At 42.8% G+C, this 57,671-nt stretch carries 43 protein-coding genes and 1 pseudogene; 3 read left to right on the forward strand and 41 right to left on the reverse strand.

Annotated features, from left to right (window positions below; all coding sequences use genetic code 11):
- Positions 1 to 730: 730 nt before the first annotated feature.
- The 26 genes and pseudogenes from ACIFO6_RS04640 to ACIFO6_RS04765 form a co-directional block, all read right to left on the reverse strand.
- Positions 731 to 1,012 (reverse strand): annotated as a pseudogene (locus ACIFO6_RS04640) (transposase); the annotation flags it as partial.
- A gap of 332 nt (positions 1,013 to 1,344) precedes the next feature.
- Positions 1,345 to 1,659 (reverse strand): hypothetical protein, encoded by a 315-nt coding sequence (locus ACIFO6_RS04645; RefSeq protein ID WP_430038567.1) that lies wholly within the window; start codon positions 1,657 to 1,659, stop codon positions 1,345 to 1,347.
- A gap of 28 nt (positions 1,660 to 1,687) precedes the next feature.
- On the reverse strand, positions 1,688 to 2,080 hold the full coding sequence (gene fliS, locus ACIFO6_RS04650; RefSeq protein WP_430038569.1) for a flagellar export chaperone FliS: 393 nt from the start codon (positions 2,078 to 2,080) through the stop codon (positions 1,688 to 1,690).
- Between the two features lie 21 nt (positions 2,081 to 2,101).
- Positions 2,102 to 3,601 (reverse strand): flagellar filament capping protein FliD, encoded by a 1,500-nt coding sequence (fliD, locus tag ACIFO6_RS04655; protein WP_430038571.1) that lies wholly within the window; start codon positions 3,599 to 3,601, stop codon positions 2,102 to 2,104.
- Between the two features lie 13 nt (positions 3,602 to 3,614).
- The gene (locus tag ACIFO6_RS04660; protein WP_430038573.1) at positions 3,615 to 4,013 is read right to left on the reverse strand and encodes a flagellar protein FlaG; all 399 of its coding nucleotides are present in this window, start codon (positions 4,011 to 4,013) and stop codon (positions 3,615 to 3,617) included.
- A gap of 82 nt (positions 4,014 to 4,095) precedes the next feature.
- Positions 4,096 to 5,511: a hypothetical protein gene (locus ACIFO6_RS04665; protein ID WP_430038575.1), complete on the reverse strand. Its 1,416-nt coding sequence runs from the start codon at positions 5,509 to 5,511 to the stop codon at positions 4,096 to 4,098.
- A 122-nt stretch (positions 5,512 to 5,633) separates the two neighbouring features.
- Entirely contained in the window at positions 5,634 to 6,641 is a 1,008-nt protein-coding gene (locus tag ACIFO6_RS04670) for a hypothetical protein (protein WP_430038577.1), read from the reverse strand.
- 30 nt (positions 6,642 to 6,671) lie between these two features.
- Entirely contained in the window at positions 6,672 to 7,811 is a 1,140-nt protein-coding gene (locus ACIFO6_RS04675; RefSeq protein WP_430038579.1) for a DegT/DnrJ/EryC1/StrS family aminotransferase, read from the reverse strand.
- The gene (locus tag ACIFO6_RS04680) at positions 7,772 to 8,782 is read right to left on the reverse strand and encodes a Gfo/Idh/MocA family oxidoreductase (protein ID WP_430038581.1); all 1,011 of its coding nucleotides are present in this window, start codon (positions 8,780 to 8,782) and stop codon (positions 7,772 to 7,774) included. The genes ACIFO6_RS04675 and ACIFO6_RS04680 overlap by 40 nt, the downstream gene beginning before the upstream one ends.
- Before the next feature lie 14 nt (positions 8,783 to 8,796).
- On the reverse strand, positions 8,797 to 10,686 hold the full coding sequence (locus ACIFO6_RS04685; RefSeq protein WP_430038583.1) for a glycosyltransferase: 1,890 nt from the start codon (positions 10,684 to 10,686) through the stop codon (positions 8,797 to 8,799).
- A 173-nt stretch (positions 10,687 to 10,859) separates the two neighbouring features.
- Positions 10,860 to 11,675: a flagellin gene (locus tag ACIFO6_RS04690; protein ID WP_430038584.1), complete on the reverse strand. Its 816-nt coding sequence runs from the start codon at positions 11,673 to 11,675 to the stop codon at positions 10,860 to 10,862.
- A gap of 151 nt (positions 11,676 to 11,826) precedes the next feature.
- Positions 11,827 to 12,066 (reverse strand): carbon storage regulator CsrA, encoded by a 240-nt coding sequence (csrA, locus tag ACIFO6_RS04695; protein ID WP_430038586.1) that lies wholly within the window; start codon positions 12,064 to 12,066, stop codon positions 11,827 to 11,829.
- 2 nt (positions 12,067 to 12,068) lie between these two features.
- Positions 12,069 to 12,521, reverse strand: coding sequence for a flagellar assembly protein FliW (gene fliW, locus ACIFO6_RS04700; RefSeq protein ID WP_044648599.1), 453 nt, complete (start codon positions 12,519 to 12,521; stop codon positions 12,069 to 12,071).
- Positions 12,522 to 12,616: 95 nt separating this feature from the next.
- The gene (locus tag ACIFO6_RS04705; RefSeq protein WP_430038588.1) at positions 12,617 to 13,186 is read right to left on the reverse strand and encodes a DUF6470 family protein; all 570 of its coding nucleotides are present in this window, start codon (positions 13,184 to 13,186) and stop codon (positions 12,617 to 12,619) included.
- 17 nt (positions 13,187 to 13,203) lie between these two features.
- The gene (gene flgL, locus ACIFO6_RS04710; RefSeq protein ID WP_430038590.1) at positions 13,204 to 14,124 is read right to left on the reverse strand and encodes a flagellar hook-associated protein FlgL; all 921 of its coding nucleotides are present in this window, start codon (positions 14,122 to 14,124) and stop codon (positions 13,204 to 13,206) included.
- 66 nt (positions 14,125 to 14,190) lie between these two features.
- Positions 14,191 to 15,762: a flagellar hook-associated protein FlgK gene (gene flgK, locus ACIFO6_RS04715; RefSeq protein WP_430038592.1), complete on the reverse strand. Its 1,572-nt coding sequence runs from the start codon at positions 15,760 to 15,762 to the stop codon at positions 14,191 to 14,193.
- An 18-nt stretch (positions 15,763 to 15,780) separates the two neighbouring features.
- Positions 15,781 to 16,281, reverse strand: coding sequence for a flagellar protein FlgN (locus tag ACIFO6_RS04720; protein ID WP_430039048.1), 501 nt, complete (start codon positions 16,279 to 16,281; stop codon positions 15,781 to 15,783).
- A gap of 9 nt (positions 16,282 to 16,290) precedes the next feature.
- A complete protein-coding gene (gene flgM / locus ACIFO6_RS04725) occupies positions 16,291 to 16,566 on the reverse strand; it encodes a flagellar biosynthesis anti-sigma factor FlgM (RefSeq protein ID WP_014278436.1) in 276 nt (91 codons plus the stop codon).
- Positions 16,567 to 16,762: 196 nt separating this feature from the next.
- Entirely contained in the window at positions 16,763 to 17,173 is a 411-nt protein-coding gene (locus ACIFO6_RS04730; RefSeq protein WP_430038594.1) for a TIGR03826 family flagellar region protein, read from the reverse strand.
- A 796-nt stretch (positions 17,174 to 17,969) separates the two neighbouring features.
- Positions 17,970 to 18,425, reverse strand: coding sequence for a LysM peptidoglycan-binding domain-containing protein (locus ACIFO6_RS04735; RefSeq protein ID WP_430038596.1), 456 nt, complete (start codon positions 18,423 to 18,425; stop codon positions 17,970 to 17,972).
- Positions 18,426 to 18,811: 386 nt separating this feature from the next.
- Positions 18,812 to 19,375, reverse strand: a complete 564-nt coding sequence (locus ACIFO6_RS04740) for a ComF family protein (RefSeq protein ID WP_430038598.1) — start codon at positions 19,373 to 19,375, stop codon at positions 18,812 to 18,814.
- A gap of 350 nt (positions 19,376 to 19,725) precedes the next feature.
- Entirely contained in the window at positions 19,726 to 21,900 is a 2,175-nt protein-coding gene (locus ACIFO6_RS04745; RefSeq protein ID WP_430038600.1) for a DEAD/DEAH box helicase, read from the reverse strand.
- 195 nt (positions 21,901 to 22,095) lie between these two features.
- Complete coding sequence (locus tag ACIFO6_RS04750) at positions 22,096 to 22,533, reverse strand: hypothetical protein (RefSeq protein WP_430039050.1); 438 nt, start codon at positions 22,531 to 22,533, stop codon at positions 22,096 to 22,098.
- 92 nt (positions 22,534 to 22,625) lie between these two features.
- Positions 22,626 to 23,348: a response regulator gene (locus ACIFO6_RS04755; RefSeq protein WP_044648607.1), complete on the reverse strand. Its 723-nt coding sequence runs from the start codon at positions 23,346 to 23,348 to the stop codon at positions 22,626 to 22,628.
- A gap of 4 nt (positions 23,349 to 23,352) precedes the next feature.
- Entirely contained in the window at positions 23,353 to 24,513 is a 1,161-nt protein-coding gene (locus tag ACIFO6_RS04760; RefSeq protein ID WP_430038602.1) for a sensor histidine kinase, read from the reverse strand.
- A 47-nt stretch (positions 24,514 to 24,560) separates the two neighbouring features.
- On the reverse strand, positions 24,561 to 27,278 hold the full coding sequence (locus ACIFO6_RS04765; RefSeq protein WP_430038604.1) for a stalk domain-containing protein: 2,718 nt from the start codon (positions 27,276 to 27,278) through the stop codon (positions 24,561 to 24,563).
- Between the two features lie 272 nt (positions 27,279 to 27,550).
- Here ACIFO6_RS04765 and ACIFO6_RS04770 point away from each other — a divergent pair, with 272 nt between their 5' ends.
- The 3 genes from ACIFO6_RS04770 to ACIFO6_RS04780 are packed head-to-tail and all read left to right on the forward strand — an operon-like array spanning position 27,551 to position 33,031.
- Positions 27,551 to 28,960, forward strand: coding sequence for an efflux RND transporter periplasmic adaptor subunit (locus ACIFO6_RS04770; protein WP_430038606.1), 1,410 nt, complete (start codon positions 27,551 to 27,553; stop codon positions 28,958 to 28,960).
- Positions 28,957 to 32,073, forward strand: coding sequence for an efflux RND transporter permease subunit (locus ACIFO6_RS04775; RefSeq protein ID WP_430038608.1), 3,117 nt, complete (start codon positions 28,957 to 28,959; stop codon positions 32,071 to 32,073). The genes ACIFO6_RS04770 and ACIFO6_RS04775 overlap by 4 nt, the downstream gene beginning before the upstream one ends.
- Positions 32,074 to 32,125: 52 nt before the next feature.
- Positions 32,126 to 33,031, forward strand: a complete 906-nt coding sequence (locus ACIFO6_RS04780; RefSeq protein WP_430038610.1) for a TetR/AcrR family transcriptional regulator — start codon at positions 32,126 to 32,128, stop codon at positions 33,029 to 33,031.
- 126 nt (positions 33,032 to 33,157) lie between these two features.
- Here the strand turns inward: ACIFO6_RS04780 and metK are convergent, their stop codons facing one another.
- The 15 genes from metK to ACIFO6_RS04855 all read right to left on the reverse strand — a co-directional run bounded on the left by metK (position 33,158) and on the right by ACIFO6_RS04855 (position 57,563).
- A complete protein-coding gene (metK, locus tag ACIFO6_RS04785) occupies positions 33,158 to 34,360 on the reverse strand; it encodes a methionine adenosyltransferase (protein ID WP_044648613.1) in 1,203 nt (400 codons plus the stop codon).
- 332 nt (positions 34,361 to 34,692) lie between these two features.
- On the reverse strand, positions 34,693 to 34,983 hold the full coding sequence (locus ACIFO6_RS04790) for a small, acid-soluble spore protein, alpha/beta type (protein WP_430038612.1): 291 nt from the start codon (positions 34,981 to 34,983) through the stop codon (positions 34,693 to 34,695).
- Positions 34,984 to 35,109: 126 nt separating this feature from the next.
- Positions 35,110 to 35,691, reverse strand: coding sequence for a hypothetical protein (locus tag ACIFO6_RS04795; protein ID WP_430038614.1), 582 nt, complete (start codon positions 35,689 to 35,691; stop codon positions 35,110 to 35,112).
- A gap of 68 nt (positions 35,692 to 35,759) precedes the next feature.
- Positions 35,760 to 37,286: a stalk domain-containing protein gene (locus tag ACIFO6_RS04800; RefSeq protein ID WP_430038616.1), complete on the reverse strand. Its 1,527-nt coding sequence runs from the start codon at positions 37,284 to 37,286 to the stop codon at positions 35,760 to 35,762.
- Positions 37,287 to 37,385: 99 nt separating this feature from the next.
- Complete coding sequence (locus ACIFO6_RS04805) at positions 37,386 to 39,767, reverse strand: copper amine oxidase N-terminal domain-containing protein (RefSeq protein ID WP_430038618.1); 2,382 nt, start codon at positions 39,765 to 39,767, stop codon at positions 37,386 to 37,388.
- Between the two features lie 537 nt (positions 39,768 to 40,304).
- Entirely contained in the window at positions 40,305 to 41,651 is a 1,347-nt protein-coding gene (locus ACIFO6_RS04810) for an efflux RND transporter periplasmic adaptor subunit (protein ID WP_430038620.1), read from the reverse strand.
- A gap of 20 nt (positions 41,652 to 41,671) precedes the next feature.
- The gene (locus ACIFO6_RS04815; protein WP_430038622.1) at positions 41,672 to 44,806 is read right to left on the reverse strand and encodes an efflux RND transporter permease subunit; all 3,135 of its coding nucleotides are present in this window, start codon (positions 44,804 to 44,806) and stop codon (positions 41,672 to 41,674) included.
- 352 nt (positions 44,807 to 45,158) lie between these two features.
- Positions 45,159 to 49,178 carry an S-layer homology domain-containing protein gene (locus tag ACIFO6_RS04820; protein WP_430038624.1) on the reverse strand — a complete coding sequence of 1,340 codons (4,020 nt, stop codon included), beginning with the start codon at positions 49,176 to 49,178 and terminating at the stop codon, positions 45,159 to 45,161.
- Positions 49,179 to 49,370: 192 nt separating this feature from the next.
- A complete protein-coding gene (locus tag ACIFO6_RS04825) occupies positions 49,371 to 50,501 on the reverse strand; it encodes an MraY family glycosyltransferase (protein ID WP_430038626.1) in 1,131 nt (376 codons plus the stop codon).
- A gap of 137 nt (positions 50,502 to 50,638) precedes the next feature.
- The gene (locus ACIFO6_RS04830) at positions 50,639 to 51,400 is read right to left on the reverse strand and encodes a WecB/TagA/CpsF family glycosyltransferase (protein WP_430038628.1); all 762 of its coding nucleotides are present in this window, start codon (positions 51,398 to 51,400) and stop codon (positions 50,639 to 50,641) included.
- Positions 51,401 to 51,408: 8 nt separating this feature from the next.
- The gene (gene csaB, locus ACIFO6_RS04835) at positions 51,409 to 52,545 is read right to left on the reverse strand and encodes a polysaccharide pyruvyl transferase CsaB (protein WP_430039052.1); all 1,137 of its coding nucleotides are present in this window, start codon (positions 52,543 to 52,545) and stop codon (positions 51,409 to 51,411) included.
- Complete coding sequence (locus ACIFO6_RS04840) at positions 52,521 to 54,536, reverse strand: DUF5693 family protein (protein WP_430038629.1); 2,016 nt, start codon at positions 54,534 to 54,536, stop codon at positions 52,521 to 52,523. Before ACIFO6_RS04840 ends, csaB begins: the two co-directional genes overlap by 25 nt.
- A 260-nt stretch (positions 54,537 to 54,796) precedes the next feature.
- Positions 54,797 to 56,515: a phospho-sugar mutase gene (locus tag ACIFO6_RS04845; protein WP_430038631.1), complete on the reverse strand. Its 1,719-nt coding sequence runs from the start codon at positions 56,513 to 56,515 to the stop codon at positions 54,797 to 54,799.
- A gap of 96 nt (positions 56,516 to 56,611) precedes the next feature.
- Entirely contained in the window at positions 56,612 to 57,058 is a 447-nt protein-coding gene (fabZ, locus tag ACIFO6_RS04850; RefSeq protein ID WP_430038633.1) for a 3-hydroxyacyl-ACP dehydratase FabZ, read from the reverse strand.
- Positions 57,059 to 57,398: 340 nt separating this feature from the next.
- Positions 57,399 to 57,563, reverse strand: coding sequence for a hypothetical protein (locus tag ACIFO6_RS04855; RefSeq protein WP_430038635.1), 165 nt, complete (start codon positions 57,561 to 57,563; stop codon positions 57,399 to 57,401).
- Between the last annotated feature and the right edge of the window lie 108 nt (positions 57,564 to 57,671).

Here is a 57,671-nt window from a genome sequence, read left to right on the forward strand (position 1 = left end):
TCTACTATTTTTTGGTTATTCGACAGGCGTGTCCATATATAATACAATGGAAAAATAGTCAATAACTTTATTGATTGATCTATCGGAAAGAGACTTAAAGAATCACCAATTAATGATTATTAAACCGTAATCCTATCCATGAAACAGGAAGCTATGTTGTAGGTGATTTATATTTTTTATCATAGTAGATTGTTATTTAAGACAGAACAAAATTATTGTACAACTCAATTGGATATATTATAATTTTCAAAAAAAGAATACTATTGGATTAAAAGATCCTAATTAACTTTTTTTCTTATTTTGCTTTTATCCTTAAATACATGAGTTGTTAGTGCTGCTGGATCACCCACACCAATTTTCGCTAATGCAAAAGGAGCGTCAGCTAAAATGCCGACTTATACCATTATTGCAAAAGTTGGATAAAATTATTAATTGCCCCATGGGCGTAATTAGAAGTATATCCTCTTTGCCTTTTCTGAAGGTGGGCCTTTTTTCTCAATCAGTAGCACTGGTCTATTCACGGCGTTAAAATATCCGTGGCGGTTATTGCCTAATGAGAATGTTGGTTTTATTGGTGTTGTGTATGGAAATTCCAATGATATCGCAGAAATATATTTTAAGATAGTTTAATAGAATGTTTAGAGCATCTTTCTTACTGTGAGATGCCTTTTTAAGAGCTCGCTAAAAATCGGGCTTTTAGTATCGAATACATTCTAGTACCTTGACCAAATCAAATTTGAGGATAGAGATGTTTTAATTTACCTCTAGCCTGCTCGGTAGTAAACTGCCATTCAACCGATTTCTTCGTTTGATTGCGTTCTCGTTCCCAAGCCGATACCTCGCCTTGCAATTCGTGAATGGAGGCGATTCGACGGTTCAGGCACTGAATCGTCAGTGCACTGAGTTCAATCTCAGCGATGTTCAGCCAACTACCATGTTTAGGCGTGTAATGAATTTCCAAGCGTTTCGCTAAAGCCAAAGCGCGCTCAGGCTCAAAGGTTTCATACAAGGACGAGTTGTGTACCGTGACTTGGCTGACTCCTGCACGCCTCGCGATTTCTGTGTGAGTGGGAATCTCTCCCTGGCTTTCGTCTGCCAAAAGAAGTACGAGACAACGATTTCGAATGCCTTTAGATGTGGAATCGCTGTGAAGGAGTTGTTCAATCCATTTGTGTTCCTCTGCTTGAAGTTGAATCTCGTATTTTTTGTTCATGTGATCCCCTCCCAAATTTTTCTTATAGGGAGAGTTTAAAAATTAAATCAGAATTGGTCAAGGTACTAGATATTATAAAAAAGCCCTCTTTCACACGTTAAAAGTTCTTGTGCAAGAGGGCTTTTCCAAAATTATTTTCGTTTGTCCATTAAGATGCTATCAGGAGTATATGAGGACTCATAGGCATTACGTTGCGCTTTGGCCATATTACGTTGAACAAGCCAATCCTTCGCTTCATTTTTTAGAAATTGCATACGCTGACCAATTAATTCGTCATGGTTTAAGATGCTTTCTAACTTTTGTTTTTGTTCTGGAGTTAAGGACTGATTATGCAAATGACTTAGGAGCTTATCCACCTTCATTTGACGCAATTCGACAAATTGCTCAACTTCTTCATAACTTGTCTCATTTAGTCGATTTATGAATTGTTGAGTTACTTCTTCCAATTGATTTAGCGCTTCACTCAACTTCATCTTATTGCTCAGCAGACAACGACATACCTGCTGTCTGCTTGCTAATTGTAACCCAAGTTTCACGCAACTCTTGCAAGTAACCCAAAACCTCTTCACCCGATTCAACCTTTTTCTTGATGTTTGTTTGAATCAGTAGATAGTTCATATATTCATAGAGAGCATACAAATTTTTGGAGATATCATAAGAATGATTCAACGTAGACATTAACTCACTGATAATCGTCTGCGCTTTGCCTAGATTGATGTTTGCTTTTGGAATATCGTTCGACGTAATTCCATCGATCCCCGCCTTCACAAAGCGAATGGCACCATCGTATAACATAACCACTAATTGAGCCGGGGTCGAGGTTTGCACCGAAGACTGTTTATATTTTTCATTAGGAGATGAAATCAAAACTGATCACCCTTTTCTTTACTATTTTAAAAGACCTGTCAAACTGGACGACTGCGATTGATACTTACTCATAGCCGATTCCATGGCTGAGAACTGCTTGTAATAACGAGTCTCAGCATCTTTAAGCCTGCTTGTTAGATCTGTAATACGGCGATTATAGCCTTTTAATTGATCTCCCATTACACTTTCTGTTTTAAAGGTCATACTGCCATTCGTATCAAATTTCGATGTACCTGCTTTTTTTACAAACATGTCCAACGTAGTATCAAGCTTACTTCTTAGTTCGCTATAGATCGGCTTACTGTTTACATCAGCAGACGAACCTTGGAATATACTCAAAACCTTTTCCGGATTTGTCGTTAAAGCAGCCTTCAGCTTTTCTTCATTAATCTGTAGTTTACCATTTTCGTAGTACTGACCTGTAGTAATACCAACTGAACTCAAATCACCTAACTTACTGGAAATAATCATGCGCATAGAAGACACAGCAGAACTCAAAATAGAATCATTTTTGAGGAGACCACTTTTGGCCTTTTCTTCCCACTGCTTAATTTCATCTTCTTTCATGTCTTTCCTCTGATCGGCTGTCAATGGAAGGAAATTACGGTACTTTTGTTCACTTAGTTTCGTATTAAATGTACTTAATAGGTCATTATAAGTATCCACAAAAGATTTAATGGTCTCCATAGCTTTTGTTGGATCTGATTGGGTTGTTATTTTGGCAGGTCCAGTGGTTCCCGTGGTCTCTAACAGAGTCAGCGACACTCCATTAACGACAAGGGAGTTCTTATCAGGATTATAAGTTTTAGAACTCGAATCCGCAGTATTCGTTACTATAACTTCTCCTTTTTCAGCCGCCTTTACATCTGTAGAACTAATTTGGAATAAATCCATGAGCGTACTGCTTTTAGCCTGCTTATCGGCACCTGTTAATTTAATATTATTGCTATCCCCATATTCTTTAGCTGTAATGGAGAACTTGCCGCTGATTTCATCGAAGGTCGCTGTTACGTTCGCCCCTTCCGAATTGATACGGCCCATCACTGCAGATATTGTATCGGTTTTTAGAAAAGTGATTGTTTTGTCATTTATATTTAACTCATAAGTATCTGATGCACTACCACCTGCAATTTGCTCCAATGTTGTATTTTTAGTAGCATCTGCTGTACTACTTCCAGCAGTACGTAAGCCTGTAGAGGTTTGCATATTGGACTTTGTTGCTAACTTGTTAACGACTACAGACATAGGTGTAGAGCTAGCATCAGCATTAGCTTCCGCTTTAATAGCCGTTGTATTACCAGTTAACGTCGATTTCTGAGTATTCATTGTCTCTGACTTACTCATGCTGGATAGTTTGTCTCTAAATTGAACAATTTTAGTGTTTAATTCACGATAGCTATCACGTGTCCACTCCAATGTCTGTTTCTGCTGATTTAGCTTGTTTAGTGGTACCCTTTTCGCTGTCATCATGGATGTAACCATACTATCTATATCCATTCCGGAGAAGCCATTTATACGCATCTAATTTGCCCCCTTATACTTTTTCATCTATGAGAATTCCTGCAATTTCCATCATCTTTGCCACTAAATCCAAAGTCTTTTCAGGTGGGATTTCTCGAATCAGTTCACCTGTATCTTTGTTCAGAACCTTAACCAAGATCTGATGGGTCTTTTCGTGCACACTCATTTCCAAGGTTGTAGTAGGACCCTGCAGAGCCTTGACTGCGCGGTCTATAGCACGAATAAGCTGCTCTTCTCCAAGAGGAACAGCAACCCCTTGCTGCTCCAATTTAGTTAAAGCTGATCCACTTTTAATGGCAGTTACTAATAATTCAGTTGTTTTGTTTCCAGCAGTGGAACCTTCACTAATTTGAGACACACCATTCGCCTGTCCATTCATCTGATTCGTTGAAACCGAAAATTGCAGATTCATTATTCTAACCTCCGATGGCCTGTTTATTATTTTATCGGTTGTTCAGAGTATATTGTGAAGAATATAAAACTATAATAGTATATTAAAGGCTGTCTAATACTATGTTCAGCATATTGGTAACCTTAATAGCACCCTTTTCATTAAGGTGGTCCATATCTAAAAAGTCAGACTCAACAAAGTCATCTGAATCAAATAAATCGACTAACTTAAATATGTGCGTATTAGCCAGACTATTCATAACTTCATAGAAAACAGCTTTAAATTCGGGATCAAAAAAGTTTTGGTAATATTCCGTCGCAGGGAACGCCACAACGACAGGAGTTATCCTTTCTTCGTTTAAATAATTGATAAGATTTTTCAAAACATTAGTATTCTCTTTTACAGTTTCATTATGGACTAATAATTGATTATGTTGTTCTGCTCTTTGTTGACCTACTGCTACCTTTTGCGACAGATCCATGTCCTCCAATCTAATATTTCCGAGTAAGCTGAACAATTCTCTGTTAATATTATTATTAAAGTATGAATCGTGTACAATTACTGCATCAATAATAGTTTGGTCTAATTTAATTTTATTGAATATAATATGATATAAAAAGCTTAAATTATTATCAAAATTCATCTCAGATGAGGTAACACTCTCTTTTACTTCGAAATGGTGGGAATCCTTAAAAATAGGATAATAGACCTTGTTAATCCTATTCACAGCTTCTTTTTTACTTCTGGATAGATCATAGTGAAAACTGTAGTAGGACATACCTATAATACAGTATTTAATATTTCGACTATACTTCAAGGCCTCTTTCACGATTTTACGACTGTAGTAAAGATCCTGAGAAGCAAGAGACAAATTCAAAACACTTTTATCAAAACTGCGTTCACTAAGCCCAAACATTGAATAAGACGATCCTGCTGCTAAAATTTCTGAGTCAGTATTTTCCTTAATATTTTTGGATAAATAGTAGTAGTCATAATTACTATAATATTTCTGATTCACAAAATTACCAATCAATTCCTGAACCAATTTTTTATAGCTAATGACTTCATTAAAACTAGTTAGCAAACCAGCTAATTCTTCACTTACATCATCCACATTTTGAATCAAAACATGATATTTGGCCTCTGGTTTCTCAACCATTCCCTTTAAAAGAAGTAATGAACTTTTATCATTTGAGAAAAACCCTTTGAATACTGTATTTTCTTCATGGAAACATTTGCTTATAATATTTTGATTATCTTGTCCTAAAAAATAAACATTGATTTGATGTTCATTTTTTAGAACTTGATAAAACTCACTGCATTTAAATATAACTCCTTGATAGAGTGAAATCATTTCTTCTCGTGTATACTCACCATTACAATACTCAATAAATGTAGTGACCCTCTCCGTTAGTTGTTCGAACTCTTGGTACATTAAATATTTTTGGCTTCCAATAATGAATTCAACCAGGATGTTAATACAACTAAATATTTCTTCATCACTACTCAGTCCAACCATTTCATTTCTAAGTACATTTAGCTTCTCAATATCGCTATAGTAATCGATTATATCTATTCCATTTTTTGTAGTAATAGTCCTTCATCTCCTTAAGACTTATCCTATTCTTTAACTTGCAGGTTCTATTGTTTATCCATATTCCCACTATCATTTAACATATAGTGACTTTCACACTGGGGACAAATCCAGACTGAAGGTTCTTTTGCTGGATATAAATCATTTCCACAAGTACATAACCATCCGATTGCTCTTGCTGGAACACCAACTATCTTCTGATGAGCTCTCACTGACCTCACTATAGCTGCATGAGCTCCTGCATAGCTATAATCCGCAATAGTCAAAAGTTGGTTTACTGAAACCTGTATACCCAACCATACATTTGAACCTATGGATACCCCTCCTGCTACCACTACTCCCCCAGCAATCATCGTTCTCTTACCAATACAAGTAGAATGCGCTATATATACATGATTATCTATTTTTGCTTCACTACCAATTGTTGTGAACTCTCCAAATAGACCTTTATCGATCGTCACACATGATCCAATTTCAACATCATCAGAGATATAGACACCACCCACATGCGGAATAACTTTCCTCTTTCCACCTATATCTTTCACTTGAAATCCATTTCCACCTATAACTGTATTGGGTTTTATAACGACCCGATCACCCAAAACAGTGTTAGGCATGATGACCACGTTATCCATTATTACACAATCATTCCCAATAGAGACTGATTCTCCAATCACCGCTGTCTTCGCTAAAAAAATATTAGCTCCTCTTCGTTCTTCTACAACTTGAAATGTATTTTCATGAACAAAATACATGAAAATACGATAGAACAACTGCTCAGGATTTTCATCAGTTACTAAGTAACTTTTTGCTGAACTGCATGATTTCAACTTTACAAAGGAGCTATGAACAATGCAGGCTCCAATATTAGATTTATTAAATTGTTCTGCATACACTTCTGAATTAGTATAGCTTAGCTGCATTTGAGGCATATTTGTCCTACTGGATAAATTACCAAATTTCGAGATAAGAATATCGTCCCCTAAAACTTTGCAATTAAATTGTTCCGCTATAGAAGATAACAATATGGGGTCCATACGTAATTCAATTTCCATTTAAGATCACCCTACCATACTAAATTTCAGTTATACAGAAAAGTCATTAATTGTCTGAACCACATACTCAAGGTCTTCCATAGACAGTGCAGGATTCACAGGAATAGACAGAACCTGCTCTGATAGTTTATCTGCTGTAGGACATGAATACTGCTTTTGTTTAACAGATGCCAAGTACTCTTTTATGTGCAATTGCTTATGGACTGGTAATTGATAATGAATGCCCGTCCCAATTCCTTTTTCAGTTAAATAGCTTACGAGTTGATCTCTATAAGTAGTCGTTATTGTGAATTGATGAAACACATGATGTGAATACTCATGAACAAATGGTAACGTAACCAGATTGTTGTGCATATTGGAGAAATAATATTCCGCATTTTTTCTGCGAGCATTATTCATTTGATCAATTTTTTTGAGTTGCTCAATACCGATAGCTGCCGCAATATTAGTCATTCTATAATTATAGCCAAGTACTTCATGTACATATCTTTGTTTTGAACCATGATTGATCAGCAATTTACTAGTATCCAAGAACTGCGTATCCTGAGAAACAATCATTCCCCCTTCCCCAGTAGACATGTTCTTGGTAGGATAAAAGCTAAACGTGCCGCCACATCCAAATGTCCCTACTGGCTTTGATTTATAGGTTGCACCATGGGCTTGAGCACAATCTTCAATAATAGTTAAATTAAATTCTTTAGCTATTTCAGTTATTTTGTCCATTTCGCAAGATTGTCCAAACAAATGAACAAGCAGAAGATATCTTGCCTCAGGAAAATCTTTGGCTGCCTTACGTATAGCTTCCGGTGATATATTAAAACTGGCCTCGTCTACATCTACAAAAACAGGGACTGCATTGCAATATAATATAGCATTACTAGTTGCTACAAAGGTGAATGGAGTTGTTAGAACCTTATCCCCTAGCTTTACGCCTGCAGCCAATAGGGCAACGTGCAAAGCTGCAGTACCATTGGCAACCGCTGCTGATCCTGTATAGCCAAAATGCTCTGAAAACTCTCTCTCAAATTGGTAAACCGTCTCTCCCTGAGCTAACTGCCCACTTTCCAAAACTCGAGTTACAGCTTCAATTTCTTCTGTTCCAACCGACGGCTTTGCTATGGAAATATGTCTCATATCGTTATATTCAGCTCCTGTTCTTGTAATTCCCACGATTTCGAAACCTCTGTTGTCGCTTTTTGAATTTCTTTTACTATTTTCAAGGCTTGGAGACCTTCAGTTCCACCAGTTTGGGGGGCAACCCCAGTTTGTATAGACTTAATAAAATCATTTATTTCCATATGCAACGGCTCATGATTAGCAACTAAGACTTTCGCAGTAATCTGCTCCTGTGTATATTTATGATCAAAGCCTGTTTGGAATAAGTCCACTCCTACTGATGTTCTACGGGTTAGATAGAGCTTACGCTCTAAAAGATCTGCCTCAATTAACTTCTCAGGCATAATGATTCTCCATGACCTTATTTTTTGCTCAGTAGCGCGACTTGTAGTTATGCTAATAAGAACACCACTTCGACTTATAAGTTGTGCATTTACTAAATCATTCCTATCAGAATGAACACATACGCCCTGGGCAGATATAACCTGTACAGGTTCATTGAGCAAAAAATATATTAAGTCAATGTCATGAATCATGAGATCAGATATCACATCTGTATCAAAGATTCGAGGATCAAAAGGGCTCTCCCGATGAATATCTATATAAACTGGCTTTTTATCATTAAGTAGCTGCTTCAATTCTGTCATGACAGGATTAAAACGCTCAATATGCCCAATAGCCAGTCGACTTCCCGTTTTCTCTGATATTTCAATAAGCATCTCAGCATCGCGAATCTCTTGAGTAATGGGCTTTTCCAAAAGAACATTTATATGATTTTCGAGAAAAAACTTAGTAATCTCATAATGCGTACTTGTTGGTGTTACTATACTTACTGCATCAACTTTCCCTAGAAGTTCTCTGTAATCTTTAAACCCTTCCACACTAAACAATTTTTGCGCCTGCTTTATTCGTTCTTCATCAATATCTACCACGCCAACTAAATCCACATTAGGATTATGGTATAAATTCCGTATATGATGAAGACCCATATTACCTGTACCAATGACAGCAACTCTAACTTTCATTTCCCTCACCTTCCTTAGTTAGCTATTTCATGAACCCACAAACAAAGTGGAAATTTATTTTTGATACTATCAACAATATTCTTCATCATTTCCTTATCTTCTAATTGTTTGTACAAACGATAGCTTCTTTCATAAGAGCTATATTCAGGGGAAAGATCCAATAATTTCGTATAAAGAAGCTGTGCATCTTCCAGATAACCAGAATTCAAACAAGCATCTCCCAATAATCTTATTATTTTCACATCAGTAGGATTAGCCTCGAATAATTTCACTAAAAGGTCAATAGCTACTTCATTAAAACCATACCTGATCATTTTTTCTAAAGTATTATATTTAAGTTCTAAAGAACCCAACCCAATATACTCTAAAATACATTGAAAAATTTCATACTCTTGAAGTACCAACAAGTGACCAGCTAATCTTTCTAGTGTATTTTCCAAGTATGTTGTAAACTTCAGTGCATCTATTTCCTGATTCATAATAATGCTTCGAAGTACCTTTGCTTCTTTTACACTTAAATTCAAATAAGATCTGGATAATTCGAAAAGCTCAGAATCCTTGAGAATTAGTGCAAGTAGCAAAATATCTTCACCATTCGCTGCATCAATATTTTCCATTCCTAACCACATTGATTTCGCTTTGTCATATTGCTTATCGTACTGAGTTGCTATCACCAGGACATTATCTTCGGGATTAATTTTATAGTCACTGAGATATCTCTTCAGTATAGGATGCCGTAATGCATAAAGCACTTCAAGTAAAACCTTAAGTTCTTTAATGGCTGAGATACGATATATCTGATTAAAATTCTGATAAACATCAGTCAGTGGGATACTGGCCATGGTCACAATCTCAAAATACTTTGCAATTCCAGCCAAAAAGTCTTTTTTTATTCGAACGCATTCAATGATATGCTCATAGCTTAGCGAAAGACGATAATTTTTCTCATGCAATTCTGCCAATCTATAATATGCCATGAATCCCCCATTGCCCTCAGTTATTGTTATTCCTTGATCTCCGAGTTGTAAACATGTTTCTAGTGTTGCTATAGCATCTTTATAGTAATGGACCTCCGAGAACACAAGCGCTTGCGTGTGACGTAAATCTGTTTCATTGGGATATAGAGCAGTAGCATCATTAAGTATCTGTAAAGCCTCAAACTCTCTTTTTAAAGAAACTAGGCAGTGGCTTAAATTGGTCAAAAGATCGGACACAATAATTAAATTAGTACTTAATGGATACGCCTTTTTAAAATTTTGTATAGCCTTTTCATACTCCCCAACCCACTTATAGGTTCTGCCCATATTAAACAAATTATAAGCATTGGGATTTTCCTTTACTTCCTGTAGCATTAAAGGTAAATTTCTTTTTTGTTTATCTCTGTCTTGCATCATTTCATCTGTGTATCCTGTATGAAAGAGATACGATTTTCCAAAATCGCTTGTATATGCCTTTTTATCCTCGTCTAAATTATTTAAATGCTCATGCAGCCGATTTCGAAAAAATAATCCCCTAAAATTAGCGAAAATTCGTATAGAAGTATGCTCTATTTTTTGACCCTGAGAAAGAAAGTTATGAACTTTTAGGAAATAGTAATCACATTCTGAACTTACATCCGCTTTTAGGTCTGAGCTCTCATCCAAATATTCATCTGCATCCAGAATCAAAATATAATCTGATGTCGCATATTTAATCGCTTCATTTCTCGCAGCAGAAAAGTCATTAACCCATTTAAAGTTATAAACTTCATTTGTATATTCTTTCGCTATACCCACCGTCGCATCGGTCGAACCTGTATCCACGATTATGATCTGATCCACTTTGTCCTTCACACTATCTAGGCATCTTCTTAAATACTGTTCCTCATTTTTTACAATCATACATAATGCAATTGTTTTATACATATATCAGAATTTCCTCTCACTAAAGAATAGTTATCGTTACTCCTTATATCGGTCATATTTAGATGAGTAATTAGTTTAGAAGGTATAAAAAAAAGAAAAACCCTCATCTAAAAAAGATGAAGGTTCTCGATAGTCTAAAGAAATTATATCCTTGTTTAATTGTTCTATTAAACTTAACGAAGCAATTGAAGAACTGCTTGCGGTTGTTGGTTTGCTTGTGCCAACATAGCTTGAGAAGCTTGAGCAAGAATATTGTTTTTCGTTTGGTTCATCATTTCTTTAGCCATGTCTACGTCACGAACACGGGATTCAGCAGCAGACAGGTTCTCGGAAGTGGTTCCCAGGTTGTTGATTGTGTGTTCCAAACGGTTTTGGTTTGCACCCAATTTAGCACGCTCAGAAGATACTGAAGCAATAGCTGTGTCCAAGGATGCAATCGCCGCATTCGCACCTGTTTGAGTGGAAATATCAACAGCATCAATTGCTAAAGATGCAGCACCCATGTTTCCAATTGACAATGTGATTGCTTGATCCTTATTAGCACCGATATGGAACACTGCGCTACTAACACCAGCTCCATCCAACAATTTCTTAGTGTTGAATTCAGTATCTGTGGAAATACGGTTTACTTCTTTTGTCAATTCAGCTACTTCTTTTTGGAGTTCTTTACGGTCAGCATCAGTGTTAGTATCATTCGCGGATTGTACAGACAATTCACGAACACGTTGCAAAATGCTGTGTGTTTCGTTCAATGCACCTTCAGCTGTTTGGATCAAAGAAATGCCATCTTGAGCATTTTTGGAAGCCATGTCCAAACCGCGGATTTGACCACGCATTTTTTCGGAAATTGCTAAACCAGCAGCATCGTCGCCAGCACGGTTAATACGAAGACCGGAAGACAGTTTTTCGATTGCCTTGTTTGTGTTAGCAGTGTTTGTGTTCAATTGACGGTGAGTGTTCATTGCAGCGATATTGTGGTTAATAATCATTTTAAATTTCCTCCCTGAAGGTAAATGTCCCACATCCATGTGGTTTATTGGTTTTACAGCTATCCGTTGAAGTCGGCCGCCCCTCCGCAATAGCTTGTACTATATATATCGACAATCTCGCCGATCTTTTAATAGCATTTTAGGATTTTTTTTATTTTTCGTTATTTTTTTTTATCAAGCTTCGCAAAGCATCCAAATTCGACTGTGTATGGGCTGCGGATTCACGATTGGACTCTTGAATGGACAAGTAGATCTCCTTACGGAAGATATCCATCTGCTTGGGCGCTGAAATCCCTATACGGACGGTATCCCCTTCTACTCCGAGCACGGTAACCTCAATATGATCCTGTATGATGATGGATTCACCTTTCTTACGCGAAAGTACCAGCATGATTATTCACCTTCCTTTGAACGGATGGTTTCGTCTTCCTTGGTGGGCTGCAATGGATGCTTCGTTTGATATGTGGTCTGGTGCAAAATAACCTGCTTGGCCTGCCTATTATCTGGATTGAATACCAATGGTGCCAATAGATTGATCGTTGAGTTTTCTACCTGCTCATGTAATGTTAGTATGCTGCGAACGACTAAATTAGATCCAATCTCCAGTTCTTCCGTTTCACTATCCGGCAGTTCGAACTCGTATTCAGGATAAAAAATAAAAGGGTCCACTAAGACAAAAGATAGTTCTTTCTGCTGAAGGGACTGGAGATAGTAAAAGGGTGCCTCGTTTTGATCAAGCAACACAAATTCAATCGTCTCCTCAAACCCCGGAATTCCTTTTTCAAAACGATATACTTCTTTTTCATTAACTTCAATGTCACCCCAAATGGATGTAGATATAATCACAAATATTCCTCCAATATTTAATCAGGATATATACATTTTTTTACGAAAAAAAGGCTATAGACGGCTGAACAACTCCTCTATAACCTTAGCTTATTTTACATCGTTACATCAATTTCCGGCGGGATATAGGATACTGAAGCATATTGCTGCATATATATATCCAGCTTCCCCGGAGTATACTCAATCTCGGGACGATTAACGGTGACATGCATTTCCGATACAGCAGGCGTATATGTAATATCAGGTGCACGTGTTTCAACATGGATATCTACATTATCCATGGATGCAGCGCCCCTGAATTCAGGAAGGACGTGCGTTTCTGTATCCTCCCCAAAAACATTAGCCACTGTATTCCCCGGGATGTGAATCGCCGCCATTCGATTACCTTGTTCTACTCTATGTGCCAGGGCCTGCAAAAATATTTGCGGTATTCCTGAGTAAATTCGATTATTCATTTCAAGGTAATTCCCCCCGTTATAGGCGGAGAAGGCAGCGCTCTGATCTATAGTAAGCTCTGGCTTGTACTGGTGGATTTCCAGTTGAGCACGTCGTGTCGTTAATTCCATATCAGCGGAAGGCTGCCTTATAGAGAACTGTCCTGGGTCCGCATCTATATGCAGGATAGCAGGAGTCTGCCTGATCTGAAGCATCGGAATAATGGCCATCTATCCCCCTCCTTAGCCTATCTTAAGAAATCCATTAATGATGGGGATATTATTTTTGCTCCCGCTGACAAAGAAGCATTATATATATTCTCTTGAATCTTGGAATTCATTAATAGCTCTGCATAATCTGCATCTTCCGTTTTCGACTGTAAATCTGTTAAGTTCACTTCGAGATCGCTCAAACGGCTTTGCATGAGCTCAACACGATTCGATTTAGCTCCCATTTCAGAACGAACCTTCAGCATTTTATCAACTCGTGTGTCAATATTAGCCAATTGATCTCCACTTGCTTTAATATCACCACTTGCCAAGGCAGCGGATAACTGATTAAAAATCGTAAATAAATTATCCGTATCTGTGCTTGTTCCTACAACTTCATTACCGGTAACATTAATGGGCAAGGCAACATTCTCACCTACTATAAAATTAACATTCCCCGTATCCGTCAGTATAGAGGCTGCTGCAGATGTATCATGCGTATTATCTGCGTTTAAGGGAAGGTCGTAAGGTTTTTTGTCATAGGTTTGGCCATTGAATATATATTTACCGTTCAATTGGCTGTTCACAACATCAATCATCTGTTCTTTGAGCTGACCAATTTCCTTGTTAATGCTGTCCAACGCAGACTGCGGATTGGTGCCAGTAGAAGCCTGGACCGTCAGTTCCCGTACTCTCTGCATAATTTGTCCTGCCTGATCCATCACCGTATCATTGAAATCAAGCCATGATACTGCGCTGTCTACATTCCGTTGGTACTGTTCGTTGGAAGATAACTCGGATCGGTACCTCAAAGAATAAGTAATACCTACAGGATCATCCGAGGGCTTGTTCAGCTTTCGTCCGGTAGACATCTGGTTTTGAGTATTGCTCATACGCTCGGAATTGCGATTCAAATTCAGCAAAAGCTGTGAGCTAAGCATATTGTTAGTAACTCGCATAATCATATCCCTCCGTAATTAAATATCCAATGTCTTATAAAAATCTTAGATACTTAATTTCCCTTCTTATCTACCAACCACACCTGTTGAATTAATCAACTTATCCAACAATTGATCAAAGGTCGTCATAAACCTCGCAGCCGCACTATAAGCATGCTGAAACTTAATCATATTAGACATCTCTTCGTCCAGAGAAACACCACTTACTGATTGACGCATGGTTTCCACTTGAGATACAAGTGCTGTAGCGTTTTGTGTTTGTCTGGTAGCTTCCTGAGCTTCGATACCCAGTTGGCCTACCATAGAGCTAAAAAAGCTATCTATTGTAGCTGTATTTCCAGTTGAAACTGAAGTGAAATTATTAAGTTTCAAGTTGGCCATCAGAGAAGCCAACGTATTATTCCCTTTAACCAATTCCTCGGTAGGGGCAGTACCTGTTACACGAAGAGAAGCTGCAATGGCATTAGGATTATCAACTATAACGGTATTCAACGTAATATTCCCCGCTGTGATCGTACCGCCACCAGTTCCAGATGTCACAAAAAAAGGCTTGCCTGCGACCATATTACCGTTTGCATCCTTGCTCTCCTGAGTGTAGCCAAGCTGATGCAGGCCATTAAGTCCTTTTACGGTAACTGTCAAATCCGATTGAAGCGTTCGAGTGGTACCCGTATAAGTGACTCCGTTCAGTACAGTTCCTTCCGGTAGCACAGAGCCCTTGGGAAGCGTCACTGACACATTACCATTCGCTAGAGTATTGGCTAGGTTATCCATCTGAGCTGTGTAATCTGCTACAAACTGATCTCTGGAAATAATCATACCGTGGACTTCGCCACCTTGCAGATCATTGGAGCCAAAAGCTGCTTGTAAATAAGCACCGTTAATACCAGTTGTAGGTGTAAATCCAGCTACTAAAGCTTGGCCTCCCATATTTACATTGTAGCCTTGATCGGTATCAGTCACCGTTACATTAACGATTTTTGAAATTTTATCGACGATCAAATCACGCTGGTCACGAAGATCGTTAGCGTTATCCCCCAAGCCTTCAATTTTAGTAATTGATTGGTTCAGGTCCGCAATGGAGTTTACATAGCTTTGTAGCTCACTAGACTTAGCCTCCACATTCGAGGTTAAATCCGCAGACAAATTACTTAGCTGCTTGCTCATATGGTTCATCGCGTCAGTCAGGGCAAGAGCATTCTCCTTAACAATGGTACGAGCGGTTACGCTCTCCGGGTCTTTGCTCAAATCAGACCAAGATTTATAAAAGTTATCCAAAACTTTTCGAATCCCTGTGTCGGACGGCTCATTCATAATCTGTTGTAGCTTATCAAGCGTATTACTTCGAATCGTCCAACTGCCCAGCTCAGTATTTTCTCCGCGATACTGACTGTCCAAGAACTTCTCACGAATGCGTTCAATAGCATCAAATTCAACACCTGTTCCCAACTGACCAGGCACGTTAGAACGGTTAATACCATAAGCCTCCATCGGTATAGAAGCTCTCATCTTAACCGTTTGCCGTGTATAGCCTTCTGTGTTGGCATTAGCTATGTTGTGTCCTGTTGTATTTAAAGCTGCCGTTTGTGTAAAAAGGCTTCTTTTAGCTGTTTCTATGGAATGAAATGTGGATGGCACTCTATTTTCCCCCTTGGCTCAAGCCTTCGTGTCGAACAATCCAGGTCGTGCGACTTGATTGCTCTTCTGATCCGGATGCATGTAAGTCATCTCCTGATTAGGACGACCTACAAGCAAATCTAACGAGTAATCAATAAACACCAACGATTGCTCAATGAGCTTTTGATTAATTTCATTAATTTCCTTTAATCCTGCAAGAGTTTGGGATAAGCGGCTTTGGACACTGAGGAGTTTCTTCTTATCTTCAGGATCAAAGACAAGGCGCGCCAGCTCGGTTATAGTTAAATTAAGCTGGGACTTAATACCACGTTCACGAAGAAGCTCATACGAAACCTCCATACGAGCTTCCTCCAACTGCTCAACCTGTTTAAGGAGCCTGGACTCTTGGCTCAAATGCTGAACCAATCTGTCCATATCATTAGCCATGACAATTTCTTTCTTGATACGCGCCAGATCCAAAAGAATAAGATGCTTTTGTTCAAGTTCCTTTAACACATCAATCAGGCGCTCTAAAGGCATATCCTTCACCTAGCTTTCGGAAGACTGCTTGAAGTAAGGCAACAGCTTCTCTGCAATTTTGTCAGCATCCACACGATAGGTTCCGGAAGCCACTTGCTGCTTAAGCTCCTGAATCTTTTTAACGCGGTCTGCGTCACTGCTGCGGTTTAGCATTTCCATCGCTTCCGGGGAAATCGAGACCTCGTCCTTGCGACGGGATTTCTTTTGTTCCTCCTGGCGTCCTGCTTCAATATTTCGTTGATATGGGTTAATGGCTCCGATGCGGTTGGTCTCGTTAATTTTCATAACTTCCACCTTCCTTATTTATTTGAAATGGTCAGAATGTATCAGACGACATAGCGTCGAACATGGTTCGTATTATGTCTTACTTCTTTATTTTGTGCATGTTTGCTAAAAATAAAAAAACCGATAAGCTCTATAAAGATTATCGGCGGTATTTGAAACTTTTTGAATAGCTGAATGCGTTTTTAATTCCCTTGTACTACTTTCCGCGAAGTTTATCAATCGCACTGTAGGTACCTGAACCCATACCATTACTCTGATCCTGCTTGCTGCTTTCGCTGGCGGCCTGATGCAGGTCTTTGGTCAAGCGTGTTCGACAAGAATCGCACATATGCCCTTCCCGTATCGGTGTCCCGCATACCTCGCAAGGATACGTCATATTAGGCGCATTAGCAATGGAAATACGTCCCTCACGTATAAAGGTCGTAACTTGCTTAACAGATATCCCGGTTGCCTCCGAAAGCTCATGCATATGACAGCCCTTATTTTCACGTATATATTTGACGCATTGCTCGTATTCAAGCTCAATTTCTTTCATACAGTTTGGGCAGATTCCCCTAACATTCATAATAAACAGCTTTCCACAGCGAGGACAGTTATCCAAGTTCATCCTCTGCAGCGCCCCTTTCCTGTTTCCGGTCTTGTATTGGTGTATCCTTACATTACCTTATATCCAAGAGCCTCGTCTAGCGAATATTTTCTAAAAAGAGTGATAGATTTTACACAATTGCACATTTTGTACGATATCCTTATAAAGGTACAAAATGCTTAACGTACTCTGTATTAGGTAGTACAACGAAAAATCTAAGCATTTAAATCCCACACCAGCTAAAGGGGCCACAACCTAATATCAAATCTTCAATTCATCTATAACATGATATGCAAATCGCATGTAACCTAAGGAGACACATGATTTCCCCCAGATCAATCTAATGCATGTGTCTATTTATCGTCATACAACGCTCAGGTTTTTAGATTAAAATAAAATAAGCGCCATTCCGGTTATTTCGGGAATAGCGCTTCACAATAATTTAAATAGCTGTATATGATTATAATTGGATGTAGATACGAATCAAGATGAGGGAAAAACCGGGCGAAACAATCCTCAGAAGAATTCATGTTCACCTGTGCCCCGAATGCCACCAAATCACTGCTACAAATCCGGGGGAACGGCGCCCATACGAATGCTCCGCACATGGAGTGTGGGTATTCATTATATCAATGCGACTAACATCATCCCAGCTTAAAATCTATCTAAAGATAGTGTAGACGCACCATTGAAAATTTGCAGTCCAAAAAAACATGCTATTTCACAAATAATTATTCAAAAAAGCATTGTTTTAATAGAGGCCTTCCCGTATACTGTAGTCAAACACTTGGTTTAATAAAAACATTTTTATAACGAATTATTTATTAGTGTTTGTTTGTGGAATTTGCAGTTCTTGGCCTACTTTAATCAAGTTGTTGGTTTTAAGCAGTTCTTCAACAGTTACACCGTATTTTTCAGCAATGGAAGTCAGCGTATCGCCATCTTGAACACTTACTGTGATTGTATTTACAGTAGCCGGTGTTACAGTTGTAGTAGCTGGTGTTGTAGTTGTTGTTTGATTATTGTTCTCGGTAGCTGGTTGAGCCGGTGTTGTAGTCGTAGCATTTTCTGTTCCAAAGAGTCTGGCTTCCAGTGCTTTCTGTGCCGCTTCTTGTTGTTCAATAATCAGTTGTAGTTCTGTCTGATCCTTATTGTAATCCGAGTTAGACTTTGCGGATACTTGACCTGTAGCAAGTGGACTCAACAGAGATACTGCACCTAAACTAACTGCCAACATGCTAGTTACTGCTACTTTTTTCATTACGTTTTTCATGATTTTTTTCTCTCCTCTTTTTTAAGCCAAATTTTAATTAACTGCTTTACTACTGAGCGAGACACTCCCAATGTCCGCTCTGTTGTCGTTAGCTAATCATTTATTACCAAACCATGTTAGCTATCAACAGATAGAAATTGTACTCCTATTTTCCAAATAAATCAACCTCTAAATTGAAATATTCTGTTTTCATCCCTCACTTCCTTACTTTTTGTGTGTGTCTATATTTTTATTATATACCTCTCTCTATCTCGTTGTCAAATCTTGCTTATTATGCGGTTTAAAAGGCTTTCCCGCTCTAGCATTTGAGCCTTTCTCGGAACAGTATGAACTTTTTTCCCTGGCTCCAAACCAAAACTCTCGTAAAGGGGGACTGAAATTCAGGCTTATGACCTTGCCAAAGTCAGGCAAAAAATGGTCATATGTATACCCTCTTCGGATGCCTTTTCCCCTAAAACACGCGCACACGCTTGTAAAGTGCTTCCAGTTGTATAAATATCGTCCACCAGCAAAACAGTAACATTTTTATGATTCTCCATTTTGCGTTGAAACTCAGCATTAAAAACAAAATGCTTAATTAACTCCATCATACCTGGCACAACAGAGAACGCATTATACATCGTATCTGTGCGTTCTTTTTTTGTTTTGAAGCTTTGCTTCCCAGTATCTTGCGGACGAGCAAGTAAAGGTAAAAAGGGTAGCTTATTCCGCTTGGCAAGCTCCTCTGCCAAAATTTGAGCCTGATTGAAGCCTCGCTCTGTCAGTCGTGTCTCGCTTACTGGAACACATGTCACCAAATTCACGTTCCGCAAAGACTGATTGAAACGAAAACATTCCTTACCAGTAAACTCATGCCTCATAGCCTGATAAGCCCGATGCATCATCTCGCCGAGCGGAGGACCGTACTTTTCATTTCCGCGATACTTAAACTGCCCAATCCATTCTCTCATGATAGGCGTATAGCTAGTCGCACTCCGATTACACACATAGTAGCGTACTGTACGGTCAGACCTTACACAATCAGGACAAAATGTCGAGCGTCCACAATGAACACATCGAATGTTGTGAATCCAGGGAATTTGAGACGAACAAGAAGTACACATCCCGGGAAACTTGGAAAAACTCCCAGCGTGGATTCCACAAGCGATACATGTTTCCGACTGACGCTGAAGTAACCAATTCAAAAAAAGTTGAGTTCTGCGCATCATTTTCATACAAAATGCACCTCTCTTGGTAGTTTACGTGTCAACATTGCATCAGGTTTCACATTTCCAAAAAAACTTTTTTTTATTTTGCGCATTTAATGTTTTACCTCCAGTAGATAGCCCTTTTTTCGCGCTAGTGTATTCATGCGCTTAATTTGTCTAATCGCCCTCTTTTGGCCGCGAGTCCATTGGGGAGATGTGAAAACGACGCTTCCATGCGGGTCATCCTTCGACCTTCCTGCTCGACCAGCCATTTGTACCAGAGAAGCTTCATCAAAAAGACTGCTATCCGCATCCAGTACATACACATCACTCCGTGGAACCGTCACACCGCGCTCCAAAATAGTGGTTGTGACTAGTACACGTATTTCAGTTGCCCGAAAGGAACGTACCTTAGCGCTTCGTTCTTCATCCTGGGATGAGGTGCCCGCAATGGGGATATGAGGCAGGCGTTTGATCAACAATTCTACTAGAGATTGAATATGTGAGATTCGTGTTACAAACAGGAAGACCTGAGCGCCGCGATGTATGGATGCGGACAAGCGTTGAATCAGAGACGCAGGAAGTCGCCCTTTTTGCAGCCACTGCTTCACCGGAGTAGTCTCCAAACGGAATGGGACAGGCAGTGGATGGCGATGAAAACGAACGGGAACCTTGGCGTGCGGTAATAGGCCGCGTGCAGCCTCTTTTTGCAATAGTATCGGTGGAGTAGCAGACAAATAAATGAATTTGCCCTCCGGCTTACATACAGCCTGTGCGGCAAAGGCGAGCATAGGATCATTGTGATAAGGAAACGCGTCAATCTCATCAATGACAACCAGATCAAAGGCCTCACGATAACGCAGAAGCTGATGAGTTGTCGCAAGTGTCAGCTGTCCCCTTTGCCAGCGTTCATCACTGCCTCCATAGAGCGTCACCATGCTTACATGGGGAAAGGCGATTGCCAAACGGGGCGCCAATTCCAGTACCACATCCCGACGCGGTGTCGCTACAAGCGCCGTTCCTCCAAGCTCCAGCACATGTTGCAGGAGTGGAAACATCATTTCCGTCTTGCCAGCACCAGTCACGGCCCAGAGTAAAAACCGCTCTGCCACGACATCGGCCTTACCAACGACGCCAGGCATATGCCATACGCCTTCGCCAGTTGTTGGCGAAGAATGCCTGCTGCTGCTGTCGTTGGCAAGAACATTGCCCTGCGGCGCAGCAGGGCTTGGCCCCCGGCGCGTAGCCATGCCACGCCGCAGCAGAGCGCCCGCCCGGAGCCAGAGGCTTTGCGGGCGGGCTGGCCCCCGCACCCCACCGGGCGGTGCGGCCAAAAAGTGCAGCGCCGCTTCGGCGGCGGCGCGTTGCGCAGGGCTCAGCCCCCAGCGGTCAAGCTCCGCGGCCGGGGCTGTGTCCGCCGTGCGCGGCACGGCGGGTTTCGCTGCACCGCGCAGCAGCAGCGAGCACTCACGGCTGCGCCCCAGCGCGAGACACGTCTCGCAGTAGGCGCACGCCTTGCGTCCGCACGATGCACAGCCCGTGCGGTACATCGCCCCGCGGCCGCAACGATTACAGCGGAGATCACGCGCGGCGGACCGGTGCGTGTATGGTGCAAGGCCAGCAGCAAAGCTAAGCCTGCCTTGCAGGTAAGCGAGCTGCGCAGCTGAGCGCCAAACATGCTCCAAACCTGGTGCCGCCTCAGCCAGGAGCGCTTCAGCTTCCGAAACGAGCAACTGGCGTCCTGACAGCAAATCAGCCAGCACATCCGCTTGTCGTGCCACACGCTCCATATCCAGTTTTTCAATTTCACCGTTGGAATGCCTTGTCTGCCTGAGGTACGATACTCCTGCTATTCTCCGTTCCTCACTCACTCCCCCATACATCACGCTGCTTGGATGAAACGGTTGCCCCTCCCGCCTATATTCACTTTCTAAATCAGGAATCCAGCCCTCCGCTCCATCCCAAATGCATATAGCATTGATCCCTCCGGTTAAATGTTGCTCTATGCCACCAGACTCTGAATTCAGTTCGTCCTTTAGCTGTGCGAGAACGTATTGCCACCATTGCTCCCTTGTCCATCGCTTCATATCCGTTGATCCCCTGAACACTTCACACAGCTTTACACCCCAAGGCAGCGGAAGCTCTCGCCCCAGCTCCACCCATTTTTCGACAGCATTCCCCTGTCCCTTGTTCCCTTTAAACCACCATGTCATATCTACTCGAATATCCACGGAAAAGCGGATATCCCATTTCCCCCTATAATTGACCACATATACCGCAATTCTCATTTGGCCCCCTCCCATTCCTAAAATGTTTGTTTTTCCTCCTACCCATACAACAAAAAAAGCACACTTCCATGGCTCATAGCCTGAAGTGTACTTCACATCATTCGGATTTCAGCGAAATCCCTTTTATCTTGCATATGCAGTTCCTTATAAACATTTATATCCGGTTTCGACCGCAATGTCCACCATACTTTGTCATTAACGAACAAGTGGAGCATCCACCCACGGGTTGACTGTTCTGAGGTCAATAACAATCTGCTTTTCACCACCTGGCCTCGGTAAAACCGGGTTTCCCGGTGAAAAACGATATGAAATGACCGAAACATCCATATGGCTGTAACCTATCATCCGTGTAAGGATTGGCAGCGTATCGTCCACAGATTCATCATCCAGTACCGTCACATGCAGCGGCTTACGACGTAACCAGGCAAGTATGCTCAATGAACGCATCACCCACTCCACACGTTCTCCGTCATTAGAAGTAATGACAATATAACGGGCCGGCCGCTGATCCGTAGATAACGCACGCACTTCATCGCCATTGCGATAGCCCTGAACAGCCTGTCGTATATACATAAGATGCACGACTGCGGCTCCCAGACCATATATAAGCAATATCCAAACCAAATGAGCCATCACGAAGGTTCCACCTCCTCCTATAGCGACAATATATGCCGTATAGCAGGAAGAGGTGTCACGGTTATGTACTGGGGTTCAAAGACTGCACCTTACAGCGTAACCCATCCGTATTTAATGGAGTTAATAACCGCTTGTGTCCGGTCATCAACCTCCATTTTTTGCAAAATACTGCTGACATGGTTTTTGACCGTTTTTTCACTAATGAATAAATATTCACCGATCATCTTGTTGCTCTTGCCTTCTGCCATTAAGCGCAGCACTTCAGCCTCACGACGGGTCAGCGGGTTATTTTCACCTGCAACGAACTTCACGCCAGCTTCCTTGGTATGACCTTCAGCCATAGCCCCGGTTTCATTCAGGTACGTCATCCGACGGAGCTGCTGAATGAGTTTACCCGTTACCTTCGGATGAATAAACGCATACCCTTCATGTACAGAGCGAATCGCGTTAATGAGGGACTCGGCTTCCATATCTTTTAACAGGTAACCATTAGCTCCCTTGCGCAACGTCTCGAATACATAGCTTTCATCATCATGAATAGACAGAATGATCACTTTGACATCTGGGAACATCTCACGCAGTTTTTCCGTTGCCTCCACACCGTTTTCAATAGGCATATTAATGTCCATCAGAACGATATCCGGCTTCTCTACATTACAGAACTCCAATACCTGAATACCATCGCCACATTCTCCGATGACCTCAATGTCGTCCTCCATATTCAAAATACGTTTAAGCCCTTCACGGAACAACTGATGATCGTCCGCCAAGAGTACTTTAATGGGTGCATTACTATTTTCCTGATTTTCCATGTTGTTACTCCTTTCCCTTTTCCACGTTGGTTGGGATATGAATCACTATCTTGGTGCCTTGATTCTCAGCTGATTCGATCTCCATTCTCCCCTCGAGCAGTTCAACCCTTTCCCGCATACCAATCAGACCAAAATGCCCATGATCTTTGCTTTTCTGCTGAAAAAGCTCTGGCTTAAAGCCCAGACCGTTATCCTGCACCACGATTTTTACAAGCTGCGCCTGATAAGTAATCTCAACAAGCACATAGGTAGGATAAGCATGCTTGGCAGCGTTGGTCAAAGCTTCTTGGATCAGACGGTAAATGGCTGCTTCCATCGCGGAAGAGAGACGGTGTTCCTTGCCCCTTGTTTCAAAAAGCGATCTAATCTTCGTTTTCTCTTCAAAATCCTGCACATATTTCCGGAGCGTCGGAATAAGTCCCAAGTCATCCAAGGCCATAGGACGCAGATTGAAAATAACCTTTCGCATTTCCTCAAGACTGGAGCGAACCTGTTTCTTCAAGTCTACTATTTCGTCCTGAACCATCTTAAATTCCTGCTTGGCGATCATTCTTTCCACAATTTCCGTCCTAAGTACTAGATGCGCAAGAAGCTGTGCAGGTCCATCGTGAATTTCACGGGATATCCGCTTGCGCTCCTCCTCCTGGGCTAAAATAATTTTCAGACCAATAAACTGCCGATTTTTGGCCGATTCGATGATCCGCGTTACTTGTCCCAACTCACCCGACAAGTATTCCAGCACGACTCCCATCTGCGAACCGATGGTTTCGGCCCGCTCGACAGAGGCATCCACACTTTTAGCCCGCTTTTGAAGATCATCTCTTCTGGCCTTGAGATACATTTCCTTCTCGCGAAAAATCATCACGTCGAGCTGAAGCTGTGTTGCTTTCTCGTAAGCCTGCTTGATATCCTCTTCCGAATAGCGGACAAAGTCACGGCTGACCTCAGTCAGCCGAATACGGGACCGCCGATAGTTCATTTCCAGCTGGTCCACCTTTTCAATCGTTTCCGCCGTTTCCTTCAGGACGCTCTGGAGTTCCTGATTTAATGTGATCAGTTCGGTCCGGGCCGTGTCCAAAATTTCGAACATCTGATATTTACTGTTCTCCATCACCTGAATGGCATTCTTAATGACTCGGTCTATGATATCGGCTTGAAAGTCCACAAATGTTCTACTCCAATCCTAGCAATTCAAGTATATATCATACCATATCATGACTGGAGGGTGATGGTCTTCGTTTCTTGTTCCCATTTTACAGTCATTCCTAACTGCTCTGACACGAGTCTTAATGGGACTAAAGTCCTGCCACCTAACACAATGGGCGCTACATCCGTGCTCTGACGCTTGCCGTTCAGGACGACTTCTTTTTTACCCACCGTCAAATCCATCAGCACACCGCCACGCATAATCGTAATCCGCTGATCGCCTGCGTTCCACTTGGCTTGCCCGCCAAAAGCGTCCAGCACGTACTTGATCGGTACATACGTTGAACCGTTGCGGGTCATCGGAGCCGCATCCATTGTTGTTGGCGTCCCGTTCACGGTCATTGACTTTTGTCCGATTGCCATTTGAGCCGTTCCTTTTTTGAGTCCTTCGGTTCCGACCGTTCCCGGTGTATTAAAAGAAATATTATCAAAAACAATATTACCTGTTTTAGCACGCTCATCCTGACCTTCAGCCACATTGACTACATACAGGCGCTTGAGCTTTGCCGGATATGAGATATTCAAACCGCTCATGTCTGCGTTAATGGTTTTCCAGCCGTTCCAGTCGATCACTTTGGCCAGGTCTATATATGCCGTTTTGCCTTGGGCATCTTCCAGCTCCGCACGCAACCAGTTCAGGCTCTTATCTCCTCTAACATCAATCGAGATGGATGTAGCCGCTTGTTCAAGCGTCTTGCCAGTTGTACCGTTCAGTTGGGCGTAAGCATACATTTTACCACTGCCGTTCGTCATGTCGTAATTCAGCTCAAGCACTTTGGAATTGGCATGGTCGCCATCTCCTTGTACAACAGCCGCTGTGCCAGTAACGCCTTCCACATTCGAAGTAAAATCAACCGGATACGAAACATTTTCGAAGTTCTCCCAGTTGTTTGTGCTCGCCCCGCCAGCAGACAGGAAGACAACCGCGCTGAAACCATCGTAGCGACCGATGGCATAGCCTGTTTTCACACCCGCATCCACCCTATTTACCGTAAGTTGATTGTCCTTAACACTTCCCTTAAAGCCGATGAACTCCCATTTGAGCGCATCTGATGAAATGCTGACGCTCTGGCCGTCTTTCGTCTTTGCAGTTACCGGAACCGCGATTTTAGCTCCTTCGGTAAGCGATCCTGTCCCACTGCCTGCTGTAAGTGATGCAATTTCATCTGCTCCCAGCACAGTAACCTTGGTTGTAGCACTGGCTGAGCCACTGGTCGCCGTCAACGTAGCTGTCCCTGGTTTGGCTCCCTTCACAACCCCGCCACTCACCGACACGACAGACGGGTTGCTCGATTTCCACGTCACTTGTACATTCGAGGTATCGAACGGATTGTAGTAGGTGTCATAGCCTTTAAAAGAATAGCTTCCGGTCTGACCAATAAGCAGCGTTTTATTGCCTTTAATCGTGAAGCCTTTGAGCGTCCCTTTAGGCGCACTGGTGTACACACCCACACCGTTTACGACGCTCCGTTGCTCCGTACCGTATTCCGTATCGAACGTAAGTCCTGCTGTCGTATCTCCCAAATCACGGGTTACCATCGTGGTGGAGCCGCCCCCATCCAGGTTCATACCCTTCCAGACACCAATATCTTTCATCAGCGTTTGCAGCTCACTCAGGGATACACCCACGCTGTTCCCGTTCTTCTCAACGGCAATGACGTAAGCGTAACGCTTGTCACGGGAATATCCCAAAGCCGACCGCGCCCGCGTCCCGCCTATGCTCGTTGTACTGCGGGAAAACGAAGTTTTCTGACCGTCATTCACCAATATGGTGTGTCCCCCAATCATCATCTGGAGATTGGAAGGCTCCACCTCACTCCCTGTCGATCTGACACGAAGATGATAGCTGGTTTCTACCGTTTCTCCCACTGTCAGATGGGCTTTGACATAATCGGCCGCTTTGCCGTGAGTACGTAAAATATAGCCGTCCTGTGGCACAGACATATTCAACGTAGCATTGTTGGAAATTTGCGTAACCACACCATTTTGAACCAACACCTCGGTAGGCGTTGTTGAGCTGTTTTTCGGCCGCTCAATTGCTTTCCAAGCAGATGTATAAATATACATTGCATTGGAATGACTGTAGCTGCTTCCACTCGTTTCAGGAGAATACGAAGCCTTATTCATCCCCGTTAAAGGGAAAGTTGATCCATCCCCGGCTTTTACGGTTCCTTCAAAGGTAAACTGCTCCACCATTGGGGAACCGTCCTTAGTTACTGCAAAAGCATACATCCCCGTTAAATCGGACGGAGTAGACATCAATACCCCCTTCGATACTTGTCCACCAATCGGGGCCCCCTCGCTGGAGGTATTGAAATAATCTCCGTTCACACCAGCGACTGCTCCAGTCTCTTTTGCCATACCACCTGTGCTTTGACGGGTTGTGAACTGTCCATTCTTCCCAGTCATCACATCCAGCTTGACATATGGATTTTGCAAGTCTACCCGGACGATATCAGCTAACGCTGTTCCTTTGGAGCCTTTAAAACGATATTTCATCAATGTGGCACCAGAAGTAATTATTTCTTCCCCCAGCTTTACAGTTGAACCGGAAGCTGCACTCGCAATCGGCGCAGATATCCAGCCGTTTAACGGAATTAGGGCGCCTGTTCCGGCTACGGGTCCAACCCACAATACTCCTGCTAGTGTCAAAATAGCCCATCTTTTAGCAATCCCGCTGCCATCTACCTTCTCATTGCCTTGTTTCCTATTACCTAAAACCATATGGATGATAGCTCTCCCATCTTCATTGTATTCAAACTTACTTTTCCGATCATGCACTCTATACTCTATCAAATAAACAAAAAAAGCCTCTTATGTTAATAGACTTATTATAAAGGCAAAAGTTACGAAAATCCCGTTAACTTTTCATAAAATACAAACTATAAATTGACGAATGCATAATCAGCACACTATAATACACATGAACTCATTGGTTCAAATAATACCAATCGGTTCAATCCTAATTTTGCAACCTATCGTGGAGGTTTGAAATCATGAATAAACAACGGGCACTCATCGTACTTACTTTATCCCTGAGCATTGTCATCGCTGGATGTTCCAGCGCGGAGAAAGATGCTACTCTAGGCTCAGCTGCACAGCCAACCGTTGTGCGTACTGCAGTTGTCAAATCCTCTCCGCTCCATACTGCCTATAACTTGTCAGGCACGCTTCAGGCTTATGAGGAAAACACACTGGCTTTTCAAAATGGAGGCACCGTAGCCAGTGCATATCTCGCTATCGGCACTGCTGTACAGAAGGGCACCGTGATTGCTAGTTTAGATGATGCTGACTACAAGCTCCAGGTGGCACAGGCGACAGCCTCCATCCTGGAGGCTCAGGCTGGGATAGATAACGCACAGGCTAATCTACAGGCTGCTACCTCTGCGATTCAATCCGCCAATGCCGGTATTACAGGAGCTAGCGCGAATGTTAACAAGGTCAATAAAGGTGCACGTGCTCAAGAGAAGCAGCAAGCGCAAGCCACTGTAGATAAGGCGCAAAGCGCTTATAACAAGGCCAAGACGGATAGCGAGCGTACACAGAAGCTGTTTGAGGCAGGCGCTGCTTCCGCGTCGGATAACGAGAATGCCCGCCTGAATGCTACGGCAGCTCAGAAAGATCTGGAGCAAGCCAAGGAATCCCTGTCCCTTTTGCTGGAAGGGGCTACAGTCGAAGATCATCAATCCGCCCAGGCTTCCTTTCAAGATGCGCTTGCAGGTAAAAGTAAAGCTCTCGCTGCCAGTGAACAAGCTGCGGCTTCCAAAAAGCAAGCCCATGCCAACTATGAAAAAGCACTTGTCGCCAAAGGACAGGCAGAACTTGCGCTTTCACGCACTCGTCTAATTTCTCCTGTGAACGGCGTTATTTTAGGCAAGAGTGTGAATACAGGTGACTTGGTCGCTTCAGGCCAGGCCGTCTATCGCATAGGCTCCATTGATCGTCTCAAGGCACTGCTTCCGGTACCGGACAGTGAGATCAGAGATTGGAAAAAGGGGCAAGCTGTGAATGTGGTGCTATATGAAGAAAGCCGCCAAGGTACGGTTTCCAACATCTATCCTTCAACCAGTACCAATACGGGAATCGTTAACGTAGAGATCGTTATAAACAATCCACAGCGAGACTGGTTACCTGGTCAGATTATTAAAGCTGCTCGACAGGTGACAGACAAGAACGGCATTCTCGTTCCCGTTGAAGCAGTCATTAACACGGGAAGCGAGCCTTTTATTTTCAAAGATATTAAAGGAAAAGCTGTTAAAACACCCGTAGAGCTTGGCGATCAGGTTGTAGAAAATCAATTGCAAATCGTATCCGGTCTTCGTGAAGGCGAACGCATTGTCATTAAAGGGGCAGAAAATCTGTTTGATGGAAATCCGGTTAAAGCGGAAGAAGGCGGCCGCCCATGATTGAATATTTCGTAAAAAAGCGAAAAATTACGCTACTGTTTTTTGTTATGCTTGTTTTAGTCGGAGCTTTTGGATTTTTCCAATTACCGAAGCAGGAAATGCCAGATGTCACCATACAGAATGCTATGGTAACAACAGTCTATCCCGGTGCTACACCACAAAAAGTAGAACAAACTGTAACCAAAGAACTGGAGAAGCGCATTAAGGAAGTTGAAGGTGTAAAAACGATTAGTTCGACTTCTGGCAACGGATTCTCCTCTATTTTAATTGAATCCAAAAATGGAGTTGATCCTCAAACGGTTTGGGATAATATGCGAAAAAAAGTACAGGATGCACAAGCTGATCTTCCCCAAGGTGCTGAAACACCTGTTGTGAATGATAAGCTGACCAGCTCGTTTATCGGCTCCTATGCCCTGGTCGCTGACTCTCCTGCACCGCTGTATAAACTAAATGATTTGGTCACAACGTGGACGGATCAGCTCAATACCTTATCAGGTGTATCAAGTGTCAAGTTCAATGGCCTTCCTGACCAGGAAGTACGCGTCCAAATCGACAATCAAAAGCTTCAGCAGTACCATCTGTCGTGGGGGCAGGTCGCACAAGCGGTCCAGTCACAAATGGATCGGGTTCCTACCGGTGATATTGAATACAACGGGCGCACCTATCAACTCATTGTCCGGGAAACCCAAAAAGCTGAAGAATTAAATCAGGCCATCCTGACACGTACAGAGGAAGGAGCTCCTGTGTATTTGCGAGATGTCGCTACAACGGAGCTGGCACATCCCCAAGCAGAATACTTTGCCTATGTTGAGGGTAAACCAGCCATTACGCTAAGCATTGGAGCAGAAAAGGGCACAGACGTCCCGCCTATGAGCGAAAAAGTCGATGTCAAGCTCAAAGAGCTGGAAAAAACACTTCCCGAAGGTGTTCGCCTTGAAACTCTTTTTGCACAAAAGGATCAGGTAGATCATATCTTCGAGGACTTAAAACGTGAAACGATTCTTGCGATTGTGGCTGTTATTCTCGTTTGTATGTTGGGCTTGAATTTGCTTACCTCTGCTTTTGTCGCACTGGCGATTCCGATTTCGGTTGCGATTGCTATTATCTTTTTGCCTATGCTCGGTATTACACTCAATCAAATTTCCGTTGTCGGTCTGATCATTGTACTTGGCATACTCGTCGATGACGCCGTAGTGGTCAATGATAATATTGAGCGGAGACTTACGGAATTAGGAGAATCGCCCACAGATGCAGCTGTAAAAGGTACCAAAGAGGTGATGCTTTCTATTTTGATTGCCACACTGGCTACCATTTCAGCCTTTGCCCCATTGTTATTTCTACCCGGAAATGTAGGTGCGTTCATCAAGCCTATTCCCGTCATTGTTTCTCTGACCATGCTTGCCTCCATGATTATGTCACTTACCATCATCCCTATTTTCCGAGAATGGTATGAGAAACGCAGGCAGATTCGTCAACCCAAGGGTAAAACTAAACCTGCAGGCTTGTTGGGCCAACAGATTCAGTCTTTAAACAAGCTGTATTCACAAAAGCTGATGCCCAAAGTCATTAAGCGTCCCTTGCTGACTGCAATGGCAGGACTCATGCTCGGAACAGCCGCTTATGGATTGGTTCCTTTTACCTCAGTTGAACTCTTTCCTGAATCGGAGGACCCTCATGTCGCATTAAATATAAAGATGCCTATAGGCACCTCCGTGATAGAAACAGACCAAATCGTCAAAGACATTGCAGGCTGGATAAAGAAGCAACCCGAAACCTCCAAGGTCGTCTACAGTGCCGGAGGAACTGCACCGCAATTATATAGTGACATTAGTAGTTCGGGTGGAGATATTAGATATGATGAGACTGTAGGACAAGTTGCTGTTGTCGGTAAAAAAGATATCTTTGATCTCGATACGACAGTTGATGCTTGGGAACAGCATGTTAAAAAGTCCTACCCTGGAACTACAGTTACGACGTATGTTCCACGTCTGGGAGTCCCGGTGGGTAAGCCCGTCGCTATTCGGATTTCAGGTCAGAACCTGAATAAGCTGCAAAGCCTTGCCCAAAAAGTAAAAGAGCAGATCGCCACAGTAGAGGGTACAACCGGCATCATGGATGATATAGGAATTGAAAGATATGCACTGGATTTGCAGGTCAACAAGCAAGCCATGGATCAATACCTGGTAAGCTACACAGATCTGACTCGTACCCTGCTTCTGTTAAAAGAGGGGGCTAAAGTTAGCCAATTTGATACAGGAAACGATCTGGTGGATATTAAATTGTATTTGAATCATAGCAATGAGGAGCCGAGCGCACTTTTCCAACAATTAAGCGTAGTCAATTCAGCCGGTGTGCAGATTCCGTTAAACCAGCTCGTACAGATAAAGCCATCGTTTGCTATTCAGCAAATCAAACATTACAATATGGAGCGGACGATTACGGTAGAAGCCGACTTGAACGGGCGAACTGCAAGTGAAGCGATGGCGGATGTAGAAAGTAAACTGGCACAAATGAAGCTCCCTGAAGGCTATAAATGGGAGGTAGGCGGTGAAACCTCCGATCAGTCCACCATATTCGGGGATTTAGGGAAGCTGGCGATCGTTGTAGTCCTACTCATTTTACTCTTGATCACCATGCAGTTTTATTCGCTGTCCATCCCTATTATCATTATGACAACCGTATACCTGGCAGCAGCTGGCGGCATTATTGGTATTTTCTTAACTGGTATGCCTATCGGTTTTATGAGCATCATGGGAATTATTGCACTCGCAGGCATTGTCGTACGGAACGGAATTGTGTTAATTGAATTTATCGAAGATGCTCGGCATGAAGGAATGGAGCTAAAGGAAGCTGTAATACAAGCAACCGCTGCCCGCTTTAGACCCATTTTATTGACTTCTCTGGCTGCAATTGTAGGTATGATTCCGTTAGCCCTATTGGGAAGCCTGCTCTTTAAACCACTGGCGTTTACCGTCATTTTCGGATTGTTGTTCTCGACGTTGTTAACCCTGTTTGTAGTACCGTCATTGTATATGATCATGGCCAAGTACAAAATACGCCGTCAACTCAAAAAACAGCAGCACACGGTTATCACACACGATCAACCTTTGTAGTTGCATGCAATGAAGTACACACTGTCGGATTGAACCCTAGGGGGAAGTATGTATGGAAAGCAAAAAAAATGATATTTTACAGGCAGCCATTCGGCTGTTCTCCAGAAAAGGCTACTCTTCAACATCTGTTGAAGAGATCGCCAAAGAAAGCGGAATGGCGAAGGCATCCTTTTATAAATATTTTCAAGGAAAAGAAGAGCTTCCTTTGGAAATGTGTATCATTCTGGAGAATAACATTGAACAAGACATCCGGGCACTTTACAGCAAGCCTGACCTTACTAATCATGATAAACTGCACAGGTTTATTGTAATCTATTTAAAAAATATTGTTGAAAATAAGGTGTATCTTATGATAGATATGCCTGAACCATCCATGCTTATTTTTCAAAATGAGCAACTCAATGGCGCCTTCGAACAACATGAATACAAGCTGTACAAATGGGTACGCGATTGCTTGATTGACGTTTTTGGACCGGAGATTGAAGATCACGCATGGGATATGACCTTTGTGCTTAAGAGTATTGTATTTGAATACATTCGCTTCTTTGCAGATCGGATGAATGATGAAACGGTTGAGCAGCTTGCGCAATTCATCATTTTCTTATCCCGTTCCTTGGTAGCTAATCTGAATAACGCTGATTCCATCCCTCATTTGTTCCGGAGCAAGCAGGGCTGGTTACCTGAAAGTACTCTAAGCAATCCCTTTGACCAAGGTCGCCAGATTAACGGCCTTCTCCACTCTCTGGAAGACAGTATACTGCTATCTTCATGGAGTTCAAAGGAAGAAAAGCAGGAGTATCAGCAAATTGCAGCTCTATTAAAGGAAGAAGCTTTGAAACCGAATCCCCAAATAGGTCTTTTAAAAGCTCTATTCTCATATTTGGAGCAGCGTAAGGAGCTAAAAAAAGTTTGTCAGTTGCTCCAAAAGCTGTTGAATCTTACACCTCTAACGGATTAAGCGTTTAGAAATTCATCACAGTAATTCACAACTTAGCTTGTAAAATACATCAAAAAAGACTGCTCATGTAAATCATGAGACAGTCTTTTTTGGTGTTATTAATTATATTTGATAGCATATGAGAAATTACAGACCTGCTTGCACTCTCAGAGCGTCAGCTTTGTCTATGCTCTCCCATGGCACATCCAGATCTGTACGACCAAAGTGACCGTAAGCAGCCGTTTGCTTGTAAATTGGACGACGCAGATTTAGCATTCGAATGATACCTGTGGGGCGAAGATCAAAATTGTTGCGAATCAGTTCAACGAGCTTCTCGTCGCTGACTTTTCCAGTACCGTATGTATCGACGCTAATCGAAACTGGTGTAGCTACACCAATGGCATAAGCAAGCTGAATTTCCACTTTGTCTGCCAAACCGGCTGCAACAAGGTTTTTCGCTACATAACGGGCAGCGTAAGCTGCGGAACGGTCCACTTTGGTCGGATCCTTACCAGAGAATGCTCCCCCGCCATGACGCGCATAACCGCCATACGTATCTACAATGATTTTACGGCCTGTCAGACCTGCATCCCCTTGAGGTCCGCCAATAACAAAGCGACCTGTAGGATTAATGTAATACTTGGTTTGCTCATCCAGCAATTCCGCAGGAACAACTGGCAAAATAACCTTTTCCTTGATGTCTGCTTGAATTTGCTCCAACGTAGTATCTTCTGCATGCTGCGTAGAAACTACAATGGCATCAATACGAATTGGCTTGCCATTTTCATACTCTACCGTTACCTGGGTTTTACCATCCGGACGAAGGTATTTTAGTGTTCCATCCTTGCGCACTTCGGCCAAGCGGCGTGCAATACGGTGAGACATGGCGATAGGCAACGGCATCAGCTCAGGTGTTTCATTCGTAGCAAAACCGAACATCAACCCTTGATCGCCTGCTCCAATGTTTTCCGTTTCTTTATCTACTTCAGCAGGATCACGGCTCTCCAGAGCAGCGTTAACCCCTTGAGCGATGTCCGGTGATTGTTCATTCAAAGAAGTCAATACAGCGCAAGTATTATAATCAAAGCCATATTTCGCACGTGTATAGCCAATTTCCTTAATCGTATTGCGTACAATGGATGGAATATCCACGTATTCCGATTTGGAGCTGATTTCACCAATGACGAGAACAAGACCAGTAGCTACTGATACTTCACACGCTACCCGTGCATTAGGGTCGTTAGCCAAAAAGGCGTCCAATACGGCGTCGGAAATCTGATCACAGATTTTATCCGGATGACCTTCTGTTACAGATTCAGACGTAAACAAATGACGGCCTTTTACAGACATGAATTTCAACCTCCCACAATTAAAATACATGAGGATTTATATAAAATCCTGACATGGCAATGGCATTAGCCAGACACTCTCACGCCAACATGTGGCCGGAAAATGACTTCTATACCTGATTAACAAAAAATGAACCTTTTCCGGTAGGAAAAGGTTGCGTACAAGCCTCAAATGCCATGATATCCTATTTAAATCAAGGTGTCAATTCATATCGCCCAATTACAAAGGGCCCCACTAAGGCAAATTGGCAAGAGCTAAATTTCTGATTCACGTGAGGATAGCCTTATTTTTAAAAACGACTGCACATCAAAATCAGTAAAAATTATTGCAACTTACAGGGTACCAAATTCAGATAAGCTGCGTTCAGCAGATTGTACCAGTCGCTTGGTAATTTCACCACCTACAGAGCCATTCTGTCTTGAAGTCAAATCGCGCCACTCCACATTTGCGCTTCCTTTAAACTCACCCAACTCCGCAGCAAACTCACTGTCGGTACTCGGATGTATATGCGCATATTGGGGATTATAAACAGGAAGCCCAAACTCAGCAGCAATTTCATACTTCAAATCATGTAATCTGGCACGGCTTTCGGGAATCAATCGTCTCTGACCTCTTGATGCCATCGTACACACCTCCATCAATTGTATTTTCTTTCATGAAGTTAGTGTGCAGCGTTTGGAGTCAGCTTAGCCAAGAACAATTTGCTATCCCAAGCAGTATTTACGAAAAAGAACACTCCAACATACAATCTATTGGAGAGTATAACCTCCACGTACCATGACGACCAAGCCAAACTTCTGGCCTTCTTTTACCTGAATACCTCTTCCTTCTCTAGGAAAGGATAGTAAATGATTTTTCTCAACTGCCTGATTATGGACAATCTCTGTTCCGGATGTGATATCAATAACTCCGCTGGCATCCATACTATAAACAACAGCATACCCGTTACGTAAAATAAATTCCGCTCCAACTTTGGCAATCAGCTTTTGACCAGGCTTTACATCAACAACCTTCAATTCCTCGGTCTGTTCCACAGCTGTGGAAGTTTTGCCTGAGCTAGTAGCTCCAGATATTGTGGCGTTAGAAGTAGCGTTTGTGGTAGGGGCTGCTGAGCTAGTCGCTTTACTATTAGTGCTACTTGCCGATGCTCCACCTTTGATTGCCTGAGCGATTTTCTGGTCAACATAGCTTTTGGTTACGACTGGATCATCAGCTGTACCTGGTTGTCCAGAGCTGGAGGCTCCATTAACTGAGTTGTTCATTAAGGAGCCTGCGACTATTCCTCCTCCAAGCAAAACTGCTGCCAGCGATACTTTGTAGCGTGATTTCATAAATATCCTCCTACAGCAGGTTAATGCATCTGTAAAAAAAATTATATTAGCATTATTATTGGCTTGCTTTAAGAAGAAGCGCCTTGCAGAACCCAAGGTTTATTATAAGCCATCTTCAATGTATCAATGCTCGTAACTATATCTTCTGCTTGCTGTTCAGCCGTGGTCACTTTCATATTAGCCTCATAAACCTGAAGTTCAGTAGCTAAACCCACATCAAATTGCTTTTTAGCCATATCGGCCGCACTTCTAGCGCTCACTAAACCAGCTTGAATTTGAGAATACTGACTTTCCAAGCCTTTAATGTTGTTATAAAGAGTTCTTACAGCTTCTTCAAGAGTTCTCTTTGTACCCTCTGTAGCATACTGAGCTTTCTCAACATCAAGTTGTTGAGCTTCGTATGGCGTATTTCCTTGAGTATTAAAATTGTAGAGTCTCAAGCTCAGTTCAGCTAAATCCACTTTTTGCTCACTTAACCAAATAGCCGTACTGCTGGTAAGTACTTGGCTTACCTTAGTTTCCACATTATCTTTGAATTCAGAATAAACAGGTTTATCCTTCAATTCGTAACGTTGCTCCGGTTTATAGCCAATCGCTTGATTCAAAGATACATATGCGCTATCCAGATCTTTTTTAGCCTTGTCTAAAGCAGCTTGATTTTGAGTCAACTGGTTGGTTGCTTGAGTCACCTCATAATCGCTCGACATTTGATTATCTCTTTTAATTTGTGCAACTTTCAGCTTGCGCTCAGCATCTTCAATGTTCAAAGCAGCCAGTTTAACTGCATTTTGCTTTTGAAGAAGCTTGTTATAAAGATCCTTCACGTTGTATTGAATGCCTTCCTTAGTCATCTCTAAGTTTTTCTTTGTAGTCTCATAGTTAAGATTTGTTTGAGCATAACCTTTGAAGGCTTTATCAGAGGCTTCAACACCGGCTTCAGCAGGAACAAAGTCAATATTTTTGCCTGCTTCTTTCATGATTTTCCCAGCTTGATCAATACTGGTTTCTCCTGATTTAACTGAGGTACTATCAGCTATAGCCAGTTTAACTGCATCACCATAGGTCAAAGAATCATTATAGTAGGTATCATAAGTAACTTTAGTCACAGGAGATGTGAAAGGCTTACTGGATAAGCTGTTGGTTTGATCACCAGCAGTGCTTCCATCAGCTTGATTTGAAATAGTTACCGTCCGTGTAGTCTTATCCCAATTTACTTTGGCGCCTAATGATTGGCTCACAAAGCGCAGAGGAACGAGCACTTGACCCTTTTGAATTTGAGTAGCTGCATCGAGTTGTACAGGAGCACTATTCTTATAAGCAAGTTTAGAACCCACATTTAAAGTTAACGTATCATTATTTTTGGATGCAATTACTTTTTTAGCTTTGCTATCCCATTCTACTTGTGCTCCCAGGCTTTCAAAAACGCCGCGAAGAGGCACTAAGGTTGTACTTTGACTAATCACTGGTGACTGTGTATATTGCTGAGTTACTCCGTTAATAATAACCTTTATATCACTTGTCTGAGCCCCTGCAAGATTGGCAAATGCAGAAGAAAGAACCAATGTGGAAAGTACCGCCACTCCAAAACGTTTCATAATTTCTCTCCTTTGTCAATAAGGCTAATAAAAGAAAAGGGCTCCAAAAGGAACCCTCTTCTCATCTAATTCAGTTAACTCAAAAGAGTTGCTCTTAAATTAGTTTTTGTTTTCAACAGTAACTGTTTTTGCAGTTGCATCATAAGTGATAGATGCATCCAGCGCTCTGCTCACCCAAGCGATTGGCAGTACAGTACGGTTTTTGTTAGTCACAGCTTTAACGTCCATACGAATCACAGAACCGTTAACAGTCAACAGGTTTGTGTTCAGTTTGATTTGAGCAACAGTGCTACCTTTGATCAGGGTAACTGTGGAAGTTGCTTTGTCAAACAGGATGTTTTGTTGGGATACACCCAGAGCTTCAGCTGCATAACGTACTGGCAAGTAAGTGCGTCCGTTTTCAGCATAAGGAGCTACTTCTGCTGTTTTACTTTGACCATCTACAGTGTAAGAAGTGCTTCCCAGTGTGAAGACAGCTTTAGTACTAGTAGCACCTGGAGCTGGAGTTCCAACAGTTGCGATTGCTGTTTCAGCAGCTGCAGTGTTGTTGTCTTTCCAGTTTTGAGTGTTCTCAGATGCGCCTTTGTATGCAGTGTAAGAAACTGCGCTACCTTTCAGCTTAGCTACGATATCGCCTTGAGCTACAGTACGGTCAACAGTCAGCTTAGGAGCTGTGATTGTGATTGTACTTGGAGTAGCACTTTCGCTGTCAATGTAGAAGCTCAGACGGCCTTTGTTGCTTTCGCCGTAAGTATCAGTAGATACGCTCTTCACTTTAACATCTCCAGCAGTTACTTTCACTTCTGGAGTAGCAGCAAAACGTACGCCTACTGGCAATTCCAAGATTACTTCACGGCTACCATCTTTCTTAACGAAAGCTTCTTTAGCTGCTTCAGTAATTGTGATGTCCCCAACTTGTTGGTCGCCCAGACCGATTGTCAGGGTTGGTTTGGATGCAGCAGCCAAAGTCACTGCTTGCTTCACAGCTGCAACCTTAACAGTACCGCTCAGACCTTGGCTACCAGCAACATCAACGTTCAGGTCACCGGAGAAACCTGGTTGTGTAGCAACTTCAACGTTTTTCAGTTTCAGGCTACCAGCGTCAGTAGTGCTGTTAGCGTTGTTGAAAGTCAATTTCAAAGTACGTTTGTCAGAGTCAGTATAGGAAACCTCTGCTCCACCCAAACCGTTAGTGTTCTCCATAGAACCGGAGAAGTTGCTTCCAGGGTTGTTGCTTTCAAAGGTTGACTGCCAACGAGCACCTTCAGGCAGACGCAAAGTTACAGTACGTCCTTTTACAAAGGAATTAGCAACAGTTTCTTTAATTACGATATCACCAATTTTTTGCTCATCATGACCAGCAAGAATTGTTGTTGGAGTAGCAACGGAAACGCCACCACCGATTTGACCATAGCTACCAACTACAAGGGAGCTAACGTCAGTCGTTGCGTTACCAGAGATACTTACAGTAACATCGCCCTCTTTAGCACTGTTTTCATCATCAACATAGAATCCTACAGGCAATTGGAAAGATGTTTGAGCATCACTTACTTTTCTCAAAGACAAAGTAAGTGTATCACCATCACTAGAATACTTCACATCATCTGACTTAATTGCTTTGTCTGTATTGGAAGTAAACAAAATAGTGGCTGGATTTTTAGGAGCGGAGTCCCATTTGAAACCGCTAGGCAATTTCAATTTAATATTGCTGTTACCCAAAGAACCAGCAGTTTCTTCTTTAACTTTCAAAGTTGCAGTAAAGTTTTCTTCACTGGAAACCGTATCAGCAGCAGACAAAGATACTTGACCAGAAGAAACTACGTTTGCAATTGTTACTTCACCGCTAGTCAAACCACTTGCAGAAGCAGCGTCAATAGAAACTTTTACAGGGCCATTGCTAGGGCCAGTAACATTGATTTTACCAAAGTTCAGGTAAAGAGTAGCATCATCCAAAGAGTTATCAAAATTCAAAGTTACTCTTGCGGAATTATCAGTCAACTTTTCAACTGTCAATGGTTGGCTTGGGAAAGGGTTGTCAGTAGTAGCCTTGGACTTGTTATCCCCAGCGTCAAGATAAACACCCAAACCATAAGTAGCATCGGTAGCAGATTTAGCAATATTTACTTGATCAACCGCAGTAGCACCAGCAAAATTAAAGCCTTTAGGCATTGTAACAGTGAAAGATGCCCCAGGAGCAACGGAAGCTTGGCTAATAGAAACTTTTGCTCTACCCAATGTAATAGGAGCAGTGGATTGTCCTGAACCAATACTTGGTGTGTTCAATGAAGAATAGCTAGAAGATGCATGAACTGCAGTTGGTGCAGTCAGTGCTGCGATTGGAGCTGCAACACCAGCAACCAATGTTGCTGTTGCCAGCACGTTGATCATTTTTTTATTAAACTTTGTCATAACCTTTTTTTCTCCTCCTTGAATATAACCAGAAATATTATTTTTGTCTTTTTGTCGGATCTTGTCACTCATCAGTAGTTACACCTCCTTTCCGAGCTTTATGAGAACCCTTATAAAATGATATCTGTGACAATATCACAGAAGCTTGGAATCTAGTTGAAAGAAAGCGTCCATTTATGACGTACTCCAGTATTATACAATGTGATAACAATGTCGTAAAGAATTTTTTTAGCGAATTATGTCTTTACGCTTTTGTACCCCTTTGTTTTATACTCACCCAATTAGACGTAGCATGGGTTCGAAAAGTTGCGTCCGTTTCAAAAAAAATTTTATTTTTTTTGAATATGTATTCCGCTTTCCTACAGTCATAATTATACTATTGAACCTGTTCCTCCGTCATCCTACAACTTTTACCTGTTCAACCTTAATGTACAAGAGTTCTCTTGCGCAATTATGGTAGTCCCTTAATGAGTATATTCACTGTACGTTATCCATAGAATATAAAGGATACATAAATCCCAAGGATACGCCCAAGTTAAACACTTAAAGTAGCAGGTACTGACGGAGGGTCAACAATTTTTATAGCCTACACACCCAGAACAAAACAAATTACTTCACTATATTAACCTTAGCACCGTCAGTAAGCAGGCTTATCCCCTTAACGGCAATGGTCTGACCCTCGGTGAGCCCCTTGGTTATTTCAACCTCTTTGGCGCTTTCCTGACCTGTTTGCACTTCTACCCGTTTAGCAGTAGCACCCTCAACTACATAAGCATACTTTTTCCCAGCTTGCTCCGTAATGGCATCCTGTGATACCAGAATGTTTTGTGCAGCTTCCGATTTCATATAAACATACACAACCATACCGGATTTGAACTCGCCAGATGGATTGGGAACTGAAATTTCGACAGGATATGCCTTGAGATCATTATCCATAACCGGATTGACCGCTGTCACTTTAGCCTCTATTCGCTTACCCAATGAGTCTACCCCTAGAGTTACAGTAGAGCCTACATTTAGCTTAAGCAAATCCTCCTCAGAGACATTTACTTTGGCAAGGATCGGATTGGTATTTGCAATTGTAGTTACAGCTGACTGAGCGCTGACCATTTGTCCTGTTGTACCAGTCACAACTGAAATGGTGCCCGACATAGGCGCTCTGACTACAGCGTTGACAAGCTGACTACGCGCAGTATCCAAAGCAGCCTTGGCCTGATTAGCCGAAGCACGTGCTACATCAATACCCGTTTTCTGTTGTGCAAGCCGCAATGACTTCTGGGCATTAGTATATGTGGTCTGAGCACTTTCCTTGGATGTTTGCGCATTATGAAGTGAGAGCTGGGCGTTTTCCAATGCAGTTTGAGCTCTTCTATACGCTATTTGAGACTGTTCCAGGTCAGATTGCGAAACAGCACCAGCACTAAACAACTGCTGGTTACGATTTAGCGTATTCTGAGCATCACGCACGGAACTCTGGGCATCTACCACAGCAGTCTGCGCTTGGGTAATGGCATTGTCTTGCTGTACCAGTGAACTCTTAGCCTGATCCACAGCAGACTCTCCCTGTTGAACAGATTGCGCTGCTCCGCTTTCAGCTTGCTTCAAATTAGCAAGTGCAACCTGGTAAGATTCCTGAGACTGTGTAATCGTGTCGTGAAGGTCTTTCTGATCAATCGTAAACAAAATATCGCCCTTGTTTACCTTTTGTCCCACCGTCAAATTAATGCTCAGTATTTTTCCGCTAATTTTCGGGGCAACCTGAGCCGTGTCTTTGGGCGCAAAACTGCCTACAATACCTGATGAATCCTCAATACTGCCTTTAGCCACTTTTGCTACCTGGATCGGAATCGTTTTCTGCACCGCGGCTGGAGCGGCGGGGGCTTCCCCCCCACCGCAGCCTGCCAATGCAACTGACAAAAGCAATGTCGTGGCAATCAGAGCACTTTTTTTATTCATTATATCTCTTCACCTCATTATTAAATGTGAACACTCTTTTGTTGCAGCTTTGCTTCTTTTTTGAGCTGTCTTTTCAATTTCCGTTCTTTACCCTTTTGTATCCTATTATCCAAGATAACGTAGACTACCGGAATAAGAATCAATGTAATAACAGCTGCGAAGGATAACCCGAATACAACAACAACTGCCATCGGCGCTTGTGACTCGTTACCACTGCCTGTAGCAAATGCCATTGGGAGCAAAGCCAGTACAGTCGCCAGCGTTGTCATCAAAATCGGACGCAACCGCTCAGACGCTCCATGAATAATAGCTTCATCCCGATCTTGTCCTTCATTTCGGAGCTGAATGATGAAATCAATCATGACGATAGCGTTATTGACAACCAGGCCGACGAGCATAATGTAACCGGTTAGAGCCGACACACTAAGACTAGATCCTGTTACAACCAAACCAATAAGCACACCTATTAAAGTAGGTGGAATCGAGAACATAATAACAAACGGCGTAAGCAAGGATTCAAACTGCCCTGCCATGACCATATAAATCAGCACTACAGATAGCAATATAGCTACTGCCAGATTTGTAAAGGACTCCATCATTTGCTCATTTTGTCCGCCACCCGTATCTGCACTGTATCCATCAGGGAAGTGAGTACCTTGTAGAAGAACATCTATTTTTTGATTAACTGAACGAATGTCTCCTGTTCCGTCTATGTCAGCAGTAATCTGTACTTGACGTGTTTGATTCTCGCGTGTAATAGTCTCGGGAACCTCACGCTTATCAATACTGGCCACTGATGACAAAGGCACATCAATCCCTTGTGCAGTTGTAATCCGCAATGTTTGCAGATAAGCCAGATCATGGCGATACTCATTCGGCAACGATATCTTCACATCAATCTGGTCTTCTCCGGTACGATAGCTTGTAGCAACCGAGCCGTTAAAGGAGGTACTCACAACAGACAAAATTTGAGATGCTGACAAACCATATCGGCTGGCAAGCTCTCGATTAATCGTAATCTCATATTCTTCACGAGTAGCATTCAACGTACTCTTAACATTCACCGCTCCCGGAATATTCTTAACCTCAGCCACGAGATTATCCGAAAGCTCCCGCAACACTTCTATATCATCGCCCCTCAGGTTGATGTTTACGGCTGCTCCACTTGATAGCCCGGAAGAAGCTTGAATAATGATTTCTGCGTCGGGAATATCCACAATTTTTTGACGCAGAGCATTTACCACTTCATCAGTAGGCCGTGCCCTATCATCCTTCAGTGTAACACTAATGTTTGCAGCATTAGCAGAAGATGAGCCAGATACGCCCGTTGCTCCGCCTCCAGATCCTATATTTACTATCATTTTTTCAAGTTCAGGAATCTTTAAAATTTCCTTTTCAATTCCTTCAGTAACTTTTTGTGTTTCTTCCAATTTGGTTCCATTAGGCATCGTTACAGTGACGGAAAACTCCCCTTGGTCAGATTCAGGGATAAATTCCGTTTTAACCATAGGAACCAAAGCTGCTGCAGCTACAAACATAAGCAAAGTAGCTGTCAAAACACTTTTACGATGGTTAATCCCCCATTTGAGAATATGGCGATATCCGCCCCTCAATTTTTCAAAACCGATATTGAACCAGATAATCGGGTTAATTCCTTTATAAGTACCCGAAGAATATATGGACTCATCTGGAACAGTAGGCAACCAACGTGAACTAAGCATGGGTACAATCATAAGTGAGATTAGCAGCGCAGCAATATGAGAGAAAATTACGGTCAAGGCTAACGGCTTAAACAGTACGCCCGCAATTCCATCTACAAATACAATCGGTAAAAACACTACGATTTGTGCAAGTGCAGAGGCCATGACCGCATTCCCCACTTGTTTGGAACCATCAATAGCGCCCTGTAGCATGCTTTTGCCTTCATGTCGTTGTCTAAAAATATTCTCGATAATAACGACGGCAAAGTCAACAAAGGACCCTAGACCCAGTAGCAAACCACTCAATGAAATAATATTAATGGTTTGTCCAGTGAAATACATCATCATAAATGTGGCTATAAAAGAGATTGGAATTACGATTGTTGCAATAATTGTGGAACGTGCGCTATTAAGGAATAACATTAAAACGATAGCTGCGATAATAAGTCCTAGCACAGCATGCTCTAATAATGAGTGAACAGAGTCGCTAATCATTACGGAAGCGTCAGTGACCAAATCAAGTTGAGTACCCGCAGGCAAATCCTTACGGATTGCATCCAAATTGTCCTTCACCGAATTAGCAATGGAAAGTGTATTCCCTCCCGTAGCCTTTGTAAGAGAGATATTAATACTTGGCTTACCATTGTATGTAGAAATGGTTGTAACATCCTCTAAAGAATCTTCAATGGTTGCAACATCCTTTAATTTCACACTGCCTTTGCCCACAGTGATCGGAGTCTCTCCCATTTCCGAAACAGCCTGATATTCACCTTGAACCCTGATTTGAATCTCCGTATTACCACGATCAACAGAACCTGCAGAGCCGGACACATTATTAGCTGCTAGCGCCTGGTTAATCTGATCTAAGGTAATACCATAACTTTGCAGCTTGGCTTGATCAACAGTAATCCGAACCAAACGTTCTTGTCCCCCAGTCACACCGACTGAAGCAACTCCTGAGATTCTTTCGAGATGTGGTTCAATGATATCCTCTGCAATAGACTTTAATTGGTTAACATCTTGTTCACCAGTAAATGCGAGTGTAATAACCGGAGTTGCATTAATATCCAACTTCAGAACACGTGGTGCATTCGCACTTTTAGGAAGTGAACCCCTTACAGAATCCAATTTGTCACGCATATCCAATGTAGCCTGATTAAGGTCTACTCCCCAGTTAAACTGAATCATAACCATGGAAGTTCCTTCGGAGGACTGTGACGTGACCGTGTCTACATCCTGAATGGACGATAGACCTTTTTCAATAGGCTTAGTAACCAATTCCTCAACTTCTGTCGGTGTCGAATTTGGAATACTGGTCACTACCAAAGCAATAGGCAGCTTCATATCCGGCATCTGCTCAACAGGAAGTCTTAACGCAAAAATACCGCCCCCGATCAACAAAGTAACAATTAACATAAATACTGTTACAGGACGGCGTATTGAAAACTGAGACATCTCATCACTCCCCACTCACTTCTTTGTCTAATATTTAAGCACACTAATCCTCTACTACGATGAAATAGACGTAAAGTTTCAAATAAGTGTACAAAAAGAACATATAAGCAAATAATAAACACATTTTGAGATAAGTACTTAAAAAAAAGTAGTTAATTTAAATGCATTTATGGTAGTTCAAAAACAAAAACGCTATAAACTTACCTATCAGTTATCTGCTCATTGTTATTATGGCATAGGCCCTTAATCCCAGTCAAATAGCTGATTTTCAAAAAACATCCCTCTCATGTATATGAAAGGGAATTCCATTTTCGCATGGAGGGATGTTCAATAAATTCAGTTTTTTAAGGATCTAGATTTTAGGAAGCAACTTTTTATCAGCCATAACTTTAGCTATGATAACGGCTGCATCTCCACGCAAGGTCAGAGATGTAGGATTAAACATATATCCTTTTTTCAGATCACTAGCATCAACAGGTGAACCTGTGATAAAGCCCTTCTTGGCAATCGCAAGCACAGATGCTTGTGCATAGTAATCAATCTTGTCTGCATCTTTAAAGGTTTTAGACAGGTTCTTCATGATCTTGTCATGATCTGTCTCCAGCTTCAAATTCAATGCCTTGGCAATAATGACCGCTACATCCTGACGTGTAATTACATCTTCCGGCATAAAGATTCTTGGTTGCGAACCTTTTACAATACCGGCACGTGCGGCTGTTTCAATATAACGATAATCATAGAGGGCATCTGCCGATATCGTATTTGGAATAGAGACGTCATCAAAATGCTTCGCACCGCTAAAATTAAGAGGAATTTGCAGACCTTTGACAATCATAGACGTGAATTCGCCTCTTTTAATGTAGCTGTCAGGTCCAAAGCTATTAATTGGATCCATTGGGTTCATGACACCCTTAGCCAGAATGGACTCAATGTAATCTCTGGCGTACTTGTGTTTAATGACATCACTATACGTTTCTCCAACCTTAGCTACAACATAGTAGCCGAAACGATCAAACGGTACTTTAATGGTATGTTTCTTCGGATCTACCACACCACCAATGTTCTGCCAATCTTTAAGATCCGAATCAAAATAGAACACTGTCATTTGTTTCCCTGCATCCTGCGCGATACTGCTATCATACGTCAAGGTTAATGTTGCACGCTTGGATGGTACTAATTCATTAGAAGGATCACGCCAGTAGAAGTTTTTGATCTTACTACTGTCATTTTGCGACTTATTAGCCAGTTGATAAGGATCGGCACCATAAGTTACCGGATCGTAAGCATCCGTTTTGATATCATCTGCTGTACCTGGGTCAATCCAGAATACCGGGCTTGACTTGGTAAAACGAGTTGGGAAGTCTCTGCTGAAGTATCTACTTCCATCTGCAATCAAGCTCCGCATATCTGACAATGCTTTTTCAGTTTCAAATTCATGCCGGTCTACCACACCGTCTTCGCTATTTGCTATCGCAAAGTACAATGTATGACCAGAGAAAACCTGATTTTTGAATTGCTGCGGTTGATCATAATCCCGACGAATCAGACTAGTTCCCTTAGCAAAAGCAAGTGTAAGATTACCATCAAACACTTTGTGCGATGTTTTCATCGCTTCCATGTATTGCTCACCAGGAATATTGGTAGGCACATATTTAACCGTAATGGTCTGTTTCAGTTTATCTTTACCTTTTGTAACCACTACGTCAATTTTATTATCTTTGTTGGCCTTTAGACCGGTGACGATGGCTTTGTAGGTTGAAGGGTAATCAACAGTGCCATCATAATCAGAATCGAATCCCTCTTGAACTGCTGTTTCCTTACCTACCATAACACTATCTGCATTACCTACGTTCACAACCACTTGCACAAAGTTTTGATTCACGATTCTCTTTTCAGGAAGCGGACGCAAAATATCAAAAGATGTGGATTGACCAGAAACTTGCAGTCGGAACGTTGCAAATGGTCCGCTCTTGCCACTGTTGTACAAGGTAATGTTATAGGCTACTGGTGTTCCATCTTGCGGAACAGTTTGGTTTTTCAACACAAAGCTGAAATACTTTTTGTCCGGATGATAGTACACGAGCAGGTCTTTTAAATCTTTATTTGTAAATTTATCTGTAATAGAACCAGAGTTGTATGTTGTCTTAGCATCTTCGGCTGAGTAAAACTCATTATTCAGCGTCCAATTAACCTCGCTGTCGTCCGATCCTTTAATTTCCAAAATGTATTGGTCTTTATTGGAAATATCACTTAGCGAACCATTGACCTGATCCGCTTTACCCAAATCAGCAATACTGAATGTACCAAATACATTGATATTTTTCAGGGATGTATTGTAATTGGTATCATCCACTTTAGTGAAATTAGCATCTTTTGTTTTCGGTGCAATTTCGCTATATTTCGGAGCACTGCTCAAGCCACTAACAGGTGTAAAAGGAATAATCCCCTGTGTGTTTGCAACTGGAATTACTGGAATATTGGTCTGTGTAAAGTTTACTTTTACCGTATTGCTATATTCAATACCTGGCTTGTACACAAATTTGATTTCATTATTCCCGCTTGCCAGTGCGTTGGCTGCGGCTGGTTCCGAGGAAGAAGCAAGTTTAAAGTCCGCCCCTGAGCCATCTAGATCAACCAATACATTATTAATATACAGGAATACATTACGGTTACTTCCAGTGTAATGAATATCTGCTATGTTGCTCACATCAAGCAGTTTACCTTTAAAGTAGCCCAATTGAGTCAGCTTATAGGTATTCAGGTTTGAACTGGAGGTATTTAACGGAATTTGTTGTCCGTCATAAATCGTATCATACTTCATGAATGGACCCTGCAACAGATTCACCGTGGCTTTAATTAACTTGGTCGAGTCACCATTCAGGTAAAAATTCAGTACGTTCTGTCCTTCTTTAGGCAAAGTGTCTACATAAGCGATGATTTTCTTCACTTGTGTTGGCTTGCCATTGATTGTCCGAATCACATCTTGAGGTGATCCTACAGTATGAACCGTTACTCCAGAAAGCTCACTGATTGAAGAAGGTGCACCGTTAACAACGATGAACTCCATACCTACAGGAACAGATGGAGCATCTGTAGTCTTGTTCTTCATAGAGCTTCCAGTTAACTTCATAGCTTCATCTATGGCAGTTGCCTGATCAGACCCGCTACCATTAATTCTGTTCAACAATTGATTGTTAAAATCAGGAAGATAATTTACATCATCAATATACGGCTGAGTGCTGCTGCGCAATGTAAATTGGACAGCAGATGGAGCAGGCGGGGTACTGGTATCACTATAAGTTAGACCCAAGGATACTCTGGTCAAATGATCCACCACAACCCCTGAAGGTACAGTCACCTGAAATGGATATACCTTATAGCCATTGGATGTAACCACATTAGCAGTATCAATCGTGGCATCAATCCCACTAGCACTACCCACAGCACTGCCATTGTTACTGACATCTGTAAACCTTGCATTAATTGTAGCCACTCCCGGATCAGATGCACCGCCTGGAACCAAAACCTTACCCTTCAAAACAACTCCACTCGTAGATGATACGGTAAAGTCAGGCGAAGTGGTCAGATCGGCCGACACATTCCCATCCATGTTCAGGTTCAAATCGGAAAATTCAGGTTTGCCCGTATAGATTGTAATTTCACGCGTAACCGTTAGAGCCTGAGTTCCGTTACCCACTTTAAGAGTCACTATATTTTTACCCGGACTAAGTACAACACTTCCTGTTAGTTTATAACCGGTATAAGAGTTAACAGTATACGTATTACTGCTTTTTGCAGACGTGAGGGTTACGCTATCAGCATTAGGCGCTATACCTTGAATGATCACTTTAACGTCATCCGTACCGTTATTACCCGCGTCTGTGAGCACAGCTGTTTGGTTCTCTACTAACTGTTCAGTTTTACCGTTCAGCGTAGCAGACAGATCATAAACCTTTGGTCCATCCTGGTACTCTACGTAAATAGAATCCTTCATATCCGCCGAGTTTTGGCTGCTTTGGAATGTGATTCGGTTCAAACCAGGAAACAGTTTAATGTCTGAAATTTTAAGAGTGGAGCCAGTGACCGTGATTCCGCCTTTTTGGCTCTCGTTTTTATTTACCACGTTAAGCGTCGTTCCATTTTTGGAGAGTTGGAATACACTATATGAAATTGTGCTTCCGTTCACTCCATTAATCGTTCCGTTAACTGTGATACGGTCGGTGTTTACCGATCTGGCTGAATCCACGTCGTATTTTTCATTTGGAAAAATAAAATAAGTTCCTGTCGCAGCATGAGCCGTGCCTACCAGGGCCGCCGGCACCAAGCCAATGATGAGACCAACCGTCAGCAACATAGATAGCAATCGTTTCAAATCATTGTCCTCCTTAGATTCTGTCGCACCTTGGGGCACGTAATCATTCAATACCTTTTTTATCGGCAGCAAACATACAAAAAATTAGTAAATACGCAAAAAAGGAGGGAGTTTTTTCTTAGTGAAGAACAAAAAAGCCCTCAAACCCGCGGTATACCGCCAAGCTTGAAGGCTTACTTTTAAAATAAAAAATTATAATTTCGAACGAGTCTGAGAATCTGGCTTAGCCAGCAACCGAATCAAGGTGTTAATCACCGGACGTTTGGTTTTACCAACAAGTCCAATAACCTCGGCGCCAATCTGCAAGAAGAACATCATAATACATATCACGACAAAGATAACCCAGTTCGCTTCATTAAGCGCAGCATATGATTGAATCACGGCTAATACACCGAAAAATGCAGCAATAGCGTAAATGATCAATACGGTCTGTCTGTGGCTAAAGCCCAATTCACGCAGGCAGTGATGTAAATGACCTTTGTCTGGTGAAAAAATCGGTTTCTTCTGCAACTTGCGACGAATGATTGCAAAGAATGTATCTGACAAAGGTACGCCGATAATGATCAATGGCGTAATAAACGATACAATAGCGATCTGTTTGAATCCAAGCATCGACAGCATCGCCAGACAGAAGCCCAAAAATAGAGATCCTGTATCACCCATAAATATTTTTGCAGGGTGAAAGTTAAAAAACAGAAATCCGACAATGCTGCCCAGCAGCACCAGACAAAGCATAGCAACCATATAGTTGCCCATCAGAAGAGACATTACAAAAATCGTTCCGATTGCGATTCCCGAAACACCAGCAGCCAGTCCATCCAGACCATCAATCAAATTGATGGCATTCGTTACACCTACAATCCAGAAAATCGTAAGCGGGATGGAGATCCAGCTTTCCAAAGAAGAGTATGCATCCTGAAAAGGCACATTCACAAAATCAACACGAATATCAAAAGCAAATACAACCATACACGCAACGGCAATTTGAGCCATAAATTTCAATTTTGCATTAAGATCAAAACGATCATCGAGAGCACCAATCAGTGTAATCAGCGTTCCGCCAATCAAAAAGGCTGCGATAAAGTTAATATCCCTTGAGGACAGCATTCCTTCAGGCACAAAAGGTAAAATCGCCAATAAGGACAAAAGAACTGCCAGGAAGATCCCCAGACCGCCAAGACGCGGCATAATTCGGGTATGTACCTTTCGGGCATTCGGCACATCGACGGCTCCAACCTTCACAGCAAATTTCTTGACGAGTGGTGTCAATAACAGCGCAAGTCCCAGTGCCATGATGAAACCAATAATATAGATCAATAGCATTTGATCATTCGACCCCCAATTTTAAAGCAATCCCTTTTCAGATGTAACCGCATTGAATTATACTCTGATCGAAAATAAATACCAAGCTTCATATTCTGGCAAATTAGCGGGTTTTGAAGGCAGATTCAAGCTATTTATCACACTTTTGTGACGTTTTCTTTTTCACGCATCACTTTCATGGCGAATTTCGGCAGCGCAAGCATTCTTTTGTAGCGACTTGGCTCTTTCAGTAGCCTATACAGCCACTCAGCTCTGAACTTTTGGAACAATTTAGGAGCGCGTTTAGCTTTACCTGATATGACATCGAAGCTACCGCCCACTCCCATCATCACGGGAACACCTAATTGTTCTTTAAATTTACCAATCCAGGGCTCCTGTGTGTCCGCTCCACGTGCTACAAACAGCAAATCGGGATTTGCTTCACGAATAGCTGCAATCACTGCTTCATCCTCTTCCGGTCCAAAAAATCCGTCACGCTTGCCGCAAACCGTAATTCCGGGATAAAGCTCATGTACCCGTTGTGCAGTCGCTTGAATCACTTCGGATGTCGATCCGAGCAAATAAACCTTCCAATGATAGTTTTCTCCAGCTCCAAGTAATTCATGTAACAAATCAAAACCCGCCACACGTTCTGGTACTGGATGCCCTACATAATTCGCGGCCCAAACCACGCCAGTCCCATCCGGGACGATGAGCTCCGCCTGCTTCATCACGGACATGTACATTGGATTTTCCAATGCAGCCATAACCATAATTGGATTAGCAGTAATTACTTGATGCGGACATCGAGACTCTACCGCTTGGATCAATACGTTTAATGTATCTTTCATATTAAGCCTTGATACCGGAACACCGAAAATCGGGACGGTTGGCACATTCGTAACCTTATTAACTGTCACTGTATCCATCATCCTTTGCGACACAAGTAATTAATGATATGCTGTGCCGGTAAGCGAGCCTCGCTTTTTAACAAAGCAATTGCCGCTCCCTGGCTCTCGATCCATTGACTCCGCTGATCCAGCAATCGTATAGCCTCATTAGCCAGCTTTTGACCATCCAGCGCTTCTGTGGTGCCTACAGGCTGGCTACCGACGCGGCCGAGAAAATGGTCAATTTTCGGATCATAGGATATCCCCAACGGGGGCACATGATGGGATGCTGCATAAATCAAGCTGTGCAATCTCATCCCGATCATCAAACTGCAACGGCTGACTTCCAGCAGCATCTGCTGAGGATCGGTAACCTGCTCACACATGCTGACACGGCTGCCTGTTTCCCTAACATCCCCTAACAATTCCATTACCATCCTAGAAGCCTGCTCATCGTCTGGCAGATGGAAAGGAAAAAAGCGCAAATGTACACGGCGTCCAGCAGCTAATTTCTTCAAACCATCTGCAATCGCGGTTAATTCACGACGCTCCTTGTCCCAATAACGTACGGACACACCAACGATCGGAAGTTCATTTCCCCCTTCGACAGCCGCTCCCTGTAAACCTTCAGAATGGGAGGGCAATGGAAGCCCCATTACGGGATCGGGAACAACCTCGACAGCAGGGCGTTTTAATTTCATGGTACCCAGTAACGCCGCAGACTGTTCATCTCTTACAGATACATATTCGCAGCGCTGAAACACAGACCGGATCATAGGGTAAAATATCTTCCGTTGTACCGGACCAATGCCTTGAGCATACACAAACGTCGGCTTTCCGGCCCACTGAGCCAGCTTGAGAATCGCCAGATAATAAGGAATGCTTTTGGGACTTGTTGCGTCCTGAAGCAAACTTCCGCCGCCGCTGATTAATCCGTCACTGTTTTTAATCGCTCTCCGAACTTCTCCCAGACTCATACGTGGTACGGCTTCTACTCCGTACATCTTCTGCGTCCAATCGGGGTCCGAAGACAGCACAACAGGCTTAACCGTAATACCCGCCTGACGGCTTTCCTCCTCTAATGCTGTCAAAATCGACTTGAGCACTGCCTCGTCTCCACTATTGCGAAAGCCGTAATAACCCGAGATTATTATCGTTTGAACGGTGGTGACCATTTCTTCCAACATCCTTCCAGCACTTGCCACACGACAATTGCAATAATTCCCAGAATCAGACCAAATCCCAATCCTAGCAGCCCACGACTAAGCGAGAGGGCCGCTGGCGAATGAATGTGAGCAAAGGTATCGACCATAGAAGCTTGACCAATAGCAGCGATAATCAGCAAATAGATCGCTTGGCGATATTTCAACGCAAGGAATGCACCTGCAATAAACAGTGGGTGTGCCATCAAGAATTCCTTATTACGTGGACGCACACCAAATGCATTCTCAAGGAAATTTCGGAAAACCAGCTCTGTGTTAGACACGGTACCCGCATTTCCGGTACGACTCAAATAGTACACTCCTGCGGCTCCAATAACAGCCAGTACGATGACCCATAGTGCGGTAATCGGCGTGCGCAGCAGCTTTGAGATTTCTTCGCGTATAGAGACACCCCGATAAAAGAAAATATATACTGCCGCCAAAAAAATCGGCATAATGTGAAGCAAGCTTACGCCTCTAAACTGGTTCAGCACAAGGCTGTAAGCAATACTATTCAATAACGCAATAATAAACGGTACAGCAGCCAACGACAAGACTGCTGTCTGGACGTACAATACAAGTGCTTGAACGAGACGACGACCTACTGAAAGCTCAGACTCCTGTTCACGTTTGATTCTAATCGTACGTACAGCAATAACCATTGCAACTGTGGGTCCGCTAATCGCTGCAAGTAGTGCCAAGCCCTGCTCCATCAAGCTGGAGTTCAGAACGTAAAGACCTGCTGATCCAACCAGTCCCAATCCAAATGCTAGCAAGGTCAATGCTGGAACAAAATACGACACCATAATGGAGAAGAAAGCCAGTGCCCCCAGTACAACCACCAATTTCAGATAACGCTGGTACGACGAATCAACCACTTGAAATGGTTCAGCCTGTCCCAGCTCAAATCCCTTTTTCTCCATCCGTTGAACAGCATTACCCGGCTTGTCCAAACTATGGATCAAGTTATCTACAGAATCCTTCACTTTGGCCTCAGCCACACTGCGGGTCGGAGCTGTATTAAGATAAAGCATGCGAATGTTGCGATCCTTGGTCGCCAATGCAAAACGATCAGCCAACGTCTCCACATCAAGCGTTGAATCTTTGTCGCTCAGTGAGTACAGGCGCACAACGTTATATTTTATAGCGTAAGCCAGCTTGTTGAAGCCTGCCTGCGGTTTTTTCAAGTTTTCAATAGCGGCCAGGCCAATATTGTATTTGTTCAGTAATTGAGCGAATGCCGCCAGACTGTGTTCTTTCTCATTATCTGTAAACCCCTTGACAGAATCTCCTTCAAACAAAATGCGTTTTACGCCATTCTCCTGAAAAGAAGCCAACGTCTCTTCCGTCAATTCCTGATTGTAAGGAAGACTGTCGCTCATCCGAGGAACGATAAAAAATCCTTTACTCCGAAGTTGTTTCATGGCAATCGGATCAGGCTGCATGGGTTTGAGATACGCATCCTCTGGAGAAGTTTCTACTACGAGCCCTTCATGACCCTGATAAGTCCATGGTTTTACGTTAATGTCCAGACTGTTAAAAGTACGTTCAATTAACGGCCTCAATGCCGCAGCGTTTTCCTGATCAGTGAAAACAACGTACGTAAAATTTTCGTTGGCGGGTGATACCCGTTTTTCCATATCAGAGATGTTCTGAGTCGTATAGGTTACAACATGGCCTGCTTTACGGAAATCATCCAGCGTGCTTTCATACATTGCCATACTGTTCACACCGGCCTGTTTTAAGCGGTCAAGCTGCTCATTCAGGTAATCCTGCGGGTGAGCCTGATACGAAGCTGCCTCTGTCAAATCCCGATAGTCGAATATGATCTCTACTTTTTTACTTGATGCTTCTGTCTGCAGACGATCGGCAATTACAGGAATGGAAGCCAGCAAGCCAAGTGCAACCAGAATCCATAACCATTTTCGAGAAGCCGTATTCCAATACTGCCATTTCTGATACACCAAAGAACCTCCTTAATATTCGGAATTTTTCAAAATCCAACGCTGCTCACCTTACCCTTACTCAGTTGTTGGCAGGCCACTCATTGGATTTTGCAAAATCCTCCGTCACCGGAATAAGCTTATTTTCCCAAAGCCTCTTCCAGTTTATTCTACAACACAGAAATGACCCCCACGGCGTACTGCCCTTTGCCGTGAGAGGTCACCGATTTCTTAGTTCGTATCCAATTACCTTACCCTATTCTATTATAAATGGATTTAGCTCAAGCGTCTACGCGTGCCATAACAGCTTCCACCAGACGGCTGATTCTTTGCTCAGCATCTGCCAGAGAGGAACCTCGTACGGCAAAATATACTTTAATCTTCGGCTCGGTACCGGAAGGACGCAAGCAGAACCACGAACCGTCTTCCAGTAAGAACTTAAGCACATTCTCTTGCGGAAGTCCGTCCAAACCCTGTGAGTAATCCAGCACTTTTTCCACCTTCACACCTGCAATTTCCAGAGGAGGGGTAGTACGCCAATCCGTCATTTTGCCTTGAATCTGCGCTACTCCATTCTTGCCCTTGAGTGTGCGGGACTCCAGCTTCTCCAGAAAGTAACCAAACTGCTCGTACAGCTCCTCTAGAACATCATACAGCGTCTTGCCTTGGGTACTGTAATAAGCAGCCACTTCAGCGATCAGCATAGCCGCCAAGACCGCATCCTTGTCACGGGCATAATTACCTGCCAAATATCCGTAGCTCTCCTCATAGCCAAACAGGTAGGTATAATCGCCTGTTTGGTCAAACTGATTCATTTTCTCACCAATGTACTTGAAGCCCGTAAGCGTGTTAAATACGGTTGCTCCAAAATGCTCAGCAATCACTGCGCCCATTTCACTCGTTACGATGGTTTTAATGACCGCTCCGTTACTTGGAAGCTTACCCGTTTCTTTTAGCTGGTTCAATAAATAGTAGACCATGATCGCGCCAGACTGATTACCGGACAATACTACATACTCGCCGTCACGGTTTTTCACAACCGCTCCCATGCGATCTGCATCCGGGTCTGTACCGATCAACAAGTCCGCACCAATCTTTTCACCCAGCGCAATCGCCAGCTTGAAGGCATCGCGTTCTTCCGGGTTTGGTGATTTAACAGTGGAAAATTCAGCATCTGGCTGTTCCTGTTCAGGCACAATATGAACCTGCTCAAACCCGATTTTCTCCAGCACGCGGCGAATCGGTACGTTGCCTGAGCCATGAAGAGGTGTAAAAACAACCTTGAAGTTTTTGCCCGGCCCCGCTGCAATCAGCTCACGATTAACACTCACACTGGCTACCGTATCCACAAACGCTTCATCTTCTTGCTCTCCGAGCCAAACCAGCAAGCCCTGGGCCTCTGCTTCTTCACGTGTCAGACGGTGAATATCAGCAAAAGAAGGAACCTCATGGATGTAACCGATAACCTGCTCGGCCTGATCAGGAACAAGCTGACCACCTTCATCGTTGTATACCTTGTATCCATTATATTCAGGAGGGTTATGGCTTGCTGTTACGACAATCCCACCACTGGCTCCCAAATGTCGTACGCTAAAAGAAAGCTGTGGCGTTGGACGCAAGGACGGGAACAGCTTGGCAACGATGCCGTTGCCTGCCAGCACCAAAGCCGCATCCAAAGCAAACTCTGGCGAGAAATGACGCGAGTCATGCGCGATTACAACCGAAGGCTTCCCTTCTTTCCCCGCATGCTGCTCCAAAATATAACGAGCCAGTCCCTGAGTCGCACGTCCAATGACGTAACGATTCATCCGGTTGCTACCCGCCCCGATCACTCCGCGCAGACCACCTGTGCCGAATTCCAGCTCTTTGTAAAAGCGATCCTCCAACTCCTGCTCGTTGCCTTCCAATGCGCGCAACTCCTGTTTGGTTTCTTCATCAATATAAGGGTCATGCAGCCAGCTCTCAATGCTTTCCAATGCTTTTTTACTCAACTGCGTCATGCCAATTTCCCCTCTCCGTTTTTGGTTGGTCAAGACAGGATTTCTATGTACACATGCACTCGGTTCAGACGTCGTGCTTATGTCAGCGGAGCTTGCTTATTGGGGAGGATCGGACAATGCAAACAGAATCTCGCCCTCAGCTACTACTGTATCACCTACCTTAGCCGTAGCCTTCCCTTTGCCGAATGCTCCTTTGGAACGGGTTATTTCCACTTCAAGCGTCAGCGTATCCCCAGGAACCACCTGTCCGCGAAAACGGAAGCCATCCAGCCCTGCCAAGAAACCAATTTTCCCGCGATTGCTTTCCAGATGCAGCAGTGCGAATGCACCTACCTGAGCCAAGGCTTCGGTAATCAGCACACCCGGCATAACAGGATAACCCGGAAAATGTCCAATGAAATGAGGCTCATTCACTGTTACATTTTTAATACCTACTGCTCTTTTCCCTTCCTCCAGCTCTATAATGCGGTCCACCAACAAAAACGGCGGCCGATGCGGGATAATCTCCTGAATTTGATTAACATCCAATTGCAATTTGTCCATTACTTTAATAACTCCTCTCGCTTGCAGGGTTCAGGCTCTTAACAAAATAGAGCCACTGCAAGCATAATATTACCCCGCCTGCGCTGCATAATAACAGTTCAAAGCGGTAACAATGTTAGATATCCTTCACCTACTGCAGAAGTGAAGGTTGAGATAAGGGGCTTTTTCCGCCGGTTATGCAACCAGAGGCGCGAAGAGGCCCTTTTGCCCGTGCTTGGTCTTACCCCGCAGTGTTTAAACTTCCCCATCATTATACAGTTATCAGATGTAAAAAGAAAATTACGCGGAAGTACCATATTGGGTGCTCCTATTATGGGGTGAAGCAGAGCTTCAAATTGAGTCAAGGGGGACGGGCTGCGCGATTTATTTGATCTTCCGATCGCTGTTGCCCCTTAATTTTTTCATTATTTAAAAACCCGATACGGTTAAAATTCAGGGGCAAAGGCGAACGCTGCCGCTTCTCCAGATTCAAATAAACCTCTCCGCCAAGTTGTTTTTGGCTCAAAAATAAAGCCTCGCTTCAATAATACTCGCTTGGCGTGAAGGCGGAACAACACCGAAGGCCCCTGCGATGGCCTTCATTGACCCTCCAACGACGTGCTGAGTTGGAGGG

The organism is Paenibacillus sp. NRS-1781 (genome assembly GCF_050467745.1).
GTDB classification, from domain to species: Bacteria; Bacillota; Bacilli; order Paenibacillales; family Paenibacillaceae; genus Paenibacillus; species Paenibacillus terrae_A.

Excerpts from the sequence above, each read along its gene's own strand:
- ACIFO6_RS04685 (WP_430038583.1), bottom strand. The coding sequence starts at position 10,686 with ATGTATAAAACAATTGCATTATGTATGATTGTAAAAAATGAGGAACAG.
- ACIFO6_RS04740 (WP_430038598.1), bottom strand. The coding sequence starts at position 19,375 with ATGAGAGAATGGATTGGGCAGTTTAAGTATCGCGGAAATGAAAAGTAC.
- ACIFO6_RS04670 (WP_430038577.1), bottom strand. The coding sequence starts at position 6,641 with ATGGAAATTGAATTACGTATGGACCCCATATTGTTATCTTCTATAGCG.
- ACIFO6_RS04800 (WP_430038616.1), bottom strand. The coding sequence starts at position 37,286 with ATGAAACGTTTTGGAGTGGCGGTACTTTCCACATTGGTTCTTTCTTCT.
- flgM (WP_014278436.1), bottom strand. The coding sequence starts at position 16,566 with ATGAAAATTAACGAGACCAACCGCATCGGAGCCATTAACCCATATCAA.
- ACIFO6_RS04770 (WP_430038606.1), top strand. The coding sequence starts at position 27,551 with ATGAATAAACAACGGGCACTCATCGTACTTACTTTATCCCTGAGCATT.
- ACIFO6_RS04810 (WP_430038620.1), bottom strand. The coding sequence starts at position 41,651 with ATGAATAAAAAAAGTGCTCTGATTGCCACGACATTGCTTTTGTCAGTT.
- ACIFO6_RS04765 (WP_430038604.1), bottom strand. The coding sequence starts at position 27,278 with ATGGTTTTAGGTAATAGGAAACAAGGCAATGAGAAGGTAGATGGCAGC.
- csaB (WP_430039052.1), bottom strand. The coding sequence starts at position 52,545 with ATGGTCACCACCGTTCAAACGATAATAATCTCGGGTTATTACGGCTTT.
- ACIFO6_RS04825 (WP_430038626.1), bottom strand. The coding sequence starts at position 50,501 with ATGCTATTGATCTATATTATTGGTTTCATCATGGCACTGGGACTTGCG.
- fabZ (WP_430038633.1), bottom strand. The coding sequence starts at position 57,058 with ATGGACAAATTGCAATTGGATGTTAATCAAATTCAGGAGATTATCCCG.
- ACIFO6_RS04735 (WP_430038596.1), bottom strand. The coding sequence starts at position 18,425 with ATGAAAAACGTAATGAAAAAAGTAGCAGTAACTAGCATGTTGGCAGTT.
- metK (WP_044648613.1), bottom strand. The coding sequence starts at position 34,360 with ATGTCTGTAAAAGGCCGTCATTTGTTTACGTCTGAATCTGTAACAGAA.
- ACIFO6_RS04660 (WP_430038573.1), bottom strand. The coding sequence starts at position 4,013 with ATGAATCTGCAATTTTCGGTTTCAACGAATCAGATGAATGGACAGGCG.
- ACIFO6_RS04690 (WP_430038584.1), bottom strand. The coding sequence starts at position 11,675 with ATGATTATTAACCACAATATCGCTGCAATGAACACTCACCGTCAATTG.
- ACIFO6_RS04845 (WP_430038631.1), bottom strand. The coding sequence starts at position 56,515 with ATGACGCAGTTGAGTAAAAAAGCATTGGAAAGCATTGAGAGCTGGCTG.
- csrA (WP_430038586.1), bottom strand. The coding sequence starts at position 12,066 with ATGCTGGTACTTTCGCGTAAGAAAGGTGAATCCATCATCATACAGGAT.
- ACIFO6_RS04795 (WP_430038614.1), bottom strand. The coding sequence starts at position 35,691 with ATGAAATCACGCTACAAAGTATCGCTGGCAGCAGTTTTGCTTGGAGGA.
- ACIFO6_RS04815 (WP_430038622.1), bottom strand. The coding sequence starts at position 44,806 with ATGTCTCAGTTTTCAATACGCCGTCCTGTAACAGTATTTATGTTAATT.
- ACIFO6_RS04705 (WP_430038588.1), bottom strand. The coding sequence starts at position 13,186 with ATGGCCATTATTCCGATGCTTCAGATCAGGCAGACTCCTGCTATCCTG.
- ACIFO6_RS04775 (WP_430038608.1), top strand. The coding sequence starts at position 28,957 with ATGATTGAATATTTCGTAAAAAAGCGAAAAATTACGCTACTGTTTTTT.
- ACIFO6_RS04730 (WP_430038594.1), bottom strand. The coding sequence starts at position 17,173 with ATGAACTTGGATAACTGTCCTCGCTGTGGAAAGCTGTTTATTATGAAT.
- ACIFO6_RS04790 (WP_430038612.1), bottom strand. The coding sequence starts at position 34,983 with ATGGCATCAAGAGGTCAGAGACGATTGATTCCCGAAAGCCGTGCCAGA.
- ACIFO6_RS04755 (WP_044648607.1), bottom strand. The coding sequence starts at position 23,348 with ATGGAAAATCAGGAAAATAGTAATGCACCCATTAAAGTACTCTTGGCG.
- ACIFO6_RS04680 (WP_430038581.1), bottom strand. The coding sequence starts at position 8,782 with ATGAAAGTTAGAGTTGCTGTCATTGGTACAGGTAATATGGGTCTTCAT.
- ACIFO6_RS04720 (WP_430039048.1), bottom strand. The coding sequence starts at position 16,281 with ATGCCTTTAGAGCGCCTGATTGATGTGTTAAAGGAACTTGAACAAAAG.
- ACIFO6_RS04805 (WP_430038618.1), bottom strand. The coding sequence starts at position 39,767 with ATGAGTGACAAGATCCGACAAAAAGACAAAAATAATATTTCTGGTTAT.
- fliD (WP_430038571.1), bottom strand. The coding sequence starts at position 3,601 with ATGCGTATAAATGGCTTCTCCGGAATGGATATAGATAGTATGGTTACA.
- ACIFO6_RS04750 (WP_430039050.1), bottom strand. The coding sequence starts at position 22,533 with ATGGCTCATTTGGTTTGGATATTGCTTATATATGGTCTGGGAGCCGCA.
- ACIFO6_RS04665 (WP_430038575.1), bottom strand. The coding sequence starts at position 5,511 with ATGGTTGGACTGAGTAGTGATGAAGAAATATTTAGTTGTATTAACATC.
- ACIFO6_RS04745 (WP_430038600.1), bottom strand. The coding sequence starts at position 21,900 with ATGAGAATTGCGGTATATGTGGTCAATTATAGGGGGAAATGGGATATC.
- ACIFO6_RS04780 (WP_430038610.1), top strand. The coding sequence starts at position 32,126 with ATGGAAAGCAAAAAAAATGATATTTTACAGGCAGCCATTCGGCTGTTC.
- flgL (WP_430038590.1), bottom strand. The coding sequence starts at position 14,124 with ATGCGAGTTACTAACAATATGCTTAGCTCACAGCTTTTGCTGAATTTG.